The organism is Mesorhizobium sp. WSM4840 (genome assembly GCF_055811755.1).
This window is the reverse complement of record NZ_JBVVQD010000039.1, coordinates 1-57,671: the sequence shown is the minus strand read 5'-3', so window position 1 is coordinate 57,671 and position 57,671 is coordinate 1. Positions and strand designations below refer to the sequence as shown.

The window sequence follows — 57,671 nt, the reverse complement described above, 5'->3', positions numbered from 1 at the left end:
GGCCGCGACGGTCTTTTTGCGACGATGCTGATCGTTGAAGGCGCGTCTAAAGAAGGTCGAAAATCGATCGATCGATGCCGATAGTGGTTGAAACTGAGCAAGTCGCGGATCGCCGAAATTCGTCTTTGAATTCAAGAGCGCGAAATTTCTGACGCATCGCTGAGACGGTTCTTGGCTGCGCGCAGAAAAATTTGCGCTGAAAAGTCAGCATGTTACGAAAGCTGTGAATAATTGACTGGGAGTAGGGGGGAGTCGCCCGCATTCACGATTAACATCTGGTGAGAAATTTTTCTGAACGGATTATGCTTCGATGAAATCCAAGCGCCAACGCCTGAATTCCGCGATCAAGCCGAACAGGGAGCCTAAGCTCTCGCGCACCCACGCGCCTGCCGACCTTTCGCCGGTCGACTGGCAACGCGGCTTGCGCCGCCAGTTCGGACGCGAGCAGGACTTCGGACTTGAGAATCTGACCAGCGAGCCGTTTTTCTCCGAATTTCGGGTCAGCAATCCTGTTTCGAAGTCCAGCTACCGCGTGGCGATCCGAGGTTTGGGGCCGGGTGGCAATTTCTGTTCATGCCCCGATTATGCCACCAGCGAATTGGGAACCTGCAAGCACCTCGAATTCACACTTGCCCAGTTGAAGAAAAAGCGCGGCGCCAGGACAGCGTTTGCGCGCGGTTACCAGCCGGCATTTTCTGAGTTGTATCTACGCAATGAAGGCAAGCGCTGCGTGTATTTTCGCGCCGGAACGGACTGCCCGCCGGCGGTGGCCGAGGCCGCCGACGGGTTGTTCGATGCCGAACACAACGGGATGCTGCCGGACGAGCGGTTTGGCGAGTTGGAGCGCTTCATGACCGTGGTGTCGAAGTGCGGCCATGAGTTGCGGGCCTATGACGATGCGCTCGATTTTATCGCGGGAAGGCGCGATGCGGACCGGCGCACAGCAAAGCTCGAACAATTGTTCCAGCGCGGTGCCGCCGATCCCAAGCTGCTGGGACTTCTGAAGGTGCCGCTCTATCCCTATCAGGCCGAAGGTGCGCTGTTTGCGGTGCGAACCGGCCGGGCATTGATCGCCGACGATATGGGATTGGGCAAGACCATACAGGCAATTGCCGCAGCTGAAATACTGGCGCGACACTTTGGCGTCTCGAAAGTGCTGGTGGTCTGCCCGACCTCGCTCAAATACCAGTGGCAAAGCGAGATTATGCGTTTCTCGGGGCGGGAAGGTGAAAATGCGGCACGCGTGATCAACGGCGGTCGGGCGCAGCGGCAGATGGACTACGCCTTTGACGATTTCTGCAAGATCACAAATTATGAGAAACTCAAGCCCGATCTCGACCTGATCGCCGCATGGGGACCCGAACTGGTCATCGTCGATGAAGCGCAACGGGTCAAGAACTGGAACACAATTGCCGCGCGCGCATTGAAGCGCATCGATAGCTCCTATGCGATCGTGCTTACCGGGACACCGTTGGAAAACAAGCTGGAGGAACTGGTGTCCATCGTCCAGTTTGTCGATCAGCACCGGTTGGGGCCGACCTGGAAGCTGCTGCACGAACATCAGGTCAAGGACGATACCGGGCGTGTTACCGGCTACACCGGGCTGGAGAAGGTCAGCCAAACGCTGGCGCCGGTCATGATCCGCCGGCGCAAATCCGAGGTGCTGCGGCAACTGCCCAGCCGGACCGACCAGAATCTGCTGATGCCGATGACCGAGATGCAAATGCTCTATCATCAGGAAAGCGCTGACGTGGTGGCGAAAATCGTCCAGCGCTGGCGCAAGACCAGGTTTCTGTCGGACAAGGATCAGCGTCGGCTGACCTGTGCGCTACAGAACATGCGCATGTCGTGCAACAGCACCTATCTGCTGGACCAGGAAACCGATCATGGCGTCAAGGCCGACGAACTGGCGGCGCTGTTCGAGGATTTGTTCGCCGAGCCCGACGCCAAGGCGGTGGTGTTTTCGCAATGGACGCGGACCCACGACATCGTCATCCGCCGCCTCGAAGCGCGTAAGCTGGGCTACGTCAGCTTCCACGGCGGCGTGCCGTCCGAGAAGCGGCCGGCATTGGTCGAGCGGTTTCGCGACGACCCCGCCTGCCGCGTGTTTCTGTCCACCGATGCCGGCAGCACGGGGCTCAATCTGCAGCATGCTTCGACCCTGGTGAACATGGACTTGCCGTGGAACCCGGCGATCCTCGAACAGCGCATCGCGCGCATTCATCGCATGGGTCAGAAACGGCCGGTGCGGGTCATCAATTTCGTGGCCAAGGGCACCATCGAGGAAGGCATGCTTTCGGTGCTGGCGTTCAAACGCTCTTTGTCTGCGGGAATTCTCGATGGGGCCAGCGGCGAGATTTCGCTCGGCGGTTCGCGTCTCAACCGCTTCATGAAGGACGTGGAAAATGTCACCGGGAGCATGGGTGAGGGCGAGGCCGTAACACCGGCCGAGGAAGTGAGGAACATCGCCGCTGCAGATGCGGCCGGTTCCGCGGAAGATGTAAATGCGGATGTAGACGCCGGAGCGGGCGAGACGGCGATTGCGCGAACTGATGCGGCCGGAGCACCGCCGAGCGTTACGGGTGCCGATCCCTGGCGCGCCTTGCTGCAGGTCGGCGCCCAGTTTGTCGCCGCGCTGGCGTCCGCCAACGATCCCAGCGCACCGGCGCATCCATGGATTGAGCGCGATCTCGCCACCGGCGCGCAAAGCCTCAAAATGCCGCTGCCGCCACCGGAAGCCGCGAGACAACTTGCCGATACGCTTTCTGCACTCGCGGACAGCTTGCGGGGGAAGATTGCATGACGAGCCGTGGCTGAGCGCATGATCGCTTCAATCGCGCAGTACTCTTCACCGCGTAGTCGAGTGCCGCTTCCTCGCAGGCTCATCTCAGCCGGAGATCGCGCACAAAGCCTCTGGGCCATTTTCGCCGCCGGGCACCCGGTCGTATGTCCAAATGGTGAGCATGCTGTTCCCGCGAATTAGTCACTGTCGGTCGCTCATTTGCCATTGCAACTGGAGCAAGATGAGATTCTCCGCCGCCGACCACGGGCTGATGCGCAGGGAAGAGGCATCAGGCGTGGTGGAGATGTTTCGCCAGCACTACAGTCTGCCGCTCATGACGGCGGATTTCTACCGCTACGGCATGGCGTTCCTGAGCGCCGCCGCCACCATCATCAACGAGGTGCGCGGCATCAACCGCTGACGTGCAAGCCGCCGGGCACAATCGAGTGGGAGTAGCGGGCAAACGGCGGCAATAGCATGTTCAAGCCTCCATCAACCTGGAAGACAGGAATTCGATGAAGCGCTGGGTCTTGGCTGGAATAAGGCGAGTTTCGGTGACGGCGTAAATGCTAACCGACGACCCCTGCCATTCGGGCAGGATGCGTCGGAGCCGGCCAGAGGCCAAGTCTTCGGCGACGATCTTCTCGGCAAGCAGGGCGATGCCCTGGTGGTTGACCGCCAGGGCGCGGATCATCCCGACGCTGTTGAGCGTGAAGCGGCCGCGAACGCCGACATCGACCTTGTTCATCTCCTGGTGCAAAGTCCAGGTCGGGCTCCGCGGCATGCAGATGCATTCATGCTCCGCCAGGTCCGCCGGTGTGGCGGGCTCGCCCGACGCTTCGATATAGCCAGGAGACGCATAGAGGTAGCGCGAATGCCGCCCGATCAGGCGAGTGATCAGACTGGAATCTTCCAGTCTGCCGATGCGGATCGCCACATCGAACGGCTCGGCCACCAAATCGACGCGGCGTGGGGTCAGGTCGAATTCGAACGTGATGCCGGGATAGTGCCGCGCGAAATCGCCGATGATCGGCGTGAGGTAAAAAGTAGCGAGGTCGACCGGGAGCGAAACCCGCAGGACGCCGCTGGGCTGCTCAAGCATCGCGCCGAGCTGTTCGTGCGCGAGCCGTGCCTCGTCGACGATTCGCTTGCTCCGTTCAAAATAAAGCTGACCGGCCTCGGTGAGCTCGATCTTGCGCGTTGTGCGATGAAGGAGCCTCAAGCCGATCGCCTTCTCCAACTCGCTGATACGTCGCGACAGGGTGGAGTTCGGCATGCCGAGAGCCTCCGCAGCCTTCCGAAAGCTCTTGGCTCTGGCCACCTCCACGAACAGCGCCATGTCGTTCAAATGGTTCAACCGATTGCTCCATAGATGGAAAGATGATTTCAATCCTGCCGGATTTATCCCGAGATCGGAATGGTGGACAAGGACTCCAACGAATGGAGAACCCGATGAATCCACTGTTCACCCCGGCCCGCATTGGCCGCTATACGCTTCCCAACCGGCTGGTCATGGCGCCCATGACCCGCAGCCGCGCAGCCTTCGACGGTACGCCGGGAGAGCTGGCTGCCGAATATTATGCCCAGCGCGCCGACATCGGCCTGATCGTCACCGAAGGCACTCAGCCCTCGGATGACGGCCAGGGCTATCTCACCACCCCGGGCATCTACACGCCCGCCCATGTCGCCGGCTGGCGGAAGATCATTTCCGCCGTGCACGCCAAAGGCGGCCACATCTTCATCCAGCTCATGCACGCCGGGCGCATGTCGCATCCCGACAACACGCCACATCACCGCCAGGGCGTCGCGCCGTCCGCAATCGCGCCGGGGACGGGCATGTTCACCGCGACCGGGCTGCAGGACATTCCCACGCCGCGCGCGCTGACGACCGAAGAAGTGCGCCGGACCGTCGCCGATTTCCGCCATGCGGCCCGCTCAGCGATCGAGGCCGGCGCCGACGGCACCGAGATTCACGGCGCAAACGCCTACCTCGTCCAGCAGTTCTTCGCGCCGAGCGCCAACGCCCGCACGGACGAATATGGCGGCTCCCTCGAGAACCGCGCCCGCTTCGCCATCGAGGTCGCAACGGCGATCGCCGAGGAGATCGGCGCGGACCGCACCGCGATCCGCCTGTCCCCGGGGACGACCATGTGGGGGATCGACGAAGGCGCCGAAGGGTCGGACCTCTACCGCCATCTTGTCGCCGAGCTCGACAAGCTCGGGCTCGCCTATGTGCATATCATGCACCAGGGCAACGAGCCGTTGCTGGCCGATATTCGCAAGCTCTGGCACCAATCGCTGATCCTCAGCCGGCCGGGTCGTCCGCGCGACCAGATCGGAGCCGACGTAGCTTCGGGGCTGGCCGATCTCGAAGCCTATGGCCAGATGGTCCTTGCCAATCCGGACTTCGTCGTGCGGCTGAAGGCCAATGCGGCGATGAACGAGGCAGACCAAAACACCTTCTTCGGCGGCAACGCGCGAGGCTACATCGATTACCCCGCCCTGAGCGCCTAGGGTACGCGGCCATACCCGTTGTCGAGCTCCAGTGTCCGTCGCCGCTCAGCATTGGCTCGTCGATGCCATGTCTCTCGTTGAGGCAGCGCCGCCCATCATCGAGACCTGGGCGCAAGATTGACTATCAGATCAGGCGGCGGAAGCCGGTGCCAAAATCGAAGCCCTGAACGGATGATCGATCAGGGCTGGGGGAGCTACGGACCGATATCAGTTAATGAGAGGAAATTAGGTTGGATCAATCACCGCGTCCTTCGACTGCCTCGGATAAGAAGGCACTTGCCGAGACCGCAAATTCAAGCGCGACGGGGAAGAAAAAGGTCCTGCTCGTTGGCGCCACAGGGTTCCTCGGAGCCAAGATTCTCCGCAACCTGGCGCATGCTGCGAATGCGACCGTCGTTGCGATGTCGCGTAAGGGCGCGCCCTCAAATGAGAGCGCCGACGTCGAATGGGTGCGCGGCGACATGATGGATCCAGCGTCATTGGATCGTGCGTTGCAGGGCGTGGACGTCGTCGTCAGCTCGGCTAACAGTTACATGCAGGGAAGCCTCGACACGGACTTTGAGGGCAACAAGAATCTTATTGAGACCGCAGCAAGAGCCAATGTTGGCCGATTTGTCTTTCTCAGCATCGTCAGCTGCGAGGCTGCGTCAGCAGTGCCGCATTTCCACGCCAAGAAAGTGGCCGAGGATCTGATCAAGGCCTCCGGTGTGCCATATGTATTTGTCCGCGCGCCCACATTTCTCGATCAAAGCTCAGACATCATTGCGAAGGGTGTGAAAGCTGGCCGGTTCCTGGCGATGGGCGATAAGACTACAAAATGGTCCTATGTTTTGACAGATGATCTGGCCTCATATCTTGCAAAAGCCGCGACGTTTCCTGGTAGTGAAATCAACAACCAAACGATCGATGTCGGCTGGCGCGATGGGCCCAAGAGCCAGCAAGAGGTCGCCGATCTCGTCTCCGAGGTTATAAAGAAACGCCTTAAGGTCCGGGTTGTGCCGTGGCTGGTTTTCCACTTGCTCGCACGCCCGGTAAAGCTGTTTTCCGAGCTTGGGTATGATCTGATTCAGATGTTCCTGTTCTTCAAAAAGGGCGTCTATGTTTCGCATATTTCGAAGCAAGAACACTTCTTTGGACCCGCCCCTACATCCCGAGATGCGATCACGCGATGGGCGAAAAGTCATCAGCTAATTTCCTGATGCATATGGACTGGCTCCCAATAGCAGCGAGACAGAATAATGATGTTGGAAACGGGTTCGTCCGCGCGCTCACGCGCGACAACCATGCTCTCGGATGAGGTGCTGGAACAGACACGTTCCTGGATTGATGCCGGGATCAACCAAGTGTCGGTCACATAATTGCTATGCTTGCCGACTGGCCGGATCGAGGCTGTGATCAGGCCGGCAGGCGGAACTGCTGGCGCAAGGCCTTGTCGAACATCCTCGCAGGCATGAAACGCCGCAGCAGGCTGATCTGCCGCGCGACCTTGCCGACGGTGTAGCGTTGCCGCTGGTGCGCGGCCGTGGCCGCCAGAAGCACTGCGTCCGCCACCTTCTCGGGAGTATCGGCCGTTAGCATAGCGTTCTTGATAAAGGCATGCACCCAAGCGCGCCCTGCGTCGTACTCCTTCATCATGGAATCCGGTTCCAGCGAGTTTTGGTCGAAGGTGCTTTGGACGTTGCCCGGCTCGATCAGCGAGACGCGGACGTTGAAGGCGCGGATTTCGTGGTCGAGCGACTCCGAATAGCCTTCGAGTGCGTGCTTGCTCGCCACGTAATGCGCCGAGTACGGTGCCGGCACGAATCCCAGCGCCGAACTGATGTTGACAATGCGGCCTTCTCCACGACGCCGCATCGAAGGCAACACGGCGTTGGTCATCCGCATGACACCGAACAGGTTGACATCGAACAGGCTCTGAACCTGAGCGACCGAGGACTCTTCGGCACCCCCAAACAGGCCCAAGCCGGCATTGTTGACGAGAACGTCGATACGCCCGGTGCTTGAGAGTACCGTCGAAACGAGCGAAGCCACAGAGGCTTCATCAGTCAGGTCACAAGCCAGCATCGTGACCTGGCTCGGGCTCTTGCCACTCGCCTTGCGGCTAGTGCCGAAGACTGTGAAGCCGGCCCGTACTAAGGCCTCGGCACTCGCGTGACCAATGCCGGAGGAGGCTCCCGTTACGAGAGCGGTTTTTTGGAATTAAGTTCACCGCTGTCTCCAAAACGCTGGAGCTTCCACCAGCGGCCTACTATTGCATTGCACTCAATTATAGAAATTATGATCGTAATGCAATAGCGCGGCACCAAGCTTCAGTGCCGATCGATACGGTTGCGCCGCGAAATGTTCATGATGCCCTCCACTGGCGCTACGGGTGGGCTTGCGTTGCGGCATCAGGCGGCGCGTTGCCGTGTCTTACGGGCAGAGTTTTACGTCTGCCCGCCTAAGTCCTTGAATGCGAGCCCGGCCTTTTTGAGCGAACCGAGGAAGAAATCGACGTCCTCTGGTCTAATGATCCGCATTGCGACCTCCTGCCGGAGGTTCTTGATCAAGCCTGGCGCGTTTTGTTCAAGCCAGACACGCTCGCGCCGGGCGTCCGCTTCATATCCGCCCTCACCGAAAATCGCGGCCGCGATGGTGTGATAGTTGGCATTGCCGGGAACCGTGGCTTTCCTGATCCACATGGCCGCCTGCGGATAATCGCCGCGAAAATAGGCGCAAAGGGCAAGCGCGGTCTCGTAATAGGCTAAGGGACCCGGATTACGCGTGCGAGCTTCCTCGATCAGCGGGCAGCCGTCGTCCCAGCCTCCTGAAAGCGCCAACCGATATCCGTACTCGCCCATCAGTTCGGTATCGTTGGGGTTGATGTCCAAGGCACGTTTGCCCACGATCAACGCCGCCTCGATCTCTTTGCTGAAATAGAGCGCGAACATTTCCGCCTGCAGGCCGCGGATGTTGAGCGGGTCCAGTTCCACGGCCCGCCTGGCCGCGGCAAGAGCGCGCGCGATCGAGGCCGAAGTCGCGGCTTCGTCGGAAGGATAAAGAAATCGAATCTCGTCGATATAGGCCTGCGACAGCAGACCCCAGGCCGTGGCGTAGCCCGGGAAGCGGTCAACGGCCTTCTCCAGGCACGCACGCACCGCTGGAAGTGCCGTTTGTTCGAGCTTTGCCCGGTATGCGTAGAAAGAAAGCGTGCAGGAATAGGCAGCCCAATCGTCGGGAGGATTCGAGACATTGAGCGAGGCGTCGGCCTGAAAGATCACGCCGTATGTCTGGGCCAGGCTCGTCGCCACTTTCTGTGCGATATTGGCCTCGGTCTCGATAAGCGCGGCAACTTTCATCTCTCCATCATAACTGTCCGCCCACAGGACGGAGCCGTCGGCGCGGTTGATGAACCTGACCCGAAGCCGGAAGGCATCGGTCGACAGGTGGACGCTTCCCGCAAGAACAAAGCGCGACGGCGCGACCGAATTTTCGGAGGACTGGACGACGATGATGTCCCTGAACTTAGAGAGTTGCCCGACAATTTCCTGTGTCAATCCGCCCGCAATCGCCCTGGAGGCTTCCGTTCCTGAAAGGTCGTCAACCGCCTCGACCAGCACTCGCGGAATCTCAGGCGAGGTTGGGCGGACGCCGCTCCTCGCCAATCCCAATGCCAGAACAGCCAATGCTGGGACGGTAGCCGCAAGAACGACCGTCAGCCATGATGCCCTCGTCCATCGAGCAGGGCTCGGGACCTTCTCTGCCCGGCTGATCGGCAAGGCCGGCTCAATTGTCTCAGGGGGCGATCGCACCAAGAACGTTGGAACGTAACCGCCCTTCGGGATCGTGATGAGAATTGGATCGTCGTGTCCGGCAGTCAGGTAGTAACGCTCGAGCCCGCGCCGGAGGTGGCCAGCCTCGATACGGACAATCGGATCCGTCTGCGGGTCGAAGGACATATCGCGGCCGAACACTTCGACTGCGATCGAATAGGCCTTGATACGATCACCGCGACCCGCCAGCGTCTCCTCCACCACATGGCTGAGGAAGCGGCGCTCGCGACCGGTTGCATCGAAGTCCGCGCTGTTGAGGATCCGGGCAAGCTGGGCACGACAAGCCTCTGGGGCGAGCCTATGCCCATTCCCTGCAGCTATTTCCGCCCGGATCATCTTGGTCCCCTCACATGACCTTGCCGGAGCCGCTGTGGTCGGCGACGGCCCACAAGATGGGAATCGGCTTCCGGCTCGATGACGGTTTGTCCCCAGGCGGCCGAGTCCGCAAGCGCCAGCCCGACGCAAAACCCAATGCCCAGCCGCAGCGGCCGAGTTCCCGTGCCGCAAGTCGCTCTTATTACGGCCACGCGAGCCTCCCTGTAAAAAGAACGCTTCCCGATCGAGGTATGACTAAAGTCTAGCGAGTTGAGCAGATACCGCTATTGGCCTTTGGGGAACCGCAGCCCTAGCGGGTGCATCTGTCCGAGGGCAAGGCACTGGAACGCCCGCTGCGATCAGCGCCAGGCCGAGGTAGCGCGGTGAGTTGTGTGCGTCAAGTTCTGCAAAAATGGCGTGGCATTCAGCGGTGACGCGTGTCCGCCGCGCAGCCCCCGTGTTTAGCGGAGCGGCGGACATGGCGGGCCGCGTCTCAGGCGGCCAATGCCCTCAGGTTCTCCTTCTTGTGCTCGCGCAGATGATCCATGTTGAGGTAGCGGGTCGCCTCGAGCCAGTTCTCGTGGATCTCCACCGCCAATGCCCGAACCAGCCGCAAACAGCTCTGCGGGTTGGGGAAGATGCGAACGACCAGGGTGCGCCGCTTGATCTCCTGGTTCAGCCGCTCCAGCATGTTCGTCGACTTCATGTGCTTGTGATGCGCCAGCGGCAGCCGGTAGAAGCTCAGCGTCTCCTCGATGTTGGTCTCCACCCAATCCACCAGCTTCGGGTATTTGGCCTGCCATTTGGCGATCCACTGCGCCAGGTCGCGCTTGACCTCGGCCAGGTCGCGCCGGTCATAGAACCATCTGAGCTCCATCAGGCAGTCGTCATCGACCTTGCGCGGCACATAGTCGAGCGCGTTTCTGAGGAAGTGCACGTAACAGCGCTGCCAGACTGCCTCGGGCAGGACTTCGCGGATCGCTGCCCTGAGCCCCGGATGGTCGTCGGAGACGACGAACTCGACGCCGGCGAGCCCGCGCTGCTTGAGCCCTGCCACGAACGCGCGCCAGCTCGAATGGCTTTCCCGGTTGGCCAACTCGACGCCGAGCACCTGGCGCCGGCCCTCCCAGTCGACGCCGATCGCCACCAAGACCGCCTGGCTGGCGATCACGCCGGCCTCGCGCGCCCGCTCATAGCGCGCATCCAGAATGAGGTACGGGTAAGGTTCGGCAAGCCGCTGCTCAAAGAACGCCTTCAGCGCTTCATCCAGCCGCGCCGTCGCCTGGCTCACCGTCGAGGCCGAGAAGGAATGGCCGCACAGCTCCTCGGTGATCGCCTTGACCTTGCGCGTCGACACGCCTTGCACGTACATCTCGACCAGCGCCGATACCAGTGCCTTCTCCGAGCGCTGGTAGCGCTCGAACAACTCCGTCGAGAACCGGCCGGCCCGATCTTGCGGAACCCGAAGCTCCAGCACGCCAACCCGCGTCACAAGCTTGCGTTCGTAATAGCCGGACCGGTAACCAACCCGCTCCGTCGTCCGCTCGCCTCTCTCGGCCCCATCGCCTCCGTCATCTCGGCTTCCAAAGCCTCCTGCACGACAGTCTGCAAAACTCTGCGAAAGCCGTCCTCATCCGACAACAGCAACGCTTTCAACTCGCCTCTGCTCAGTCTAACGTCTCGCTTGGTCATGGCACTCCCCTTCCACGGGAATCGGTGGTCGCAACGTCACCAGCGTGCCATGGCCGCCCCTCGCCTCAGAGCAAGGGCCGTTCTCTCTCCAAAGCTTTTTGCAGAACCTTCGGGACACTATCAGCGCGGTGCCGCCTTGCCGGATCGACTCCCGCCCTGCGGATCCATTGGATGTCCCTTGGTTCGCCTCACGATCGGGAAGGCCATCCAGGAAGACTGGCCGCGCTAATGGACCTTTGGGAAGGAGGCAGAAACCTATTGCAGCCCAAAATGAGATCGCCCGAAAGGCCGGGAAACTAGTTTTAGTTTAAGTTGCCTGAGGACGACGCGAGCGCCGCCTGGATCGCACCGATCAGCAAGGCGGCAGGGAAGGGTTTTTGGAGATAGGCGCCGCAGCCCAAGCGAACGGCTTCCACCTCGATGGCACCGTCATCGACGGCGGAAATGAAAATGACAGGCAGCCAAGGATCGGAGCTCTGCAAGCGCCGCCTGAGCTCCAGTCCGGAAATCCCACCGAGCTGGATATCGAGCACGACGCACAAGATCGAGCTTGCCGGGTCGCGACCGAGAAAGGTTTCAGCCGATCCATAACCCTCAGTCGGAAATCCATGGGCGTTGAGCAGGCGCTCGACACTCCTCCGCATGCTGGGATCGTCCTCTACGACGGCTATCCTGCCTGGCAGGCTTTCCAAGGCGCGCCCCTTTCCCGTCTTGGCATCTGGGTAACCACATCCGGACGGTAGGCATAACCGGGCGCGTATGATACTGGCCTAAGGGGCAGAACCGCCTCTTTTTGGGGCGTTCAGGAGTCCCAGTCGCTCGGCGATCGACACCATCTCGGCCAGCGAATTCACTTTAAGCTTCTCCATGATCGCGTGCCTGTGGGCCTTCACCGTCCTTTCGGACGTGCCAAGTTCGAAAGCCACCTGCTTGTTGCGCTTACCGCGCACGACCATGTCGAAGACCTGAAACTCGCGCGGCGTCAGGCCGGCTGCGAGTGCATGAAGCTTGTCGATTCTATGATGCTCGGCGCAGCGTTTCTCGTTCTGCAGCAGCGCACGATTGATGGCCTCCAGCAGGTCCTTGGCCGAGACGGGCTTCTCCAGAAAATCCTCGGCACCCGCCTTGATGGCGCGAACAGTCGTGGCGATATCGCCGTGCCCGGTGAGGAAGACGGTCGGCAAAAGCGGCGCCTCTTGTGAAAGGCGGTCCTGCAGATCCGCGCCGCTCAGGCCGGGCATCTGCAGGTCGAGCAGTATGCAGCCTGGTTCCGCTGTCGGCAGGCGCGAAAGGATCTCTTCACCCGAACCGTAGGAAGCTACTCGAAACCCGGATGCCTCGACCAGCCGGCCGAGAGCCGTTCGAAACGACGCGTCGTCGTCGACAATGTGGATGACCGGTGTCATTGGATGCTCTGCGCCAGCGGCAGGTCGAAGCGAAAGACGGTGCCGCCCTCCGGGCGGTTGGCTGCCCAGATCCTGCCGCCATACGTCTCGATGATCGTCCGCGTGATGGACAGGCCCAGTCCGGTGCCTGCCGGCTTGGTGGTGTAGAAGGGATCGAAGACTGCGGCAAGCCGCTCATTGGGGATGCCGACGCCCGTATCCGAAATCGAGAGCTCGACCGTGGAGTTGTTGGTAATAGCGGTCTGGAATTCGAGTCTCCGCTCTGGCGAAGCCTTCTCATCCATCGCATCCATCGCATTCATCGCGAGATTGATGATGACCTGCTGGATGTGAACCCTGTCGGCGCGCACGGGCAGGTGCCTGGCCCCCCGAACCGAACGGACGGATACTTTCTGGCGTTCGGCTTCGGCGTGCAGGATGTTGATTGAACTGTCGAGAACCTCGTTGAGGTCGAAATCCTGCCAATCGATCTCGCCCCGCTTCTTGAGCATTTTGCGCAGGCGCTGAATGATGTCTCCCGCGCGCTGGTCATCGTCCTTTATGTCGGCGATGATCTGTTGGATGAGCTTGAGGTCGGGCTGATCGCTCTGAAGCAGTATCTCGGCCGCTTCCGCGTTGCTGCGTATCGCGCCGAGCGGCTGGTTGAGTTCATGCGCGATCGACGCGGACAGGGCGCCCGCCGTTGCGGACTGGTTGAGATGGACGACCTCGAGCAGGCGATGACTCGACTGGATTTCAGCTGCATGCCGGCGGCGACGCTCGTAGAACAGTCCGAGGATCGCCAGGCTCTGCGCCAGCAAGGCCAAGCCGACGAGGGTGATCTGCCATCGATACGTCTCCCAAAGCGTCGGCGTATAGTGAAGGATATTGGCGTCGTCCCGGAGGCTGGCCTTGTCCAAACCCCAGCGTTCTAGTTGACGCCAGTCGAGGACCGGAAAGTTGGTCGCATAGACAATCTGCGGAGCGGATTCGTCACCGGAAATACGTTCAATGACCTTGGCCGCAATGTCTTCGCCGATGGACCGATACGTCCCCATGTTGCCGCCCACTATTCCCAGGCCGACATACGAACTCAGCAGACCGTAGCTCGGCGCACCGGAAACCGCCGCGATTTTCGCGGCGGCATCGCGGGGGCGATACTTCGTGCCGCTGGCATCCTCGAAAATCGTAAGGATGAGCAGGATGGTCTGTGCCGTCAACTCTGTTTCGGCCATCATCGATTCGAGCGTGAGGCCGGAGAGATACTCAACGGGCAGATCGTGATATCTGTCGCCTAGGATCTGCCGGGCATTGTCCTGCCAGGATCGACCGAATTCAGCCGATCCAGACACCACCACGATCCGTCGAGCGTCGGGCTGCAGGCCGATTGCGAGATCGGTCGTCTTCGCGATGTCGTAAGCGCTGACCACCCCTTTCATGTCCGGCCGGGGAGAAAGTCGCTTCAGCGACCTCTCGCTCAGGTCTCCAAAGATGATGGCGGCGGTCGGGGCAATGGGGCTACGATGATCCAATATGAAGCGCAAAGCTTCAGGGCCGACCGCGACAACCACGTGAAGAGGAATGCTTTCGAATTTTGCGTGCAAACCATCAGCCAAACGTCGCAGATGGTCCGGTGTAGAAAAACGGCCGCTATCCAGGAATTCCGTATAGATCTCCAGCTTCGTCGTCGCCAGCTTTCCGAGGCCCTTTGCCAGTCCGTCGGCGATCTCGATGGCAGATGTCATCGTGCTGCTATCCTGGTGCAGGATCAAAATACGGTGGACGGCCGGGTCGGCGCTCGCAGTCGCAATGGTCAGGCTCGCTTGAAACGCAAGAATGGCGGCCGCTGACAGGACGTTTCGGGTCGATCGTCCGTTGTAACTTCTGATAAGGGCCGTTTTGGAGACCGCCGACGCAAGTCGACCTAAGCAGCGGATTGCTCGTACGGTCAGCCTGAGGATCCCCGGCGGGTTGCAGGTTTGTGAGGCAAAGAACGCGATCACGAGAGGAAGCAAGGAGCGGGCGTGCGACGGCAAGGCCAAGCAGGATAGAGCCAGCATCGTGCGCACCATGCGGAAACGCTCCTCTGCCAGCCCACCCCAGCCAATATTAGCAGCCGTCTGCGTCATGCGGACAGTAACCCAGGCAACCCCGTACTGGTGAAGATCAGGGCAAGGTGGGCACGAACTCTGGGGTGAGCTGATGCCCGCCCCCCGCGGCTGTGTCCGCCTGGATCACCTTGGTTCCCTCACCTGACGTTCTGGGGTGACTACTCCCAGTTATATTTCATTTTTCGCCGGTTACCCTCGCTGCGTAATTTACATCCGCGAGCCTGTTCTTGCAATACTCCCAGTATTCTGAACGGATAACGGTGGGATGACGGCGACGGTTCGCGGAATGCGCCGGCGGATGACAACGGATCAACAGGTAGGCGGCCTGACCGGCAAGCGCAATTTGATTTGCGATTTTATAAGCTTGGTTCCGACCGAGCTCGCGCTATGGATGTTCAGAAATTACCCTGTCACCCACGTAACTTACATTCCGCAGCCGCCTCCATGCGATAGGCTAGGGTGGTCTCGGGATACGAGTTGCGCCATGAGGATGGACGACGAACCGGCTGATAGACGAAGAGCGGTCTCGGCGGCAGTGCGTCGATTCCCGCAATTTGAATTGGCGATCCATCGGCTGATGGACCGAAGTGAAGGCTTTCACGATATGTGCGAGGAACTTGCAGAAGCGGAGCTCGCACTGTCGAGGATCGACAAGGTCCCGCCGGCATTGCGCGAGTCCAGACGAGCCGAATGGCAGGAACTGGTGGATCGGTTGGTTGGGGAAGTCGGAGCCGTGCTGCACACGGATGCGGCCCGGAAACCGCATGTCATTCCTTGGCCGCCACGCCAGAACTAAGCGGAGGCCGGCTTGGAATTTCTGTCTGGCAAGCGTAACCCAAAGCCTGTTCTTCTCGCGTTCCCAACCCACGGCGCCCCGACAGCGGACCGACGGCTTCGGATTCCGCACGGGAATGTCCCTGTTGTTCCCGGAGTAGGCCCAGAACTGTCCGTCCGTGACAGCCACGAACCAAATGTACCGTTGTCGATATGAAAGACGATTGGAATCCGATATCCATTAGCTGAGCAGCGCGAATGCATATATGTTGTCACTGCGATCTGCGCGAGACGATCGAATCGGACATGAAGTAAAAGACGGAATTAGAGGGGACTTCGATATGGGAATCATCCGAGCTCTGGTGTTGGCTTCGGCGGGAACAGCGGCAGCGCTGTTTGCGGTGCCGGCGATCGCTGCGGACGCTGCGACGCAACTTCCTGAAGCCGCACCCGTGCCTGCTGAAGCCGCACCGGCCTGGACCTTCACCGCAGAGCCCTATTTCTGGATGGCAGGCATAAAGGGCAGGGTCGGCGTCAGGGGCTTGTCGCCGGTAGATATCGACGTCGATTTCGGCCAGATTTTCGACCACATCGATTGGTCTCCCCCGCCGGTCATGCTTGCCGGTGAGGCGCGCAATGGCCGCTACGCTCTTTTCACCGACTTCATCTATCTGGGACTCGAGGCCGATGGCACGTCGCCCGGCCCGTTGGCTCTTTTTTCAGCCGAAGCGAACTTGAACACGGTGGTGTGGACCTTCGGCGGCTCCTATCGGGTCGTCGACAATGGCACGGCGACCTTGGACGTTCTGGCCGGAGGACGGCTCTGGTACCTAGATGCGGATTTGACCGTTACTGGCCCTCTCGCCACGAGGGAGGCCAGCGGCAGCAAGACCTGGGTCGACCCCGTGATTGGTGTGGCCGGCGATGTTGCTCTCGGTAACGGTTTCGGACTCCATGGCGAGGCGGATGTCGGTGGCTTCGGCCTTGGCGCCGACATCGATTGGCAAGTGCAGGGCACGCTTCAATACCGGTACAGTAATTCGGTCACGCTGGAAGCGGGCTATCGCTACCTTGCCGTAGACTACGAGGACGACGGATTTGTGTTTGACATAGCAATGCAGGGACCAATCATCGGCGCCAGATTTCGGTTCTGATCGGATCTGCGCCGGCGATTTTTAAATAGATCACGGTCGCGTGTCTGAGGTTCGCGCTAGCAGTGCAGTGCTGATCGTTTTCACTCCGGGTTGCGGGGGCGGCTTTCGCGACCCGAGGTCGCTTTGGGACGACTTCGAACGGGAGAAGAGTTTGGGAAACTGTTTCGTGGGTCTGTCCACAGTCAGACGTATCAGCAACGTTTTGTTGGCGTCGGCGTTGGTTGGCCTGCTGTGGGGGTGCGCGTCCCGTCCGACGAATGTGCTGCTGCCCGTGGCCGATACCTCTCCTTCCTCAAGCAAGGTGGAGATGCTGGTCACAACGACACGCAGTCGTTCCTCCAATCCGGCACAAATGTATACGGGCGAGCGCGGACTGGCCCCCTCGTTCGCGGAGATTACGGTGTCGATCCCTCCGGCATCGGTCCGCAAGGTTGGAGAGGTCGCATGGCCCAAGAAGCTGCCATCAAACCCGGCGACTGATTTCGCAGTCGTGCAGGCCCAGGAATTGACGCTCCAGACAGCGAAGGGGTGGCTTAGCGCCTCCGTCAGGAAGAGCCCGGATCACAGCGTCCTCGTCTTCATTCACGGATTCAACAATCGCTTTGAAGACTCGGTCTATCGTTTTGCGCAGATCACAAAGGACACCGGCACCCAGAGCGTTCCGATCCTGGTCACATGGCCCTCCCGAGGCAGTGCGCTGGCCTATGGCTACGATCGTGAAAGCACCAACTACACGCGAAATGCGCTTGAGCTGCTGTTCCAATATCTTGCACGCGATTCTGAAATAAAGGAAGTTTCGATCCTCGCCCATTCGATGGGCAACTGGCTTGCGTTGGAAGGCTTGCGCCAGATGGCCATCCGCAATGGCGGCCTTCCGGCGAAGTTCAAAAACGTCATGCTGGCCGCGCCTGACGTCGATGTCGACGTGTTTCGCACTCAGATTGCCGACATGGGCAAACAGCATCCGCAGTTCACCCTCTTTGTCTCGCAGGACGATCGCGCGCTGAAAGTTTCGCGACGGGTCTGGGGCGATATCCCCCGGCTCGGATCGATTGATCCGGAACAAGCTCCATACAAGGAAGAACTCGCCACCAACAACATAACCGTCATCGATCTGACCAAAGTCAAATCCGGAGATCCTTTGCATCACGGCAAGTTCGCGGAGTCACCGCAGATCGTGCAACTGATCGGGGCGCGAATGGCCGGCGGCCAGACGTTGACCGACAACAGGATAGGTCTCGGCGACACGATCATTCACGCAACGACCGGTGCGGCGGCAGCGGCCGGCAGCGCGGCAGGACTGGTGATTGCGGCACCTGTTGCAGCGGTCGATCAAAACAGCAGGGAAAATTTAGGCAATCACATCGGCGCCTTGACGGGTTCCCAGACTAGCCAGAAAGCGAACCCTAGCAGTAAGGATTGCGCTGTCTCCTCTCCGACTAGGAAAGACTGCAAGAAATAATCATTCGTCGAAGCCAAAGCGGCAGCACTGAAGCCGATGACGAGTCAACCGCATCCGCAGGAACGTTGCCGCGGTCCCGTCTGGCTGAAAAGGGGGAATGATTGCACCGCATCGCTCGGATCTCGCTTGCCATCATCCTTTCGCTAGCCGTCGCAATCCTGACTGCCTGGGCCGGGCTTGCCATGTGGTATCGCCTGCCTGCGGCTGAGCTTGGACGGGCTCTGGCCGGCGTTCTTTTCATCTTGTTCGGCCTCGCCACTATCATCGCGCTCTTCAGCCGGTTTCGTATCAGGGCGCTTGTCCTGTTTGCAGCTGCGTTTGCTGTGGTTCTGGTTTGGTGGAGCACCATCAGGCCTTTCGATCACGCGGACTGGGCGCCCGACGTCGCCCGTCAGGTGACCGGCACCCGCGACGGGAACCTGTTGACGCTGACGGATGTGCGCGACTTCGAATGGCGTAGCGCTACTGATTTCACCGAACGCTGGACAATGCGGACATACGACCTCTCCAACCTTCAGACGGTCGACCTCTTCATGTCTTATTGGTCCGGGACCAAAATCGCCCATGTCATCATAAGCTTCGGCTTTGCAGGAGGTGACTATCTTGCCTGGTCGATTGAGGTGCGACGCCAGGGAGGCGGCAAGTTTTCTCCCATGGCAGACCTGTTCAAGAGCAATCCGCTGGTCATTATTGCGGCTGACGAGCGAGACGTCGTCGGCGTCAGGTCAAACATTCGGGGAGAGGATGTCCAAATCTATCGGCTAAAAGTGTCACCGGAAGCGGCCCGGGCGCTCTTGCTGGAATACGTCTTGGACGCAAATGCACTTTCCACGACTCCAGAATTCTATAATTCCATCACGACGAACTGCACGACCACGATCGTCAAGATGATGCGAGCCGTCGGTGACGTGGTCCCCCTTGACTGGCGCCTCATCGTTAACGGCTACCTTCCCGAATATGCGTATGCACAGGGTGCACTCGACACCCGCTTGCCATTGTCAGACTTAAGAGCGTTAGCCCACATAGACGAGCGCGCACGAAAGTCAGGCCTGTCGCCGGATTTTTCGAGATTGATCCGTGTTGGCGTACCGTCTCCGCCCTAAGTGCGCAAGCTCACAAGGTGGCCGGCGTTCGCGAGATCATCGAGGCGGCCGGCGCATGCCTACGCTATCTTCCGCCCTACTCGCCGGACCTCAATCCGATCGAATCTAAATAGGCGAACGTCCTTTCAGCATACCAACGAGAGCCTTCCCGTCAGTATAATACGGATCCCCGCCGCCGTTGCGGCCGTCTTTGGTGGCGCCAATTCCGGAAATCTCGTAACTGGAGGAAAGCTGTCCGGCTGCCGTCAGGTCGCTGATGACCAGATCGCGTTCCGCGTCGACATCGGGGCCTATGTGGTGGGTGATTTGGCCGGTGTCATGGCTAAATCCGACGCCGCGATCGAAACTGGCCGAACCCAGCCAAAGCGGACGGCCATCGCTGCCCAACTTCTTGGTCAGCCAGAAACGGACATGATTGCGCTGGTCCGCGCTGTCTCCGACCGGTTTTTCGAAAGCCAGGTCTTGCTTCCTTCCCTCAAAAAGCAAGGCGCTGACAGGAGCATCCAGATCGGGTCGGTGGAGCACGACGCTGAGACCGATATCGATGGAAGAACGGAGCGTGATGGGGTCGGCAGGGTCCCAGTCAGCTGCCACGAATGCACGAATGACCTCTTCCTTTGTTCCGACGAGCCCGACGTTGATCGGATCGCCCGGGATATCCTGCTCGGTATGCGTGAGCATGCTGCCGAAGTCCGATACGCGTGAGGCATCTCGAAACACCCAGATTTCCGGCACGACGAAATAGGCGATGAGCAAATAGACGATCGCTACACCAAGTACAACGGTGGTGGCAGTCCGTATATTGGTTCGACGCCACATGGGCATTCTATCCTCTATTTTGCTCCGGGCTGCGGTGGTGCGGCAGCACCTCGCCAATTCCTACGCTGCCGGTCACGGAGAGGGCGGCGCTGCGCCCACTGACCTGTAGTCATGGTTCTGGCTCAGTCCCTTCAGGAGGCCCGCGATCCCTCAAATCCTTGGCCCGCACTTTGTCGAGTTTGCCAAAATCGGTCATGATGCTTACCAGGGCGCTCCCCGTCCAACCGAATGTGAACAACCCCGACATCGCTATGATCGGTCCGACCAAACGCCATCGATCAGGCAAACTAATGCTGCCCTCGCCGAGCGTCGTATAGCTCTCCAGGACGTAGTAGTAGCTGTCACGCATTGACGGAATTGATCCGGCCAAAAATATAGGGATGGCCCAGAGGAGCGTTTCGGCGAAATGCAATGCTGCCAGAGACCCTATCGTGATGGCGAGCAACAGGTTGAGGCGCCAATATGCCGTGGTTTCATTCACCTGAACCCAAGACTCGCTGAAGCGCTGATGGATTGTCCGAATTCCCGCGCCGTGGACGAAAATAATGACAATCATTATCAACGTGCCGAAAACAATTTCCAAAACCGGCCTGGGAGATGCCCCTTCGTCCATCGAGTTGTCTTTCTAGCCTAATGAATGCGAGTTCGATTGTTTGAAGGAAGCACTCTCGTGGGGATTTGGCCGTAGTTGCCAGTGCGGCCAGCACAATCGGGAGTGCGAGCCGGCTGCATCAGGCTCCACCTCCTGTCTGCGGTTCGGTTGCATGTCGTCGGCCTGACTTAGAAGGCGCCATCACCCGGACCTTTACGTGTGTCGAACCAGAAACTTGCATTCTCCGTAATTCGATGAATCCGGCAACCCGCGAGACGAACCAGACGGATGCCATGTCGGGGGTGTCGCGCGACCGGTTCGGCTGCATCGGATTGCGAGACGGCCGCGCTCGCCCTCAATAGCACGGCGGGTAAGGGTAATAACCACAGTAGGGCGGATATGCGTATGGGGCGGCGGCCCCGACGGCAGCGCCAAGAGCGGCTCCGGCAACTGCGGCCCCCGCCAAAGCGCCAGCACCATACCAAGCTCCACGATAGACAGGAGCATGCCAGTATGCGCCACCGTGATAACCGTATCCGCCACCATGCCAGACCGCGCCGCCGTAGCCGCCCACATGGGCGAATCCGCCACCGCCCGGTCCGCGAAACGCGAAGGCGTCAATGAAAAGTGCCGCAGGCCCGCTCGCATTGTTGAGACTGCCTTCCAGAACGGCAACGTCGAACGTCAGCGTGTTCCCCTCAAGTTTCGGCGCTTTGAGCGTAACCACGGCATCATCCACCTCCGAGCCGTCTCCCCCAAGAACTGAGACCGTTGCGTTCGGCGGGTCGACGGCGAAGCTGTCCTTGCCCTCATCCCACTGCATAATGAACTGCTCGGTCGCAACATGACCGGCGGCCCGCACCGGCCGATCGGCAAAGACGATTGAGTTTTTCGAAACGCCGGTCAGGACGAGCTTGCCGCCGTCGAGCGTGGCGCCCTGCGCATTGATGACGGCGAGCGACGGAATCGGTCCTGTCGCCGTAGCCTGGCCGATGGTCTTCTCCAGCGGGACATGCGGCTTCTTGGTTGTATCCTGGGCGACGGCTCCGGTGGTTGCCAACCCCAGGCCTCCGACAAAGAGCATCAGACGTGCGGCGTGATTGAATGTCATGGCAAATCTCCTCAGATGTTAGCCGCATTCGGCGGACCTGATGTCACTACACTGGACGCCAACGCCCAGTATGAACGAGAGTAGCTGCACAGCACCTCCCGATCCCGAGCGCAGCTACTTGACCAACCCAATATTGAGCAATTGAACCCGACGGTTGTCCGCTGCCTTCGGATTGGCGGGGTCGACCGGCATCTCTGATCCCACTCCGATTGAGAACAAGCGATTCGGTGCCACCGAAAAGGTCGTCCCCAGCGCTTCCGCAATGGCTTCAGCGCGCCGTGCGCTGAGGTCAAGGTTGCGCTTGGCATCGCCGGTGGCATTGGTGTGCCCAACGACGAGAAATTTGTAGCGGAGCAGCAGCGGATGATGGAGCGCGTCGGCGATCAAGCCAAGCGTCCTATAAGACCCGGGTTCGATTGCGACGGAGTTGTTCTCGAAGTTGATCTCGACAAAGAACTGCGGGAGGGTCGCCAGTTGGCTCCAGTGGGGCAGACTGGCAATCCCCTTGCCCGGATTGGCAGCCAATTCTTGCGCAAGCATCGCCACGTCGACGGCTGATGCGGCTTCGGCGACCTGTCCTAAGGTGTTGACGAGTTGATGTTCACTCAACTGCTGAGCCCCGGCGTCGCCGGCAGCGGCCAGTAGAACGGTCAGCGCCAAGGTATTGCGAAATCGACGAATAGACATTTTCTTTTCTCCCGGTCTCAACATGGGTCACCGCCATCCAGCATCGGTGATGGCCTGACTGCATTTCGCGCCGACGATACGCGTCGCCTTCAGGAGACATCCAAGAATGTGCGCCTTGCCCGGGACCACGCCTCTGCACGCCCGGGCCGCATCACGCGCACAGATCTTGTCGACGCTTGCCTGCGCCGCCAGTCGTAGCTGGATCGAGGCGATCACGTCGGCCATGGTCGAGGTGCAGGCCGGTGAGACCTTCGCCTGATGCTGCGCAAGGCAGTTCTGGATTCGCCCATTGCCGAGATTGAGGCCTTTGCAGAATTTCTTGACGTCGGCGCCGCACTCCTTGGCAAGCAATGTTGCGGCGTCGGCATAGCTGATGGTTTGCGTCCGCCCGACCCCGGTTTGGACAAGAACGGCAATCAGGACCGTTCCGCTAAGAACGCTCAGTCTCTTGGCCATGCGTCACTCCCATCTCTGGTTGCTGTCGTTCAAAAATTTCGCCTAACCGCAGACATCAGCTCACGGCGTCGGTTGGCGCATTCCCAATGAACGTTGGCCCATTACTTGACCGGACGGAACGTAACTAACTGTATGCTACGGGCAGAATTGCAGTCGTTCCTCGAGGGCGAGGCGGGCGCACGAAATGAACAGGCTCTGAGTGGTATCACCGAGTCCGAATGTGTCGCCGTCAGGCGGCGGCAGATAATCCCGATAGGCGATCGGCAGGATGGTGCGCGAAATCATGTTCCAGTCTTCGCTGATGGAAATCGGAATGACTGGCTGAACGTTCGTCGTAAAGCCGTCATCGTCGGCGCCGGCGCCGACATCGAAGTTCATCTGAAACGGAACGCTGATAAGGCTCGCGATAGGATTGGAGAGCTGCTTCGCCAGTTCGTCGGCGTCTTGAGCGAACGACTCCTGTGTAGGCGATCAAGCACGCAAACGCGGCCAGTGCAGCGGCAAGACGGTCGGTCATCGATTCCCTCCCGAAAAGGAGCATGCGGCGGCTTGCGCCGCCGCATGCTCCATTCATCATTTCACCAGTTCGATCTCGCTCGGGCGCCACTCCTTCGTGAAGAACGGCTCCAGCGGGCTGTAGAGGCGCAGGAGCGTAAACCAGCCTTTCTTCGGGTCGGTCTGTATCCAGTTTCCGCGCGGCACGCCGTCGGGCTGGGTCGGGCCGAAGTAGATGGTCGTGGAGCCGTCTGCCGCTGCCTCGGCTGCAGGCGATGGATAGCTTTGGCTGCCGGCGCGCGGGTAACCCTGCGGTGTGTCGAGCATTGAGCGGGTCATGTTGTCGTAGAGCGTGAACGACCAGAAGTTCGCTTCCGGAATGCCCTTCGGCAGCGTCACCTTGTAGGTCTTGGCGCCGTCAAAGAAGTTCTTGTCGGCATCCGTCATGGCAAACAGATATTGCGACCCGATACCGGTCAGACGCATAGCCATGCCAGGCGTGATGCCGGTGACGCCGTAGAAGAAATTGGTGCGCGCATCCATGGTGCGGTAGCCGGTGGCTGGATAGGGCTTGACGCCTTCGGGCGTTATTTCAGGGATCGGTGTCTCGAACTCGTAGCCGGTCTGGAACAAATAATTCATCCAGGATGAATCGGGATAGTAGAACCAGCTCGGATCGCGTGTATTCATGAACAAGGTGCGCGAGGTTGCGTTGGCGACCGCGAGCCCTTCGGTCATGATCTTCTTCATGCGCTCGTCGGGCGCGAAGGGCTTGCCCTTGACGATGCCGATCGCCGCGATCGGACCCATCAGCTCCGGGTCGAGCGAGGTGGCCGGTTCGTTCTGCACGACCTCGTTGAGCATTTCGTAAAAGCTCCAGTCGTTGGGCGGAAGCGTGTTCATCACCTTGCCGCTTCCGTTGTGAAAGACGGTTGGCGGAGGCGGAGCGACTTTCCCGAGCTTGACTTTCCCGGCCAGGAAGTCGGCGACTGGAGTGCCGACACCGCCGACTTCGAAAGGATAGACCTTGGTGAACTTCTTGATCACTTCGACCGCCGGCTCGGGATCGTTATTTTCCAGGAACGACCGGCCGAACCACACGATGGAATTGGTGCGCGCGTGCGCGACGAAGAACCCGCCTTGCGGCAGCGGTCCCGTGTAGTCCGGCCCCACGATCAGATACTTGCCGCCCTCGCCGCGGTCGGGTCCGGGCGCGCCCACGTCGATCACCCAGCGGAACCAGGCATCCTGCACAGCGCCAAGAAACTTGGGCGGAGTCTCCAGCACAACAGGTCCCTTGCTGAGATCGAGGGTGCCCATCACGTAGATCGTGTCGGCATTCGCGGTCAGGAACAGCGACTTGGCATCCATCAACTGTTCGAAAACAATGACCTCGTTGTCCTTGACGCCAACGCTTTGCAGACCCTTGCGGAAGCCCTGAATGCTGACGCCCCGCATGTTGTCCATGAACGCCCGGTAGGCGTAGGTGAAGTCGAGGTTGTCGTAGAGCCTCTCTGCGGTTGCCTTGCTCGGCACGCCGTCCTTGAACTCGAAGTTGCCGATATTGGTCTCGACTCTGTCCGGCGTGACGAGTGACGGCGGGATTTCGGCCGCCTGGCTGTTGGCCTGAATGCTACCAGCGAGGAAGGTGGATGCGGCGAGGAGCACCATCAATCCGGGGCGCCTGCTGTGTATCGGTTTCATTGCTTAGTCCCTTTCTCCAGTTCACAGGTTTTTGGTTACGCTCGCTCCAAGCCGACAGAGCGGGTTACGGCTTGCCAAGCTGGCGGATGAAATCGATCATGTGGGACGCAGCTATCTCAGGCTGTTCCAGAGGCATGAGATGGGCCGCCGCAGGCACGTTGATCAGCGTCGCGCGATCACCCAGCTCCTTCTGGAGCGCCTCGCCGTTTTCAGGAGGCGCGATCTGATCCTCCGCACCCTGTAGGATCAAATACTTGGTCTGCCCCGGAGGCGCCCACCAGGCCTCAAGCGGCGTGGATTCGGCAGCCTGCTTTTCGATCGGCCCCGCTTCGGGAGCACGAGACGGCTTGAACAGCGCCCAGATTCGCTCGGAATCGTCCGGGTTGGAAACAAAATACGGCATGATCGCCAGCACTTCGGAATCGCTGGACGCCGGGTTGAGCAAAATGGCCAACGCGTGGCCGGCGGCCGGCTTGGGTTGTACCTTCCCGCCCGCCGCCAGCAGGATGACACTTCGCGTCAGCTCAGGATGAGATGCGGCCAACATGCGGGCAACACGGTTGCCGAAGTCGTTGCCTGCCACATTGACCGGCCCCAGCTTCAGGGCCTGAATAACCCCCGCGACATCGTCCGCAAGCGTCTGGAGCGTGATGCCGGTGCTTGAACCAGTACTGTTGCCTGAGCCTCGGAAGTCGATACCGATGACACGGTAGCCAGCCTTGGCAAGGGCCTCCGCCAGACCATCCAGATAGCCGACGGTAAGGGTTGCGCCCGGTAGCAAGACGATCGCCTCGCCTTCGCCTCGGCTGACGTACTCGATGCTGGAGTCGGCGAGCTTGACGATACCGGTCTCGACGGTCTGTGCGTGCGTGATTGTTGGGGATGTCAGCAGCACGAGGGCGGCGGCAACCACTATCGCGCCGATCAAGTTTGTTTCAACCCAAGGGGTCGGTCGCGCCTTCAGCGACAGCGCGAAGGGCAGTTGCGACGATCGAGTGAAAAGTCGACGTGAGTGCCGAAACAGTGAGACGTTCATTTCGGAAGTCCCTTTGGCGATTGCGACACGATCTTCCTTTGTCCGTCCGGCCGGATGATCAGCTGAAACCGAGATGCGAGGTCGATGTGTCCACGGGCCGCGCCATACGCGCGGCCGGCCGATAGCGGCGGCAAAGTTCGGCGGCCCCGATCACGCTCAGGGCCGCCGATGTCCGCCTCAGTTCAATTGCACCGTCAACTTGTCGATCGTTCCGGTGAACTCGAACGGCACGCGATAGTCCTTGTCCTCGACGCCGGTGCGGGTATCGACGCCGACATCGAATGTCTCGTCCCACGGCATCAGGGCAGGCACCGTATGGGGGATTTTCTGGCTGGCGACCTCCTTGCCGTCCACCTTCAGGACGCCGCTGCCGCCGCTGGCCATGTTGTGACTGTCTGACGTGAAGTCGAAGACGATGGTGTGCTTGCCCGGCGTCAGCGCGTCAGGGCCCTCCCAGCGGAATCGCTGCAGGTCCATGAAATTGTAGAGAAACACCGGCTTGCCCTTGAGCAGATAGAGGCCGTAGCCGGCAAATTTGCCGCCCGTCGTGACGAGCATGCCGTCGGCGCCGTTTGCGGGAACCTCGATATCCGCGGTGATGGTGTAGGACTTGTTCACGACGTTGGGCGCGTCTCCGCCGGGCAGGCCCGAGATCACGCCAGCATAGGTGAACACCTTCCGTCCGGCGGTCGCGCTTGGCCGGGGTGTCTCGAGGCGCTCGAGGATCGAGTTGTCGAGCGGGAACACGTCGTATTTCGCGGCTTCGAGCAGGAACAGTTGCTGCATTTCGCTCAGCTTGTCGGGATTGGTCGCCGCGAGGTCGTTTGCCTGGGAGAAGTCGTCGGTGAGATTGTAGAGTTCCCATTTATAGCCGTTGACGACTTCCGGCATCGCGGCCTTCCCCATCAGCCAGGGTGCGGCTGGTGGGGTTGTGCATGCATACCAGCCCTCGTGGTAGATGCCTCGGTTGCCGAACATTTCGAAGTACTGCGTCTGTCGAGCGGAAGGAGCTTCGGCGTTAGCCTTGTCCCAGGTATAGGCCATGCTGACCCCTTCGATCGGCTTCTGGGCAACACCATTGACCATCACCGGCGCCGGAATGCCCGCGGCTTCGAGGATCGTCGGCACGATGTCGATGACATGGTGGAACTGGTTGCGGACGCCGCCGGCATCCTTGATGCGGGCCGGCCACGCCATCGCCATGCCCTGCCGCGTGCCGCCGAAATGCGAGGCGACCTGCTTGGTCCATTTAAACGGCGTGTCGAAAGCCCATGACCAGGCCACCGACATATGCGGGTAGGTCTGGTCGGAACCCCACGCGTCATAGAACTTCATCTGCTCGGCAACCGGGACTGTCAGGCCCTCGATGGTGATCAGTTCACTCGGCGTGCCGAGCGTGCTCCCTTCCGCGCTCGTGCCATTGTCGCCCTCGATGTAGATGATGAGGGTGTTGTCGAGTTTGCCGACGTCCTCCACCGCCTGGATTACCCGACCGATCTCGTTGTCGGAGTAGGCCACGTAGGCGGCGAATACCTCGGCTTGCCGGGCGAAGAGCTTCTTGCTCTCGGGGTCGAGCGTATCCCATTTCGGCAGGTCGTCCGGCCAGGCGGTCAGCAGCGTATTCTGCGGGATGACGCCGAGACGCTTCTGGTTGGCGAATATCTCGTCACGCATGGCGTTCCAGCCGTTGTCAAACTTGCCCTTGAACTTCTCAATCCATTCGGGCGTCGGATGATGCGGTGCGTGCGTGGCGCCGGGAACATAGTAGACAAAGAACGGCTTGTCGGGCGCTGTCGCGTTCAACTGCTTGATGTGGTTGATCGCGTTGTCGGCCTCGTCGGTGATCAGGTTGTAGCCGGGCTTGTCAACCCAAGGGAAAATCTGCGTGTGGTCCTGGAAGAGATAGGGCTGCCACTGGTTGGTGTCGCCACCCATGAAGCCATAAAAATAGTCGAAACCCATGCCGGACGGCCATTGGTCGAAAGGCCCGGAGCTGCTGTACTGGAAAGACGGCGTATTGTGGTTCTTGCCGAACCAGGACGTCGCATAGCCGTTCTGCTTCAGGATCGTGCCGATCGTGGCGTTCTCCACACCAAGGATGGAGTCGTAGCCCGGATAGCCGGTGGCCTGCTCGGAAATGACACCGAAGCCGCTCGAATGATGATTGCGTCCGGTAATCAGCGCTGCCCGTGTCGGCGAGCAGAGCGCCGTGGAGTTGAACTGCGTGTAGCGGAGTCCCGACTGCGCGATCCGGTCGAGCGCCGGTGTCGGGACGACGCCGCCGAAAGTGCCTGAGACTCCATACCCGGCATCGTCGGTCATGATCAGAAGGACGTTCGGCGCGCCCTTGGGCGGCACGATTTGCGGCGGCCAATAGGGCTTCGAGTCCTTGGCGCTGAGATTGATCTCACCGCCGAACGCGTCCGGCGGATTGGGAAGGTACCTCCCGTCGACAGTCGTCGTGGCGCTGGGCGAGCCCGGCGTACCGGTGATGGTCTGCGCGTGGATTGGCGCAATGTAGAACCCACTTGAGATCAGAAATGACGTTAGCAACAACGTGCGAGATTTCATGACAAGCCTCCTGCCTTTCACTTGATGTGATTGGATCTTCCGCGATTGTGTCTTGGCTATTTCCGCTGCGTCGGCGAACAGCGGGCTCTCGGCTCCGTTGCCCGCGGTTAGTCCCCTAGTACAGGACAGCACGTCGATAGGTGCGGCGCGCCACGCCCGCATAGGAAACGGGAGTCAAAGGCATACCGATGACGTCGATGAAGACGGAGACCTCGGAACCCTTGTCGGGCATCTCCCCGTCGACGAGCTGGACCGTATAGGTGAGGTTGTTGCCCTCCAGCGCCGGGTCCTTGAGGACGACCACGACCTGCTTGAGCTCCTCCCCTTCGAGGATCGATAGGTCGGCGTTGGGTGGATCGGATAGGAAGCTGTCCTTGCCCTTGCTCCAGAACGGTATGAAGGCCGATGTTTTCATGTTTCCGGCAACGCGCTCCGGGCGGTCCGAGAAAAACAGCGTAGAGCTGCCGACATCCACCAGCGTCAGTTTGTTCGTCGTCTTGTCGTAGGTCATCGCATCGGCGGTCTGGACGAACAGAAAGTCGGCCATGTCTTCGGCCGCTTGTGCGCCCCGAGCCTTCAGCGAGGCAGCCGTCGCGGCGAAAGCCGAGGCGGCCAGAAGAAGGTTCCGTCTTGTCGTGAGCATGTCGTACTCCTTGTCCGGTCCACGTGTGTGAATTTACCTTACTCAACGGCATGGTTGGCGCGTTTTCATTTGGGCGGAAACGTAAGTAACGGTAAACTACAGGCTATTCTGAAGTATCGAGCAGGCCTGCCATGGGTCATTTCTTCGGGAACAGACGTGTAATTCCAGTGCGAAAGCCCCACCCCTCCGGGCCGCTTTCGGGGCTTTCAGCCCAGTAGCGGACGCCGGCGAAGAGGCTGATGGGCTGCTTGTCGACGACGACAAGCTTCGCGACCTGGGAGTTGACGGGAACGGACCATTCCTCCGCCTCCCAGTTTTAGGTGCTCTCCGTGTTCAGCGTGAACGTCCAGGCGTCCTTGGTCGTGTAGGAGACGAAGGGCTGCAGGAACGTCGAACTGATGTCGCCGCGATCGCTGTCGCCCGCGAACGACCAGACGTGGTTCGCCAATGCGCCGACCGTCCATCCGTGGCTCTGCTTCAGCACAACGGCGGTCGGGCCTGCGCCCCATTTGCCGCCGCCGAGCAGGTCGTCGGTCGCGGTAGGAACCAGAAAGACCGGGCCGACGCCCCAGACGATGCCGGATTCGGTCGGTTTTGACGGCGAGAAGAACAGGCTCTGCGTGATGTCGCCGAGGCCGGATTGCTCGCCCGACGGGCCGGCTATGTCGTTTTGCCAGATCACCGGCACGATCGTGCGCGAGATCATGTTCCAGTCGGCATTCAACGAGACTGGGATGACCGGCTGGATGTTGACATAGGCTTTCTCGCCGTCGTTCGGGCCGTAGCCGCTGTCATAGTTGAACTGAAACGGCACGCTGATCAGCGAGGCGATCGGGTTCGACAGCTTCTTGGCGAGTTCCCGCGTGTCGTCCTGGGCAGACGCCGCGCCGCTGAACAACAACGCCGGAAAGAACAAGGCAGTAACTTGCAGAACCCGAGTGGCAGATCGAATATCCATTGCCCCTCCATATCGGTGGGAAATAATGTCGGGTGTCACCGAACGCCCGGTGCTTGCCATGCTGCGCAGATATTAAATTCAACTGCTGGACCGGGGCTCCGCCGCCCTGAGTGCTAGCCAACCGTTGCTGGCGTAGAGTAGGGCAGCCCATACTCCATAGGGCAAGTAGCGGGTGTGTAACTTACGTGGGCAACTGTAGTCCGAACGGCAGCAATCGTCCTCTCAGGAGGATGCAACCTGACCATGTAAAGGTCGGCAACGGGTGCATAGTGTTGAAAATTGGCGCTGCCCTTCACAGGTGAAGACCAATGGGGCCTCATGATGCTTCTGGAAAGGGCCGGCGATACGTTTCCTATAAGATCACTTGTGCCATGCGGTTTTTACCATTGCGGCGACGCCAGGCGAACGGAGAAGAGCCTGCATATGCTCTGCCAGATCGTGCTCACCGCGCGCCTCCGATCTTCAGAAGATATCGGGCCTTGGCCCGGCGATCACCTTCCCTGACCGCAGGATAGCGCATACAGCCAGCCGCGCCATTTCCTCAGTCCGGCTGGCTCTGTCGTGGTCGCGGTTACTGCCGTCCATTTCGTGGATTGCCTTGCCGAACGCCGTGTACCCTGCCTTGTGCGCCTTTTATGGGCGTTCATGCCGACCGCGCTCGCTGCGGGATGTTCAGCAAATACCCCGTCACCCCACGTAACTTACATTCCGCTACCGCCTCCATACGATTATGCTGCTGCGGTCCCGGGAAAACACGAATTGCGCCATGAGGATGGAAGACGAACCGCCTGATGGAGCAGCGGCGCTTCGGAAACTGCGTGCCGCGTGCCAAGGAGAGCGCAATGAATAGCCGTCCAAGATCGTTGTGGATTCGATCCCTCGCCACACGCGTTCTCTTATCGGTTGGTCTCGGAGGTCCTATTGCGACCGCCACAGCCCAAGACCAGAGCGCTGACGTAAGGATCGTTGGCGACCAGGTGCGAAGCCAGGCCTTTCCTTGCGACAATCCAAGCTCGGCTGAGCGTATCGAAGCGGAGTCCGCCCCCAATCACACTGTCTACCTGCTCAAGTGCGAGGGCGTGACCTACCGGGTGGTTCTGATTCCAGATCAAGCAGCTCAAGTGACCGAAGCTAAGTAAACCCGCCCCTAGCGGCGCGCTCCTGCATGGATCGGTGCTTGACCGGATCGTAGTCCCTACAAGATCGTACACGCCTTGCAGATTGGCCTCGAAGATCTCACGGACATTGCGCTGACTGCCATCAAAGGCTGACTGTCTTGGTCCCGCCTGCAATTCCACCTGTAGGATACAGTTAGTTACGTTCCCTAAAGCAAAGCAATCGGCCAAGGTGACGCGTTCCTGCATGGATCGCTGCTTGGACGAAATTAAAAGCAACCAGGAGAAATGATCATGAACCTCAAGATGCTTTGCACGGGCGCGATGGCGCTTTCGATGATGACCGGCGCCGCACTTGCCGAGCACGGCGGCGCCCTCGATGAGCCGACGACAATGGCGCCCTTCTACACCGCTGCCGACATGAAGACCTTAAAATCGGAAGCCGACTTCAAGGACGCTTGGACGGGGTTGAAAGACGAGGATCGCGCCAAGATAACGCAGGAATGCGGCGGCATAGCCAGTGATGACCAGGGGCATGGCGCCTTCTGCACGATGGTTGGCCACCAGTAAACGCAGCCGGAAGTCGGAGATGGCGGGCAGCGTTGCCTGCCATTTTTCCATGACCGGATCTTTTCCCTCAGCGCTCATGAGATTACTGGCGGGGGCGTTCATTCGGGTGACATTGCGGCTAATTAAACGACGCTTTCAGATCGACCCCCAAAACTTCCGCTAAAGCGCCTATACTGGACACTCCCGAGCCTCTCTGGTCGCGCGTCCTCATGGATGGAGCGCTTGTTGGCATTCTGATTTACAACACGGCGGTATCAATTCTCCCCGTCTACGCGGGTGCAGTCCTAAAGATGACCGGCGTCATGCTTTGGTCCGCGGCTGGATTTCACGCGCTTCTTGCCGTCTGGAGTTGTCTGCTTCTACGTGGCGTTCCGAGCGAACTCCGCCGACAAATCGGTGACAACTGAGGGGGTCCTTGAAAAAGGGCAACGTCACGTTGCTTGTGGCATATCGCGTGATCTCGCTGCGATGCATGGTATTCCATCTCCACATTGCTGAAAAGTCCGCGACTAAGTCAAGTAGGGCGCTTGCCGCGACCGCGCCCGGCGGGCCACGGTGCTCCGCGCCACCCAAGAAATACACCCGCGCCCGGTGCCCAATTAGGCGTCGGGTGAAACAGAATTGCCAATTCTGTTTCAAACGCCAACTTCGCGTTCCGGGACCCATGAAAGGAAAATGACTGGTCAGAACGGGGTCACTGCGTGAGGCACTTGCGGCCCATTGCCATTGCCTTGTAAGTCCCCTTCAGATCGACGACAAAGGCCCCCTTGGTTTCCGGAAACACGATCATTTCATATTGCTTCGCCACGTCGCGCTTGAAATTCGGGTCGTCGGTCAAGATGTAGCCGCCAGAATATCCGCCCTTGAGGTCGCCGCTCATGCTGGTAGCCACACCCTCGTAGAGACGGCCACCGATGGAGACGAAGATTTCCGACTTGGTCCCGTTCTGAAGGCCGATATCCTGCTTCGTGAACACGCCAAGATACCCGACCTCCTGATTTGCGGTAACGCCCATTTGCACCGAATTTGGGCCATTTGAGTGCACGATCAAGCAATCTCCGCGGGTTTGATTGGCATAGACGGTCCAGCCCTCGACGTCGTGCCCGTATCGGACAAGCACGTCGCTGGCCTTGGGAAGGGGGCTTTGATCTTGTGCGTAGGCTGCCATCGCAGACGAAAGTGTTACTGACATTGCCGCGATGAGTGTCGTGAATTTTCGCATTGATATTCCCCTTGTGTGCAGGATTGTTTCTGGCTAAAGGCGCCCCATTTCGATTGCTCAGAGGCTGCTGTCCTCTTGCGGGGCGAGGCGATATTACGCGCTGTGAGTGACCTTGGCCGATCGGCTGACGTGAGGGAACGTAAATAACTGTAACCTACGGGCTAATACTGGCCAGCGCCTGCGGACCGTTCGGTCCTCGACGCCATCGACAAATGGCGGTTGGCACACATAGAACGCCGCTTAATCTCTTGCCATCCGACTATGTTCGTCAGAACGTCCGCAACGACGGCATGATGTCCGGTTTGACCCCGTTGCGGCCGTTCCTGAGAGATAGCCGGCGAACGACTATCAAGCGATAGCCATTGCCCTTTGGTCGGATATCGGTTTTGGCACGGCCCGAATTCCGTTCTCTCGGAATGCGTTGTGGACCGCCTTCAGTGCCGCCCGGTGGATCGCGGATTGCTTGCCCGGTTTCGCCGTAAACTTTGCCTGAATGACCATGCCGGGAAGGGGAAGCATCAACCTGATGACCGAGATTGCCGGCCAAGCGGCGGCGCGCGGAGACGATGCAGGCGCCATTGAATGATATCGGAGGATACTTGACGCTGACGGTTCCCAGCGTAACGCGCTCGCCGGGCTTGAGTTTCGGCGTTGCGGCTCGGAGACTATGACCTGGCAATTGAAGTCACGGCAAAGCTGCTCAGCCATGAACCCGCCAACGCTCAGGCCTATGCGGTCATCGCCATCGCTTACTACGCAAAAGGCGACTATGATCGGGCAAAGGAGAACGCCGCCAAGGCCCGTGACATAGACCCTTCCATCCGCTCGGCGGATGAACTCGACCGGCATGCTGGGCGGCCGAGCTGACTGACGGGGAGGTCAGCGGGCTACTCGAGGGACGAAATCGCGAGATCCAGCTCGCCAAGCATGCCTCAAAGCATGAAGGAAAGTGGAGCTTTGGTGATAATGTGGTTCGAAGGATTGGTTGTTATTTGGGAGCCTGCTCGGTGACTGGGTAGATCAGTCGAGATCGGATTTTCGCGGGAGGGCAGCATGAGAGCGATCGAGATATCCCGGCAAAAGTCGCCATTTTTGGCGGTGTGCGTCATGGCCGCGCTGGCATTGGTGTGGTTGGCGGCAATGGGCAGCGCCTCGATGGCGCAGGCGCAGCAAACTTCGACCGTGCCGGTGGCGGATGAAAAATTTCAGGCGTTCATCAAGATGCTTGATGATCCCGACATCCGCGCGCGGCTGGACGCCATGGCAGTGCCCCCTGCGGACAAACCAGGTGCGCCAGCCGCCTCGCAGATGGCGGTCTTGGACAGCCTCATTCGCAGCCATCTCGTTGCGTTGCGTAACGCGGTTCCGCGCATCCCGGGCGAGGCCGCAAACGCCGTCCGAATTGTGAGGTCAGAAATCAACAACCGTGGATTCGCCACCATACTTGTTCTCTTCGCAGCCTTGCTGGCGCTTGGCTTCGGAGCGGAGTGGCTATTCAAGCGTGCGGTGGGCGGAGTGAAGCAGCCTGGCTCGGGCCAGGCAGCCGGTGCAAGCGCCGCACGCGAGGCCAATCGTGCCGCCCGATTACTCGCGGAACTGGCGCCGCTCGTCGTGTTTTCCCTCGTCAGCGCTGGGGTTTTCCTGGCCTTCGATTGGCCCGCCTTGCTGCGCGTTGTCATCCTGACCTATCTGGTCGCATTCATCGTCGCGCGGGTGGTGATGGCCATCGGCAGGATCCTGCTTGCACCGAATGGCAGCGCCATTCCGGCGGGACAGGAGAAACCGCTCCGGCTTGTTCCGGCGAGCGATGCCGACGCCCATTTCTGGTATCGCCGGCTGGCCGTTTTCACCGGCTATCTGATGGCCGGATGGGCGACCGTCAGCCTGCTTCCGCACCTGGGCTTTTCGCCGGATGCAACGCGTTTGATCGCCTATCTGCTGGGCATCGGGCTTCTGGTCCTCGCCGTCGAGATGGTCTGGCGGCGTCCAGGCGGCCCAGCGACCACACAGCGCATAAGCACGAGGGAATGGCTCCTTACCATCTACCTGGTTCTCCTCTGGGGGCTCTGGGTCGCCGAGCTCAACGGCGCGCTATGGCTCGGCATCTATGCCTTGCTATTGTCAAAGGCGTTGACCATCGCCGGCCATGTGGCAGAGGCGCTGGTGGTCCGGCCGGACAATGCCACCTCGGCGAATTCCGTTCGCACAGTGCTGATCAACCGCGGCGTTCGCGCGCTGGTGATCCTGCTCGCGGTGCTGTGGCTGAGCCTGGTCTGGCGCCTGGACCCAGGTGTAATGGCAGAAGGTAATACCGCGATAAACCGCATCGTGCGCGGCCTGTTCCACGGTGTCCTGATCTTGCTGGTTGCCGATCTCATCTGGCAACTGGCGAAAGCCTATATCGGCCGGACGCTGGAACTGGCCGCGGTCGACGACACAATCACGCCGGCTGAGGCGGCACGCCGGAGCCGGCTCAGGACCTTGCTGCCGATCTTCCGCAACATCCTGGCTGTGCTGCTTGCTACTGTGGCCGTTCTCATGGTGCTTTCGGGGCTCGGCGTGCAGATCGCTCCGTTGATCGCCGGCGCGGGAATCTTCGGGGTTGCCATCGGCTTCGGCTCGCAGACCCTGGTCAAGGATGTGCTCAGCGGCGTCTTCTACATGCTCGACGATGCCTTCCGGGTCGGTGAGTACATCGAGAGCGGCAGCTACAAGGGAACCGTCGAATCCTTCAGCCTACGCTCGGTGAAGCTGCGCCATCATCGCGGCCCGGTGTTCACGGTTCCGTTCGGCGACCTTGGCGCGGTGCAGAACATGAGCCGCGACTGGGTGATCGACAAGTTCAGGATCCGGGTGTCGTTCGACACCGACATCAGGAAGGTGAAGAAGCTCTTGAAGGGTATCGGCGCGGAATTGCTTGCTGATCCTGAACTGGCGCCGGAGATCATCGAGACGGTGAAGATGAAGGGCGTCGAGCAGTTCGGCGACTTCGGCATTGAGCTGAGCTTCGCCTTCATGACCAAGCCCGGTCACCAATTCGGCGTCAGGCGCAAGGCCTACACCATGATCCAGCAGGCGTTCGCAGAGAACGGCATCCATTTTGCCCAGCCCACGGTCCAGGTGGGAACCGATGAGAAGCAGGCGGCCATGGCTGCGGCTAATGTGATATCGCTTGCCCAGCAGAAAGCAGCCCAGACTGTACAGGGTGAATAGAAAGCGGCGATCATCGAGTCGACGTCGAGAAGCAATGGTTGAAGCAACGACGTCGGTTGATCTGTTGACTCTTGTAAATGTGCGACTCTGGCGGACCAAGATGTTCACGCACGGACCGCTCAGTGTGAACGCGCCTGGCTCGAAAAAAACGAGCCGGATTTGGTGAAGAACACGCAGCAAGCGGTCTCGTTGCGGTTTGCCCGTTCGCAGAACGTGGCGTTCTTCCTTGGCTCATTGAGGAAAGCCGGACTCACCCTCAAGGACCGACTTTTACGCCGGCCGCGCGGATTCTGCCCGTAGGTTACCGTTAATTACCTTCCGCCCCGAGTGGCAATCGGCAAACCTCAGGAAGGACGATTTTGAAGAAGGCATGGCTGAAGCGTCCTGCCACGAGTTTCGTCGCGTCGATAGAACGCGGAGCATGTTTTTCTCGCCAGGGAACCGAAAACTCGGCTCATCTTGGAAAAGCGGTACAACCAAAGGAGAACGTGAGATGAGTGACAAGCAAGCGAATCCAGTCCGACAACCGAACCGGCGCGACATTTTGTTGGCAGGAGGTTCTGTACTCGCCATTTCGGCCGTCAGTACCGCGATAAGCACGAGTGCAAATGCCCAAGCCGCCAAGAAGCCCAACATCCTGATCATCTGGGGCGACGATGTCGGCTTCTGGAACGTCAGCGCCTACAATCAGGGCATGATGGGCTACAAGACCCCGAACATCGACAGCATCGCCAGGGAAGGCGCGCTGTTCACCGACTGGTATGGCCAGCAGAGCTGCACCGCCGGACGCTCATGCTTCATCACCGGCCAGGTCGGCTTCCGCACCGGGCTGCTCAAGGTCGGCCTGCCGGGTGCGAAGGAAGGCTTGCAGGCGCGGGACGTGACGATCGCCGAATTGCTCAAGCCGCAAGGTTACATGACCGGCCAGTTCGGCAAGAACCATCTCGGCGACCTCGATGAGCACCTGCCCACCGCGCACGGCTTCGACGAGTTCTTTGGCTCACTCTACCACCTCAACGCCGAGGAGGAGTTCGAGAACCCCGACTACTTCAAGGACCCGGAGATACAGAAGAAATTCGGCACGCGTGGCGTTCTCCACACGTTTGCGAATCCGGACGGCACGCAGAGGATCGAGAGCACCGGGCCGCTGGGCAAGAAGCGGATGGAGACCATAGACGCGGAAGTCACGGACAAGGCGCTCGACTTCATGCAACGGGCCAAGGATGCGGACAAGCCGTTCTTCCTCTGGTGGAATTCCACCCGCATGCATATATTCACGCATCTCAAGCCGGAGAGCGAAGGCAAGACCGGGCTCGGCATCTATGCCGACGGGATGGTGGAACACGACGGCCAGGTTGGCCAGGTGCTCGCCAAGCTCAAGGAGCTCGGCCTCGACGAAAATACCATCGTCATGTACTCGACCGATAACGGCGCCGAGAAGTTTACGTGGCCAGACGGCGGCACGTCGCCCTTCCGCGGTGAGAAGAACACTAACTGGGAAGGCGGCTACCGGGTGCCTTGCGCCATCCGCTGGCCCGGCGTCATCAAGCCGGGCACCGTACTCAACGACGTCTTCGCCCACGAGGACATGCTGCCCACGCTGCTGGCCGCCGCCGGGGTTCCCGACGTCAAGGAGCAGTTGCTAAAAGGCATGAAGGTCGGCGACAAGACCTTCAAGGTGCATCTGGACGGCTACAACATCACCGACGCGCTCGCCGGCAAGTCACCTAGTCCACGCCACGAGTTCTTCTACTTCAATGACGACGGCTCGCTCGTCGGGCTGCGCTACGACAACTGGAAAATCGTCTTCGCCGAACAGAAGGCGCACAGCTTCGATGTCTGGCAGGAGCCATTCGTGCCGCTGCGCCTTCCCAAGATCTTCAATCTTCGTTCCGATCCGTTCGAGATCGCCGACCACGAGGGCATGGACTACGAACGCTGGAGGATCGACCGCACCTTTCTGCTCGTGCCGGCGCAGCAATATGTCGGGAATTTCCTCGCCACGTTCAAGGAGTTCCCACCAAGCCAGAAGGGGGGCAGCTTCGGTATTGATGATGCCCTGGCGGCGCTATCGGCGGGCAGCGCCAACTAGAGTTGTAGCGTCCGAGAAAAATATGTAGGAAACAAGCCGCACCCGTTGTGTCGATGGGTGCGGCCATGCGGCTGAGAAATCTCGCAACGAACCATGACAAGCCTAGCCGAAACCGGACCAACACAGGGGGGCTCTGCGTCCGCCGATGCACCCCACGCCAACATGGTGTGGATTCCGGGCGGTACGTTTCTGATGGGTTCCGACAAGCATTACCCAGAGGAGGCGCCAACCCACAGGGTGACGGTCGATGGCTTCTGGATGGATGCCTGCGCGGTCACCAATCGCGAGTTTGCCCGATTCGTCGATGCGACCGGCTACGTCACGGCGGCTGAGCGCCCGGCGAACCCCGACGATTATCCTGGAGCGCTGCCGGACATGCTCGCTCCATCCTCAGTTGTCTTCAGCAAGGCCAAACAGCGTGTCGATCTTCGCGATCACTACAATTGGTGGGTCTATGTGCGCGGCGCCAACTGGCGCCATCCGCTCGGGCCGGCGAGTTCGATCAAGCGGCTGGCCGACCATCCGGTCGTGCATGTGAACTTTGACGATGCCGAAGCCTACGCATCGTGGGCGGGCAAGGAATTGCCCACCGAGGCCGAGTGGGAATTCGCGGCGCGTGGCGGGCTCGACGCGGCCGAATTTGTCTGGGGCGATGAAATGGCGCCCGATGGCCGACACATGGCCAATACCTGGCAAGGCGAGTTCCCATGGCAGAATCTCTGCGAGGACGGCTACGAGGGGACGTCACCCGTCGCCTCCTTTGCCGCCAACGGCTACGGCCTCTACGACATGGCTGGCAATGTCTGGCAGTGGACCACGGACTGGTACCAGGAACACGGCAAGATCGACAGCCCGTGCTGCACGGTTGACAACCCCCGCGGTGCCAACCGGGAGGACAGCCTCGATCCACGGCAGCCGCAGATCAGAATCCCGCGCAAGGTGATGAAAGGCGGATCGCATCTTTGCGCGCCCAACTATTGCCGGCGCTACCGCCCGGCCGCGCGGATGGCGCAGCCGATCGATACGTCGACGTGCCATTTAGGTTTCCGCTGCATTGCACGCAGAACAATGGACCGACAATGATCCACTGAACGGCCGTGAAAGCCGTCTCGATCATGAGATAGTCAGGAACCGATGACATGAGGGTTTTGGCAGCAACGGCAAGCGTGGTGAAAATCCAGGACAGAATGCCACGATGCGGAGAGCGCACCCAGCAAGATCCGCGTGCACCTGCTTGTTGCTCTCATCTCGCTCCAAGTGTACCCTGACGATTGCGGACGGCGTTTAAAGCCATCCTTCTATGAGACACGAAGGGGGTAAACGGGACGTAAGACCGCGCTTTTGGCTGTAGCGCTTTCCAGTGGCGACTGTCAGGACCAGATAGACGGCCGTTACCGTCCATTGTGAACGGAGGTCCACTATGCCCAAGAAGGAGCAACTCGCTGCGGACACGGACAACGATACCTTTCTGTTCGTTAGCAGCACCAACACGAAGAGCGTCATGGCATACGACGGCGAGACCGGCGCCTTTCTGAAAAAGTTCGCCAACGGTGGCGGCCTCATCGAACCCGAAGGCATCGCCTTCGGTCCCGACGGCAACCTGTACGTCGCCAGCCGCAGCGATGAAGTGCTTCGTTACGACGGGGAGAAAGGCAACTTCCTTGATGTCTTCGCCAGCGGCCACGGCCTCGTCGACCCGGCCGGCATCGCATTTGGCGGACCAGACAACGACCTTTTCATCGCCGCGGGCCTCACCGACGACGGCCTCGGCAACCAGATCCTCCGCTTCGACGGCGACACCGGCGTCTTCGAGGCCGTCGTCGATCCTGCCAACGCGGCCGGGCTCGACGACCCGGAAGCGCTGGTCTTCGGACCGGATGGCCTGCTCTATGTTGCCAGCACTCCGGAATCAGGACCCGGCGAGGTCCTTCGCTACGACCCAGCGACGAACTCGTTCGTCGACAAGTTCGTCCCCAGTTCGGAGAGCAACATCTTGGATCCGACCGGCATGGTCTTCGGCCCCGACGGCGACTTGTTTCTCAGCAGCGCCGCGACGAGCGAGGTCATGCGCTACGACGGCACGACCGGCGACTTCGAAGGTGTCTTCATCACCGCCGGCAGCGGCGGCCTCAATGAGGCCGAGGGCATGGCGTTCAACTCGAACGGCAACCTCTTGGTCGCAAGCGAGCTGGGCCACTCGGTGCTGGAGTATGACGGCACCACCGGCGCATTCGTCGGCGAGTTCGTCGTTGCGGGCAGCGGCCACCTTTCGGAGCCGACATTCATCACCTTCGGACCCCCTGAATCGGACTTTTTCGTTTGAGGATTCCAGTGTCAAAAGATCGACCGTCCTAGAGTCGTTTGCAGGAATCGGAACCAGGCGAGCCCGCGGGCTTTGGCGACACGCCGTTGCGCACGCCTGAGGCCCTCTACGACAAGGGCCTTGGGCAGTTCATCCTGCCTTGCGACGCGGTTCGTCGGTCGCCCAACCCGGACGAGTTCCTCCTGGGTTTTCTTCAGGAAACCTATGAAGCGGCCGCCAATCTCGGGAAGTGGGATCGGCAAACGCTTGAGCGGCATTAGGTGTAGCCGGACCGGGCAAGGCGCAGCCCCCTGCGCAACGCGAATGACGAGGTCGACGTCGCCGGTGTGAGCGTCGGCACCTGTGCGCAAGCTAATAGGTCCGCCGTGGTCAGGTCTTGAATCTGATTGGCCGACAGGGAAGGCGTCGATCACGCGCAGCTTTTGCTGCAGTGCATGAGTCCGGAGCTGGCCCATCGCGTCGTCTTGCTGCGCCGCGGAATTTGGTCGGTATCGGGGCATAGCGGGCATCGATCAAGCACCAGTTATGAGTACGCGTCCTAGGACAGCAAGGCCGCGAAAGCGAGACGTATTAAGCAATTCCATGGGTGTTTTGCAGTTTTCATAACAGCAACTTGTTGATTCGGTTAGCTTTTCGATGACTCGGTCTGATTTTCACATTTTCTTACACATTCCTGGCATGTGTAAAAAATATCTAAACTAAATCAAGAACTTATAGATACACGCAGGGGACTTAAAAGTTTTTGCTGGTTAGCGGTTTCTCACTTGTGGCGGCAAGATTTTACGCTTCCGCGCCGAAGGCGACGCCCAGTTGCGCAGCGCCGCCCCGATGGGCGGTCATCATGTGCCAGCGCCCACAAGCACCCGGTCCGTTTTCTTGGAGCCGGATCGAGAGCACCGGAGCGCGGGTCTCGTCCATGAAGTGCTTGGTCGAGCACTTCGGCGAGGGCTGACCCGACAACCATCACCGCAAATTCAACCGCATTCTCAGGCGCAGGAAGGACCACATTTCCGCAGCGTTCGGTAATCTTGTTCCACTGTCACGACCGGACTTTCCTGCACGATCCGTGCCTTGACCCAATTCGTCCATCGAGATGCCTCTCCCGTCTGCCCCTCCACGTTGTGAGAACCTCCGACGTAGCCTCCATGGACAAACTCCCTTCGATATTCCATGGAAGGTCGATCACAGATCACTGCAGACGGGACAACGTGGAGGCAGAACACCGGTTACCGCAGAGCGTGACAAATACTGCAAAAAAGGCCCAGCCTAAGGCTTGCCGAGACAGACAGGGAGGATCGAAGCATGACGGGCAATGATATGTTGAAGGTCGGCGCTGGCGCTGCTGCTTGCCGGGTTTGGCTCGGCACATCCTGTCTTTGCACAAGAACAGGTCGCGGCGGCTGACGGCAGAAAAGGCGGAGCTTATGCTCATTGAACAGCAAAGTTAGGCCAATAGCTGCCGCTAGCTGAATATCTGCAAGCGTTCCCACTCATCGGCTAGCGCGCAATTGCACGATCAAGTCGGCAAGTTGCGCGTTGTCCGGTTGCTGCCGGGCAAGTTCTTCAGCCAGTCTCAGCGTTTCGGGGTAGCGCCGCAACTTAAGCCCAAATTGAATGGCGGTGCCGAGCAGGTTCGGATCGGCGGAGCCGTTGGTGACCGATTCGCCAAGCATTTGGAATGCATCGCCTGTGCGACCGACCGAGTCGAGAGCTATCGCTAGCGTGGTCCTGTATTGAACATTGGCTGGAGCAAGCCGCACCGAAGCCTCCAACTCGCTTATTGCGCCAGTCATGTTTTTCGCGCGAACCAGCGACAGGGCGTGACCGTATCGGAGCAGCGGATCTTCGGGCGAAACCCTAATGGCCTCAGCGTAGGTGCTTTCCGACTTCTCGTTCTGGCCGGTCGCCCTGTAAAGTTCGGCCAGATTGGCGTGCGCTCCGGCGAGGCTGCTGTCGAGCGAGATCGCGCGACGCAGCGCAGCCTCCGCGTTATCCGCTTGACGCTGGCCCATCAGGAACAGCCCGTACGCGTTCTGTGCTTCTGCCATATCGGCATTGGCCTGCACAAACGCGCGAAGATCTTCCACCGCAGCATCAAAGTTGCGACGTTGATCGCCGAGCAGATCGGTCGTCGGCGCATTGCCGAGCGCCGTCACGGCGGCCACCCGGACTGCACGCGTCTCATCGGCGAGCAGCCTGCCAACGGCGCTGAACCGTTGTTCAGGCGGAAGATTGGCCGCAGCCTGTGCAGCGCCCAGCCGGACGAGCGGGTCGGAGCTCGCTGCTGCGGTTCTCACGTCGGTGATGATGGTCTCGCCGCCGAGGCGGCCCATCTCCGCGATCGCGCTGCCCTTGATGATGCCCGGCTGTTCCCGGTCGGCAACGAGCGCACGCAAAGCCTCGATTGCCGCCGAATCGTTTTGGGCAGCACCCGCGAAAGCATGGGCGATAGTTGGGCGTTCGCGCCAGCCCGTGCCGTACCATTTGTCCATCGTTTTCGCCGCCCACTCGTTCGTCTCGGCTGCATGGCATGTCGTGCAGGCGTTGGGCGTGCCGTAGGCGGTCGAGAGGTCGGGCCGTGGAATGACGAACGAATGGTCGCGCCGCGGATCGACCTTCATGTAGGTGCGCTCCGGCATGTGGCAGTTGGCGCAAAGGGCGCCGGCGGAACCTGCCGGATGGCGTGTATGTGCGAGCCTATCGAAACTGCCGCTCGGGTCGAAGCCTGCGAATCGTTCCGGCTTGGTCTCGGTGTGGCACTGGGTACATATGGCGTTGCCCTCCGCCTTCAGGGTCGCTTCGTGCTGTCTGTGGCAGTCGAGGCAAACGACGCCGGCTCTCGCCATCTTGCTCTGCTGGAACGAGCCGTATTCGAAAACCTCGTCGAGGATTTGCCCATCGGGAAAGTAGAGGTCGGGGCGCAGCAGATCAGGCGAGAAATGCTCGAGAAAAACCTTGCCCGGCCTATAGCCGTTAAGAAGTTTGGTGCGCCGCGTGTGGCAACCCAGGCAGACATTCTGATCGACCGGGATCAGACCGGAATTGGCGACCGACTGGGAACCGCCCGCCTCAGCCCATTCCACATGTTTCGCGCCGCCGCCGTGGCACGATTGGCAGCCGATGCTCGTTGCGACATAGGTCGATTTGTACTCGCCGGTCTCCGGCTGAAAATTCGCCTGCGGATCGGTGGAGTGGCAGTCGATGCAGGTCCGGTTCCAGCGGTAGAAGGGGCCAGTCCAGTGATAGGTCGTGCCGGGGTTCGCGGGCTTGCCTGTGCCGAGCCAGAACCATTCCCGTTTGTTCGTATCCCAGGCGATATCGAGCGCCTGCAGCCGGCCGCCGCCGATATCGAGGAGATATTGCTGCAGCGGTTCGTAGGCGAAGGTGTATTTGACTGGGAATTCGGCCTGGCTGCCGTCGGCCCCTTCGGTCCGGACGAAGTACTGCCCTCCCCGCTTGAGGAACGTCGTCAGGACGCCGTCATGCTCGAAGCTGGCGCCGCCGAAATTCGCGCGCACCGTGCTGTCGTCTGCCACGGCCATCGCCCTGGCATGGTTCGATTTGGCGAAGGCGGCCGCCTGATCCGCGTGACAGGAGGCGCATCTTTTTTCGTCGACGAACCCGTCGTGGATGGAGATCTGCGGGTCGGATGTGGGACCGCCTGTCTCTGCGGCCAGACAAGCTTCGGGCGTAGCCAACGCGAGCAGCGAGCCCAGCGCTGCTATTGCCAGATTGGCGGCAACTCGGCCAAGCAAGCTACGGCCATTCATGATGGGCTCATGATGGGCTTGCTCGCGGTTGGCATGAGCACGCTGTAATCCCAATCGCCAGCTAGGACGGTGACGGGCAGGCACTCGAACGAGCGTTTAAAAAGAATGGGCATAGCCTAGTTCGAAGCCAACGGTATCCGGATTCCAATCCTTCCAGTTATACTGGACCTTGCTCGAAACTGAATTGTGCTCGTCCAGTTTGAAAGTGAAGCCGGTCGCAAGCTGTGGTGTCAGGTAGTCGTCTGCGCTATCGAATGCATCGCGATACCGAAAAGCTACCGCATTCCAGGTCACCGTTTCATTGAGCTTCAGATCGGCGCCCGTGCGGAGCACGTAGTAGGCGATATCGTCGCCGGTTCCTGATACCTGCAATCGCTCGCCGATGCCCATGCTGCCGATCACGGAGAGCGCATCGTTCAAGTGGACGCGGTAACCTATAGTGGTTTCGAGGTTGGCGGTGGCCGAGTCGCTGAAGGCCGTATTGGAATACTGGACCGAGGCGCCCAGGACGATTCCCACGTCGAATGCGTGTGAGGCGCTGACCTCGACCTTGGCGCTTTGCGGAACGCTCAGGTCCTGTTCCTGCCGGTCGGACGTCACCGATATTCCCAGGGACGTGCTTTCTGCCATCGCGTCGGATGTTGCGCCCAACACTGCCAGCACCGTCAAAATCCTGATAGTTCTCGCCTCCCGAGGATGCTCAACGACAAGCGGGACGCGCATTCGAGCATGTTGGTTCACGTTACGCTCGCACTCAGTTTGCCACGCCCAAATTGATGAGCTGCACACGCCTGTTCACCGCAATTGCGGATCTCGTTGTTGCCGAGATTGAGGCCCCTGCAATATTTCTTGATGTCTGCGCCGCAGTCTTTGGCAAGTACCGTGATGGCGTCGCCATAGCTGATCGTTTGCGCTCGCCCAGGGCCGGCGAGCGCAAAGGAGGCCATCAGGATCAGACCGCTGAAAATCATCTTGTAAACCATGCTCAGCGTCCTTGTTGCAGATTGTCTCAATAGCACGGCGGGTAAGGATAATATCCGCAGTACGGCGGATATGCGTATGGGGCGGCGGCACCGACGGCAGCGCCAAGAGCGGCTCCGGCAACTGCGGCCCCCGCCACAGCGCCAGCACCATACCAAGCTCCACGATAGACAGGAGCATGCCAGTATGCGCCACCGTGATAACCGTATCCGCCACCATGCCAGACCGCGCCGCCGTAGCCGCCCACATGGGCGAATCCGCCACCGCCCGGTCCGCGAAACGCGAAGGCGTCAATGAAAAGTGCCGCAGGCCCGCTCGCATTGTTGAGACTGCCTTCCAGAACGGCAACGTCGAACGTCAGCGTGTTCCCCTCAAGTTTCGGCGCTTTGAGCGTAACCACGGCATCATCCACCTCCGAGCCGTCTCCCCCAAGAACTGAGACCGTTGCGTTCGGCGGGTCGACGGCGAAGCTGTCCTTGCCCTCATCCCACTGCATAATGAACTGCTCGGTCGCAACATGACCGGCGGCCCGCACCGGCCGATCGGCAAAGACGATTGAGTTTTTCGAAACGCCGGTCAGGACGAGCTTGCCGCCGTCGAGCGTGGCGCCCTGCGCATTGATGACGGCGAGCGACGGAATCGGTCCTGTCGCCGTAGCCTGGCCAATCGTCTTTTGCAGTGGCACGTGCGGCTTCTCTGCGGAATCCTGTGCCATTGCGCCGGCAGTCGCCAAAGCCAGGCCGCCTGCGAGGGCTATCGTGGTCATGATGCGATTGACGTTCATAGAATTATCCTCTCGTTTAAGTGGCGGAATCCAAGCGTTCACACGCTGGCTCTAGTTTCCCGGAAAGATCTGCTTCCAGTCGGCCTTCATGTCGACGATCGTCCATTTGTTGATGGCGGCGGCGTCGAGAGCCAGGTCGAGATGGCCGAACTCGCTTTTCCGGTCGTAGGCATATTCGCGCTCTGCGTCGGTGTGATGAACGATCAAGCCGAACTGCAGACCGTCGGCGAGAGTCGTCCATTGCAGCATTTCAAGATCGCCGTCCGAATTGCCGAACGCGGCAATAGGCTTGCGGCCGATATGCTCCTGAATGCCGACCGGCTTGCCGGCCTTGTCGTCGATGAAGTTGACCTCGGGCAATCGAAACAGCGTCGGCGCGCCGTCCTTCATCGCGAACTTCGTCTTGATCGAAGAGCCGACCACCTGTTCCGGCGGAACGCCGTAAACCTTTTCCGTCCAGGGGCGCATGAACTCGATGCCGCCGCCAGACACGATGAAGGTTTTGAACCCGTTGGCCCGCAGATAGGCGAGAAGTTCGAGCATCGGCTGGTAGACCAACTCGGTATAAGGCTTCTTGAAGCGTGGATCGCGCGCGTTGGCGATCCAGTCGGTCACGATTGTCTGGAATTGCGTGACGGTCATGCCGGCGTGGGTCGCCATGATGAGTTCCACCAGGCCCTTTTCACCGGCTGCTGCGAGCGCCTTCATGTCGCCTTCGAGCACGGCCTGAAACGGCTGGGTGGTCGCCCATTCGGGATGACTTGGCGCCTCGGCTTTTACACGGTCGAGCGCGAAGGCGAGTTGCACATACATCGGATGTTCGACCCACAGCGTGCCGTCATTGTCGAACACCGCGATGCGTTCGGGCTCCGGCACGAAGTCGGGCGAACCCTCCTTGCTCACCTTCTCGACGAACTCGACGATCGCAGCCTTCGGCGCGGTGTCGTTCCAGGACGGCAAGGGATCGGACTGGGCGAGGGCGGCCGCGGGAGCGACGAGCAAAGCGGCGGCCGCGAGAATGGCACGACGGGTCAGTCTGAGAAGATCATGCTTCACGAACATATCGCGCTCCTTTCTTGTAAATCTCGATTCGTATCGGGGTCTACGACGACCGGCTCGTGGCCGTGGAACCGGCGGGCGCCCCTTGCGAGCCGCCCGCCGCGAGTCATCCCGTTACTTGGTCATTGCTGCCCTTGCCGCCTCGATCTGCGCCTTGACAGCGTCGAGGTTGAAGCTCGCGCCCTTCTGCATGGGCGGGAACTCAAGGGCCGTCTGGGCCAGCTTGCCCACTTCCTGCTGAACAAACACGAAGCGCCAGAACTGGTACATAAACCATTCGTTGAAGTACCCTTGTGCGCCGTCCAGCGTTCCGTTTGCCGGAGTGCCCAGGCGTTCGAAGGGATCGAGGCGAAGGTTCGTGATCGACGGTGCGTCGACATGGTCCTTGGCTCCGAGCCAACCGTTCGGTTGCTCGATGAAGCGGTATTTGTAGTCATCGATGCGCACCGCGCCGAGCGTGCTTTCACCGAAGTAGAAGATCTCGTGGCGAGCCGACGGGCCCTTGCCGGTCAGCAGGTCCATCTGGTTGTAGCCGTCGAGATAGTTCTTGTAGGTGCGGTCGCCGATCTGCTTTCCCGCCAGCAGTTCGGCCTTGATGTTGGGGTTGCCTGCGGCGGCCACGAAGGTCGGCAGCCAGTCGAGCCCGGACATGATGCCGTTCTCCACCTTGCCTGCTGCGATCTTGCCCGGCCAGCGAATGAAGGCCGGCACACGGAAGCCGCCTTCGTAGATCGTGCCCTTCTGCCCCCGGTACGGCGTGTTGCCGCCATCAGGCCATGTGAAGGTCTCGGTGCCATTGTCGGTGGTGAACATGACGATGGTGTTGTCATCAACGCCAAGGTCCTTGAGCTTCTGCATCACCAGGCCGACGTCATCGTCGAGCTGAGCCATGCCGGCTTCCTGCAGCGACCAGCCGTTCTCCGAGTTGCGCAATGCCTCATACTTGGGCGAAAGATGGGTGATAACGTGCATGCGCGTGGGATTGAGCCACAAGAAGAAAGGCTTGTTGTCGGCCTTGGCTTTCTCCACGAACTTCAAGGCTTTGTCGCGGATCTCGTCGTCCACTGTTTCCATGCGTTCGGGATAAAGAGTGCCGGCGTCTTCGATCTTCTGCTTGCCGACCTTGCCCCAGCGTGGGTCGACGGTCGCGTCGTCGGTCGTCGTCGCCCAAGTGTGGAGCATGTTGCGCGGCCCCACCTTGTCAAGCAGGTCCTGCGGATAGTTCGGGTGTGCAGGGTCTTCCATGGCGTCGAGGTGATAGAGGTAACCGAAGAACTCGTCGAAGCCGTGGACGGTCGGCAGGAACTCGTTCAAATCGCCAAGGTGGTTCTTTCCGAACTGGCCGGTGGTGTAGCCCATGTCCTTCAGGGCAGTCGCGAGAGTCATCGCTTCGGCCGGCAGGCCGGTTGTGGCGCCCGCCTGACCGACGGTGGTCATACCGGTGCGAATCGGAAGCTCGCCGGTGATAAAGTTCGCCCGGCCAGCCGTGCAGCTCGCCTCGGCATAGTAGTCGGTGAAGAGCATGCCCTCGGCGGCGATCTTGTCGAGGTTGGGCGTGCGGCCCGCCATCACGCCGCGGTGATAGGCGCCGATGTTCCACATGCCGATGTCGTCGCCCATGATGACGACGATGTTCGGTTTTTGCGCGTCCTGCGCATAGGCAACCGATGCCATACCGCCGCAAAGCGCAATTGCGGTCACCCAGGTTGCGATGCCGTAACTCGGAATTCCAGGTCTCATGTTCAGCTCCTCCTGCTGGAAATCTCGCCAACCGCCCGAATTGGAACGATTCCGCGCCCGTGCGCCCCTCGCTTGATCAGTCAGCACACAAGGCTGACGCGACGGTAAATCCGAGCAACGCTTGATGATATTGTCCTTTGGGGAAGTCGATCGGACCGTGCGCCTGTTGGGTGGCGCGCAGCCGGGCTCACGCACGACCGGACGCCCTGGGGCGTCCGGCATTGGCGGGTGCGTCAGTCGTGACCTGTCTTCATGCTCCGGACTTGCGCCATCACTTGCTCCAGATTGTAGCTTGCAGGGTCCTGGAGCGGCGGGAAGGCGATGTAGGTCTCGAGATGCTTCAGCCACAACTGCTGGCCGATGGGCAGGATGTTCCAGTCATAGACGTAGGCGGTGGACGGTGACGCGATGGAGCCGCCCATACCGAAAAGTGTCTTGATCTGCTGTCCGACCGAGGTCTCGAACGGATCGCGCTTGATGTTGACGACCTGGGTCCAGGCAAAGGGCATTACACCGTTTATGAACCCGGCTGGGTCATCCGAAACCATCGCGAAGTACATCTTCCAGTTCTTGTAGCGGACCGCCGACGGCTCCTTGCCGGAATAGTACAAGAAAGAGTCGCGCGCAGACGGCGCCTTGCCTTCCAGGAAGTCACGCTGATCGATCCCGTCGAGTGTGGTCTTGACGACATTCGGATACGTGCCTGCCTCGATCTGTTTCTTCAGCTCGTCGCCCTTGGGGCCGCCGGCGATGTTCACCAACGTCGGCAGCCAGTCGAGCGCGGAGAAGAGGTCGTTCTTGACCGTGCCGGGCTCGATATGCCCCGGCCAGCGCACAACCAGCGGAGCACGCATGCCGCCTTCCCAGGTGCTGAGCTTGCCACCCTTGAACGGGGTGGTGCCGCCATCCGGGAAGGTGATCGTCTCGGCTCCGTTGTCGGTGGTGAAGACGACGATGGTGTTGTCGAGCTGGCCCATGTCTTCCAGCTTCTTCAGGACGACGCCGATGTTGTCGTCCATCTGCTTCATGCCGGCTTCGTTCATGCCCCAGTCCTTGCCGCCGGGCTCGCCGATCATATTGAGATACTTGTCCGGCAACACCGTCGTGATGTGCATGCGGGCCGGGTTGTACCAGACGAAGAACGGCTTGTTGGTCGTCTTCGGGTCGTTTCGGTCGAGGAAGTCGACGACCTTGGCGGAGATTTCCTCGTCGATGGTCTTTGACCGCTCCAGCGTCAGCGGGCCCTCGTCCTTGCAGGACTGATTTGCCGGGGATCCGTCGGAGGATGTGCACGCGAGCATTGGACGCGGTGGCGTCAGGCAGGTCGTGGTCTTCGGATCGACAGCGCCCGGAACCTCGGCCAGGCCGGGGATCGGTGTATTCATGCAGGGCGGCGCGATCCCCTGCTCGGTTGGGCTCTTGTTGATGTCAGGGAAGCTCACGCCCTGCATGGCGTCGAGGTGATAGAGGTAGCCCCAAAATTCCTGGAACCCGTGTGCGGTCGGCAGGGATTCGGTGGTATCTCCGAGATGGTTCTTGCCGAACTCACCTGTCGAGTAGCCGAGATCATTCAGGAACCTGGCGAGGTGGGGCGTGCCGGCCCGCAGGTAGGACGGGCTTCCGGGAATCTCCGGCAGGACCATGCCGACGCGCACCGGCTGCATGCCGGTGATGAAGGCGGTACGCCCCGCAGTGCAGCTCTGCTCGGCATAGTAGGTCATGAATTTCGCACCTCCCTGGCCGATGCGATCGATGTTGGGCGTTTCGCCGACCATCAGGCCCTGATGATAGATGCTGGGCTGCATCCAGCCGATATCATCGCCCATGATGAACAGGATGTTGGGCTTTTGCGCATCCTGGGCCTGTGCCGGCGCATGCGCGCCCCAAAGGACCGTCGCAGCGGTCAGTATCCCAATGCTGCAGTCAAGGATTCTACGACTCATTTCCCTCTCCTCTGGTTGCTTACGGATAGTTGCCTCGCCACCGCCCACGGCACGATTTCGAGCCTGAACGACCTCCCGTCACCAGTCGGAGCGCTCAAGCTCACGCTACGGTAGCCCTAGCTAACACATGGTGATATTGTCCTTTGGGGAAGTTGTTCAGGTGCAGATGCGGTAACGCTGCCCGATCTACTTTCCCAGCTAAAAGCTTGGCTTGTGAGGGGGTATCCATCATGCTGTGCGATCCGCCTGTTCGGTCGCGCCGACGCGCCAAGAACGCGGTCAGGTTCCTTGTTGCAATTTTGATTGCGATTTTTCTGGACGGCGGCTCTGCAGCAGCTGAGGTCGTCGGCCGGTCTCCGCGTGTGCTCATCCTCCATCCGTATGACGAGCGACTGCCCGCAAGCTCGATTGCCGGGGAGAACGCCAGAAATCGGCTTATCGAGGCGACGTCCGGCAATGTCGATCTCTTCTCGGAGTTCCTGGATCTCTCGAGGTTTCCCGAGGAAGCCCATATCGACCGCATGGCGCGGTATATGTCCGAGAAATACGTCGATCATCGCCCGGACGTTGTGATCGCGCTCGGCGAATCGGCAACCCGTTTCATCGTCAATAACCGTGAGGCGATCGCGCCCGACGCAAAGATCGTGTTCTGCGGCTTCGGGCGTGACAGTGCTTCGAAACTCAACTTGCCGGCAGATGTCGTCGGGGCTTTCAGCGAATTCGATATTGCCAAGACGCTCGAATTGGCCCGCGCCCTCCAGCCCGACGCCGAAAATCTTTTCATCATTGGTGGTTCGGCAGCTTTCGATCGCACTTGGCTTGACAGCGCTAGAACCGACCTCGCAGTCGCTTCAAAAGATTACGCAACCACCTACTTGGAAGGTTATTCGATCGATGAATTCGTGGAGCGTGCCTCCCACTTCCCACCGGACAGTATTGTCCTGTTCCTCACCATTCTTGCCGATAGTACAGGCCGCAACTTCCTGCCCAAAGACGCTTTAGGAATAGTGGCGGCGAAGGCCAGTGCGCCGATTTATGGACCCTATGACACCTACGTTGGTCAAGGTGTCGTAGGCGGAAACTCGGTAACCTTCGACTCCTTGGGAAACGCGGTCGCCGGCTTGGCTTTGGATGCACTCGCGGGAAAGCCGATCACAGACATCGAAGTGCCGCAAACATTCTTTGCCGACGCAAGGCAGCTAAAGCGATGGGGCCTGTCGGAAAGCGCGCTTCCTGCAGAGACCGCGTTGAGTTTCAGAGAACCTACGCTTTGGGAGCAGCATGGCGATTTGGTCGCGGGAGCCATTGCCCTGGTCGCCTTACAGGCCCTGATCATCACTGGGCTGCTCTTCGAGCGACGCCGGCGTTTCGCCGCCGAAGGTGAATCCAGCCTGCGTCTCCTTGAGCTGGTCCACATGAATCAGTCTGCAACCGCAGGCGCATTGTCGGCATCGATCGCTCACGAACTCAACCAGCCGCTGGGCGCCATTCTCAGCAATGCCGAGGCAGCGGAGATGATACTCAAGGGAAAGACGCCTGATCTGGATCTCATCCAGCAGATTTTGGCTGACATCAGGGACGACGACCAGCGAGCAGGCGATATTATTCTTCGCCTTCGGGGTATGCTGAAGAAAAGGAGTGCGATCGACTGGCAGGAGTTTGACCTCAATGAGGTCGTCGACGGCGCCATTTGTATCTTGCGCGCTGAAGCCGCGAAGAAACAAGTGGCCGTAAGCGCCGAGCAATCCACGGGCAGACTGCCGGTTCGCGCCGACAAGGTTCATCTGCAGCAGGTCATCCTGAATCTTGCGACCAATGCAATGGACGCGATGGTCGAATCGGTAACAGCGAACCGCAAGCTTGTGTTTCAGACGGCGTTACAGGGCGATGCCAGGGTCGAGATGTCGATTTCAGACACCGGCAGGGGCATCCCAAAAGACCATCTCGATAGTATCTTCGCAGCATTCTACACGACAAAGCCAACCGGAACCGGGCTGGGGCTCTCCATCGCTCGCGCGATCGTGGAAACTTACGGTGGAAAGATCTGGGCGGACAATCGCGTCGGCGGCGGCGCGGTGTTCCGCTTCGTCCTGCCGCTCGCGGAGGCCACTTGAACGCCTATGGAACCATTCATTCACATTATCGATGACGACGCATCGTTTCGAACGGCGCTCGGACGTCTCGTCGAAACCTATGGTTTTCGGGTTAGCGGCTACCAGTCGGGCGAGGATTTCCTGGCGCAGCTGCCGGAATCGGAAGCCGGCTGCATCCTTCTTGATCTGCGCATGCCAGGGCTCAGCGGTCCGGAGCTGCAGGAAAGGCTCGTACTGGCGGTCCCGCTGCTACCCATCGTCTTCTTGACGGGCCAAGGCACGATTGCCGCGAGTGTTCAGGCAATGAAGGCAGGTGCCGATGATTTTCTGGAGAAACCCATTTCGTCCCAAATCTTACGTGAGGCGATCGAGCGCGCGCTCGCCAAGAATGAAAAACGGCGCGCCGGACACGATCAGATTCAGGCGCTCCAGACCAAAGTGTTCAGCCTAACGCCACGCGAAATCCAGGTTTTCGATCTGGTCGTTCGCGGCAGGCGTAACAAGCAGGTTGCATACGACCTGAACACCTCCGAGCGCACGGTCAAGGCGCATCGGCACAGCGTCATGGAAAAGTTGGGCGTTACGTCCCTCGCCGAGATGGTATCGATCGCGGAGAGGCTGGGGGCCGTTCGGGCAGCGCAAACAGGCTCAAATCCAACATTCGGTGCTTCCCCAAAGGCCAATATCCAGTGACGTTAACTCGGCTCACAATCTCTCCGTTGATACTCGCACGCGTCGCCCCTTCGAGGAGCCAAATGTGGAAAGCCCGCCACGAACAGTGGCTGTCGTGGAAGACGATCCGAGCGTGCGGAGAAGCATTGAACGGTTGCTAAACGCGCACGGTCACCAAACGCATGGATACGCGTCGGCAGAGACGTTTCTTGGATCCGATTTCGCCGGCACGATCGGTTGCCTGGTGCTCGACATTCATCTTGGCAACATGTCCGGAATCCAGCTGCGGCGTTGGCTTCGCGATTTCGGCTCCAGCCTGCCGGTTATCTTCATCACCGCAGTTGACGACGACGCGCTTGAAGCGGAGGCGCGTGACGCGGGCTGCGTGGCCTATCTTCACAAGCCTTTCGCCGCCAGGTTTTTGCTGTTAGCTATCGATGACGCCTTGTCGGGATTGTCTGCCAAATAACTGATGTCGCTTCGGGGGGTGCTGATATGAAAGCAATTCAAACTATTCAGGCGGGCATCGTGCTGACCGCCACATTTGGCTTTTGCGGTTCGGCCGCAGCCCAGGACGACAGCCAGGACCTTGCCAAGAAGCTTTCGAATCCGATCGCGTCGCTGATCAGCGTACCCTTGCAGTTCAACTACGACGAAGGGTTCGGGCCGAATGACGGGCAGAAGGCCGTACTCAACATCCAGCCGGTCGTTCCGATCTCGCTGAGCGACGACTGGAACATGATCTCCCGCACCATCCTGCCGGTGATCTGGCAGAACGACATCGCCGGCCCCTCGGGCGAGCAGTCCGGTCTCGGCGACATCACCCAGAGCCTGTTCTTCTCGCCGAAGAACCCGGGACCGTCGGGCATCGTCTGGGGCGTCGGTCCGGCGTTTCTCGTCCCAACCGCCACCGACGATCTGCTCGGCGGCGGCAAATGGGGTGCCGGTCCCACCGCCGTGGTGCTGAAACAGATGGGCGGGTGGACGGTCGGCGCGCTGACCAACCACATCTGGTCCTTCGCCGGCGACGGTGACCGCTCCGACATCAGCTCCACCTTCCTGCAACCTTTCGTTTCCTACACGACCAAGGACGCCTGGACCTTCGGCGTCAACACAGAAAGCACCTACAATTGGGAAACGGAAGAGTGGTCGGTTCCGATCAATTTCACGGTGGCAAAGCTCGTCAAGTTCGGCAAGCAACCGGTCAGCTTCACCGCCGGTGTCCGCTACTGGGCCGAGAGCCCCGACAACGGGCCTGACGGCCTCGGATTCCGCGGCGTGGTGACGTTCCTGTTTCCGAAATAGCCGCCCGGCACAAAGGCCTGCCGGGACAACGACAAGCAGGGAGGATAGAAGCATGACGGGCAATGATATGTTGAAGATCGGCGCTGCGGCGCTGGCGCTGCTGCTTGCCGGGTTTGGCTCGGCGCATCCTGTCTTTGCACAAGAACAGGTCGCGGCGGCTGACGCATCCGGCGATGCGGCGGCCTCGCCGGAGCCGTTGAGCGCGGACGAGATGGAGGTGCTGGTGGCGCGCATCGCGCTCTATCCGGACGAGCTGATCGCGGTGATCACTGCGGCTGCACTCTATCCGCTAGAGATCGTCGAGGCGGCGCGCTTCCTCGACCGGTACGAGAAAGACAAGAGCCTGAAACCCAAGGACAGCTGGGACGGCTCCGTGGTGTCGCTGCTCAATTACCCCGGCATCGTCAAGATGATGAGCGACGACCTCGAATGGACGCAGACGCTCGGCGACGCCATCGCCTACCAGCAGAAGGACGTGCTGGTTGCCATCCAGCAGCTGCGCGACGAGGCGGTCGCCAAGGGCGTCATCAAGACCGACGACAAGATCCAGGTGGTCAAGGAGAATGACAATTTCGTCATCAAGTCGGCGAGCCCCGAGGTGATCTACGTCCCGCAATATCCGCCGCAGATGTTTTATGAGCCGGATTACGTGTGGGAACCGATCCGCTATTATCCCGATCCTTACCCATATTATGTGTATCCGGGGGCGACATTCTTCGCCGGGGCGGTGACGGGCGCCATTTGGGCCGCCGCCGTCGACTGGGATGATTGGGGGGTGTGGGGCGGCCGCTGGAACGGCAACGACATCGACATCGATTGCAACAACTGCTTCAACAACCGCGACTTCAACGGCAAGATCAACTTCAACGACGTCGACTGGAAGAACATCGATCGCGACAAGATCAATATCGACCGCAACCAGTTCAACAAGTTCGACCAGACCAACATCAAGAACCGGATCGAGAAGAATAGCGACAACGCCATCCGCGACCGCGCCCGCGACATCAAGAAGAACGACAAACTCGCCAACAGGGTGCCGGGCAAGACGGCTGCAACGAGAGACATCCGCAAGAGCACGCTGGACGGGCTGAAGGCCAAGCCCGCCAACGTCACCCGCCCCGCCAAGCCCGCCAACATCCAGAAACCTGCGGCCAGGCCTACCGCCAATCGCCCGGCGGCGAAGCCGGCCAAGGTGAACCGTCCGGCTGGCAAGCCAAAACCTGCGGCAAGGGTCGACAACCGGCCGAAGAAACCGTCGGGGCTTGGCAACGTCGATCGCGGCAAGGCGACCAAGGTCAGCTCCAACCGTGGCCACAAGTCGATGGGCGGCGGCCAGCGCGGCGGTGGCGGCCACAAGCAGATCAAGCGCGGCGGCGGCGGACGCGGGCGTTAACGGAACGGGAGGACAGGATTATGACACAGATGTTCAGCACCACCCGTCACACGGGAGTTTTGCATAAGATCCTTCTCCGCTCTGTCTGCGCCGTGGCGCTTGCAGTGGGCATCGCTGTCTGGCAGCCAGCCGCCGCACAGGATGCGCCGGAGGCGCCGGAGATCACCGCCTTTGCGGCCGCCGCCGAGCCGCCTGTCTTCGATACGCCCGAGGCGGCGGTCGAAGCATTTAAGCAGGCCCTGAAAGACGCCGGCAACGGTGCGGTTGCGGCCCTTCTCGGCCTCGATGCGGAAAAGCTGAAGGCAGACGAGAACTCGGACGAGACGCTGGCGGCGATCAAGGAAGGTGTGGCCAGGCAGCTTGTCCTCGATGGCGAAGGCGACCGCCGCACGCTGCAGATCGGCGACAAGCTGTGGCCGCTGCCTTTTCCGATCGTCAAGGGCGAGGACGGCAAGTGGGCTTTCGACACCTATGCCGGGCTCGAAGAGATCGTGAACCGCCGCGTCGGCGAGAACGAGCTCACCGCGATCGAGACGATGCGCGCCTATGTCGACGCGCAGGAGGACTATGCATCGCAGGACCGCGATGAGGATGGCGTGGAGGAGTTCGCGCAGAAACTGATAAGCTCGGAAGGCGCGACCGACGGGCTCTACTGGCCGACCGACGACATCAACGGCGAGAGCCCGGCCGGTGACGCTGTTAGTGAGGCCGAGCTCGAGGACGCGGCCAAGGGCGAAGGCTATTTCGGCTACAAGTACAAGATCCTGACCGGCCAGGGCGACCATATCGCCGGCGGCGCCTACGACTACGTCATCAACGGCAACATGATCGCCGGCTTCGGCCTCATTGCCTGGCCTGCCAAATACGGCGAAACCGGCGTGAAAACCTTCGCAGTCAACCAGCACGGCGTCGTCTACGAGACCGACCTCGGCCCAACCACCGAGCAGATCGTCAAATACATCGACCGCTTCAACCCGGACGATACCTGGCAGGTCGTGGCCGACTGAGAGAAAAGCGTTCTAGTTGTCTGCGGACGTGTTACATCGTGCTGTTTTGGATCGGTCACGGGGGCGGCGTCGAACGGCGTTCCCAGCAGGATTGGCGAGGGAGGAGAGGGGCTCGCATCATGCCAGAAACTGCGTCGTCGTCCGTGAAGAAAGCGATTTTCGCGTCAACCTTGAAAGTGATCTGCGTTGGAGCGCTTTGTCCCAACTGAGGGG

Annotated in this window: 43 protein-coding genes and 6 pseudogenes; 23 read left to right on the top strand and 26 right to left on the bottom strand. The window is 60.2% G+C overall.

Annotated elements, in window-relative coordinates; all coding sequences use genetic code 11:
- Nucleotides 1-310 precede the first annotated feature (310 nt).
- On the top strand, nucleotides 311-2,803 hold the full coding sequence (locus AC0L3I_RS32400; protein WP_473529629.1) for a DEAD/DEAH box helicase: 2,493 nt from the start codon (nucleotides 311-313) through the stop codon (nucleotides 2,801-2,803).
- Nucleotides 2,804-3,116: 313 nt separating this feature from the next.
- Nucleotides 3,117-3,238, top strand: a pseudogene (locus AC0L3I_RS32395) (GMP synthase (glutamine-hydrolyzing)); the annotation flags it as partial.
- Nucleotides 3,239-3,263: 25 nt separating this feature from the next.
- Here the strand turns inward: AC0L3I_RS32395 and AC0L3I_RS32390 are convergent.
- Nucleotides 3,264-4,139, bottom strand: coding sequence for a LysR family transcriptional regulator (locus tag AC0L3I_RS32390; protein ID WP_473529628.1), 876 nt, complete (start codon nucleotides 4,137-4,139; stop codon nucleotides 3,264-3,266).
- An 83-nt stretch (nucleotides 4,140-4,222) separates the two neighbouring features.
- Between AC0L3I_RS32390 and AC0L3I_RS32385 the strand changes: the two genes are divergently transcribed.
- Together AC0L3I_RS32385 and AC0L3I_RS32380 are read left to right on the top strand one after the other, a co-directional pair.
- Nucleotides 4,223-5,296 (top strand): alkene reductase, encoded by a 1,074-nt coding sequence (locus AC0L3I_RS32385; RefSeq protein ID WP_473529627.1) that lies wholly within the window; start codon nucleotides 4,223-4,225, stop codon nucleotides 5,294-5,296.
- A gap of 230 nt (nucleotides 5,297-5,526) precedes the next feature.
- Nucleotides 5,527-6,495, top strand: coding sequence for an SDR family oxidoreductase (locus AC0L3I_RS32380; protein WP_473529626.1), 969 nt, complete (start codon nucleotides 5,527-5,529; stop codon nucleotides 6,493-6,495).
- A 196-nt stretch (nucleotides 6,496-6,691) separates the two neighbouring features.
- On the opposite strand, the pseudogene AC0L3I_RS32375 reads toward AC0L3I_RS32380, so the two are convergent.
- Nucleotides 6,692-7,489, bottom strand: a pseudogene (locus AC0L3I_RS32375) (oxidoreductase); the annotation flags it as partial.
- A 233-nt stretch (nucleotides 7,490-7,722) separates the two neighbouring features.
- Entirely contained in the window at nucleotides 7,723-8,895 is a 1,173-nt protein-coding gene (locus AC0L3I_RS32370) for a hypothetical protein (protein ID WP_473529625.1), read from the bottom strand.
- Nucleotides 8,896-9,141: 246 nt separating this feature from the next.
- Here AC0L3I_RS32370 and AC0L3I_RS32365 point away from each other — a divergent pair, with 246 nt between their 5' ends.
- Nucleotides 9,142-9,462 (top strand): hypothetical protein, encoded by a 321-nt coding sequence (locus AC0L3I_RS32365; protein ID WP_473529624.1) that lies wholly within the window; start codon nucleotides 9,142-9,144, stop codon nucleotides 9,460-9,462.
- Nucleotides 9,463-9,916: 454 nt separating this feature from the next.
- Here the strand turns inward: AC0L3I_RS32365 and AC0L3I_RS32360 are convergent.
- The 4 genes and pseudogenes from AC0L3I_RS32360 to AC0L3I_RS32345 form a co-directional block, all read right to left on the bottom strand.
- Nucleotides 9,917-11,115 (bottom strand): annotated as a pseudogene (locus AC0L3I_RS32360) (IS256 family transposase).
- Nucleotides 11,116-11,417: 302 nt separating this feature from the next.
- Nucleotides 11,418-11,807, bottom strand: coding sequence for a response regulator transcription factor (locus tag AC0L3I_RS32355; RefSeq protein ID WP_473529623.1), 390 nt, complete (start codon nucleotides 11,805-11,807; stop codon nucleotides 11,418-11,420).
- A 78-nt stretch (nucleotides 11,808-11,885) separates the two neighbouring features.
- Nucleotides 11,886-12,521 carry a response regulator transcription factor gene (locus tag AC0L3I_RS32350; RefSeq protein WP_473529622.1) on the bottom strand — a complete coding sequence of 212 codons (636 nt, stop codon included), beginning with the start codon at nucleotides 12,519-12,521 and terminating at the stop codon, nucleotides 11,886-11,888.
- On the bottom strand, nucleotides 12,518-14,629 hold the full coding sequence (locus AC0L3I_RS32345; RefSeq protein WP_473529621.1) for an ATP-binding protein: 2,112 nt from the start codon (nucleotides 14,627-14,629) through the stop codon (nucleotides 12,518-12,520). Before AC0L3I_RS32345 ends, AC0L3I_RS32350 begins: the two co-directional genes overlap by 4 nt.
- A 472-nt stretch (nucleotides 14,630-15,101) precedes the next feature.
- Between AC0L3I_RS32345 and AC0L3I_RS32340 the strand changes: the two genes are divergently transcribed.
- From AC0L3I_RS32340 to AC0L3I_RS32320, 5 genes and pseudogenes are all read left to right on the top strand, one after another.
- Nucleotides 15,102-15,407, top strand: coding sequence for a hypothetical protein (locus AC0L3I_RS32340; RefSeq protein ID WP_473529620.1), 306 nt, complete (start codon nucleotides 15,102-15,104; stop codon nucleotides 15,405-15,407).
- Nucleotides 15,408-15,726: 319 nt separating this feature from the next.
- Nucleotides 15,727-16,539, top strand: coding sequence for a porin family protein (locus AC0L3I_RS32335; RefSeq protein WP_473529619.1), 813 nt, complete (start codon nucleotides 15,727-15,729; stop codon nucleotides 16,537-16,539).
- 172 nt (nucleotides 16,540-16,711) lie between these two features.
- Nucleotides 16,712-18,001, top strand: coding sequence for an alpha/beta hydrolase (locus AC0L3I_RS32330; protein WP_473529635.1), 1,290 nt, complete (start codon nucleotides 16,712-16,714; stop codon nucleotides 17,999-18,001).
- Between the two features lie 182 nt (nucleotides 18,002-18,183).
- Complete coding sequence (locus AC0L3I_RS32325; RefSeq protein ID WP_473529618.1) at nucleotides 18,184-19,104, top strand: Lnb N-terminal periplasmic domain-containing protein; 921 nt, start codon at nucleotides 18,184-18,186, stop codon at nucleotides 19,102-19,104.
- 8 nt (nucleotides 19,105-19,112) lie between these two features.
- Nucleotides 19,113-19,208, top strand: a pseudogene (locus AC0L3I_RS32320) (transposase); the annotation flags it as partial.
- A gap of 1 nt (nucleotide 19,209) precedes the next feature.
- On the opposite strand, the gene AC0L3I_RS32315 reads toward AC0L3I_RS32320, so the two are convergent.
- The 11 genes and pseudogenes from AC0L3I_RS32315 to AC0L3I_RS32265 all read right to left on the bottom strand — a co-directional run bounded on the left by AC0L3I_RS32315 (nucleotide 19,210) and on the right by AC0L3I_RS32265 (nucleotide 30,176).
- A complete protein-coding gene (locus tag AC0L3I_RS32315; RefSeq protein ID WP_473529617.1) occupies nucleotides 19,210-19,923 on the bottom strand; it encodes an LssY C-terminal domain-containing protein in 714 nt (237 codons plus the stop codon).
- Between the two features lie 109 nt (nucleotides 19,924-20,032).
- Complete coding sequence (locus AC0L3I_RS32310) at nucleotides 20,033-20,536, bottom strand: two pore domain potassium channel family protein (protein ID WP_473489615.1); 504 nt, start codon at nucleotides 20,534-20,536, stop codon at nucleotides 20,033-20,035.
- Nucleotides 20,537-20,870: 334 nt separating this feature from the next.
- A complete protein-coding gene (locus tag AC0L3I_RS32305; RefSeq protein ID WP_473529616.1) occupies nucleotides 20,871-21,626 on the bottom strand; it encodes a hypothetical protein in 756 nt (251 codons plus the stop codon).
- Between the two features lie 114 nt (nucleotides 21,627-21,740).
- Entirely contained in the window at nucleotides 21,741-22,313 is a 573-nt protein-coding gene (locus tag AC0L3I_RS32300) for an OmpA family protein (RefSeq protein WP_473529615.1), read from the bottom strand.
- 27 nt (nucleotides 22,314-22,340) lie between these two features.
- Nucleotides 22,341-22,769 carry a hypothetical protein gene (locus AC0L3I_RS32295; RefSeq protein ID WP_258118732.1) on the bottom strand — a complete coding sequence of 143 codons (429 nt, stop codon included), beginning with the start codon at nucleotides 22,767-22,769 and terminating at the stop codon, nucleotides 22,341-22,343.
- A 180-nt stretch (nucleotides 22,770-22,949) separates the two neighbouring features.
- Nucleotides 22,950-23,234, bottom strand: a pseudogene (locus tag AC0L3I_RS32290) (transporter); the annotation flags it as partial.
- 108 nt (nucleotides 23,235-23,342) lie between these two features.
- The gene (locus AC0L3I_RS32285; protein ID WP_473529614.1) at nucleotides 23,343-24,968 is read right to left on the bottom strand and encodes a DUF1254 domain-containing protein; all 1,626 of its coding nucleotides are present in this window, start codon (nucleotides 24,966-24,968) and stop codon (nucleotides 23,343-23,345) included.
- A gap of 64 nt (nucleotides 24,969-25,032) precedes the next feature.
- Nucleotides 25,033-26,004 (bottom strand): alpha/beta fold hydrolase, encoded by a 972-nt coding sequence (locus tag AC0L3I_RS32280; RefSeq protein WP_473529613.1) that lies wholly within the window; start codon nucleotides 26,002-26,004, stop codon nucleotides 25,033-25,035.
- Between the two features lie 177 nt (nucleotides 26,005-26,181).
- A complete protein-coding gene (locus AC0L3I_RS32275; protein WP_473529612.1) occupies nucleotides 26,182-28,575 on the bottom strand; it encodes an arylsulfatase in 2,394 nt (797 codons plus the stop codon).
- 115 nt (nucleotides 28,576-28,690) lie between these two features.
- Nucleotides 28,691-29,218 carry a hypothetical protein gene (locus tag AC0L3I_RS32270; protein WP_473529611.1) on the bottom strand — a complete coding sequence of 176 codons (528 nt, stop codon included), beginning with the start codon at nucleotides 29,216-29,218 and terminating at the stop codon, nucleotides 28,691-28,693.
- Between the two features lie 136 nt (nucleotides 29,219-29,354).
- Nucleotides 29,355-30,176, bottom strand: a pseudogene (locus tag AC0L3I_RS32265) (transporter).
- Between the two features lie 1,409 nt (nucleotides 30,177-31,585).
- On the opposite strand from AC0L3I_RS32265, the gene AC0L3I_RS32260 reads away from it, so the two are divergent.
- Entirely contained in the window at nucleotides 31,586-31,861 is a 276-nt protein-coding gene (locus AC0L3I_RS32260; protein ID WP_473489620.1) for a hypothetical protein, read from the top strand.
- Nucleotides 31,862-32,555: 694 nt separating this feature from the next.
- On the opposite strand, the gene AC0L3I_RS32255 is transcribed toward AC0L3I_RS32260, so the two are convergent.
- Nucleotides 32,556-33,083, bottom strand: coding sequence for a hypothetical protein (locus tag AC0L3I_RS32255; RefSeq protein ID WP_473529610.1), 528 nt, complete (start codon nucleotides 33,081-33,083; stop codon nucleotides 32,556-32,558).
- 651 nt (nucleotides 33,084-33,734) lie between these two features.
- Between AC0L3I_RS32255 and AC0L3I_RS32250 the strand changes: the two genes are divergently transcribed.
- The 6 genes from AC0L3I_RS32250 to AC0L3I_RS32225 all read left to right on the top strand — a co-directional run bounded on the left by AC0L3I_RS32250 (nucleotide 33,735) and on the right by AC0L3I_RS32225 (nucleotide 40,971).
- On the top strand, nucleotides 33,735-33,950 hold the full coding sequence (locus AC0L3I_RS32250) for a tetratricopeptide repeat protein (protein WP_473529609.1): 216 nt from the start codon (nucleotides 33,735-33,737) through the stop codon (nucleotides 33,948-33,950).
- Between the two features lie 186 nt (nucleotides 33,951-34,136).
- Complete coding sequence (locus tag AC0L3I_RS32245; RefSeq protein WP_473529608.1) at nucleotides 34,137-36,296, top strand: mechanosensitive ion channel family protein; 2,160 nt, start codon at nucleotides 34,137-34,139, stop codon at nucleotides 36,294-36,296.
- Between the two features lie 493 nt (nucleotides 36,297-36,789).
- Nucleotides 36,790-38,388 (top strand): arylsulfatase, encoded by a 1,599-nt coding sequence (locus AC0L3I_RS32240; protein ID WP_473529607.1) that lies wholly within the window; start codon nucleotides 36,790-36,792, stop codon nucleotides 38,386-38,388.
- A 162-nt stretch (nucleotides 38,389-38,550) separates the two neighbouring features.
- Nucleotides 38,551-39,471 carry a formylglycine-generating enzyme family protein gene (locus AC0L3I_RS32235; RefSeq protein WP_473529634.1) on the top strand — a complete coding sequence of 307 codons (921 nt, stop codon included), beginning with the start codon at nucleotides 38,551-38,553 and terminating at the stop codon, nucleotides 39,469-39,471.
- Nucleotides 39,472-39,808: 337 nt separating this feature from the next.
- Nucleotides 39,809-40,711: a Vgb family protein gene (locus tag AC0L3I_RS32230; RefSeq protein ID WP_473489624.1), complete on the top strand. Its 903-nt coding sequence runs from the start codon at nucleotides 39,809-39,811 to the stop codon at nucleotides 40,709-40,711.
- A 38-nt stretch (nucleotides 40,712-40,749) separates the two neighbouring features.
- On the top strand, nucleotides 40,750-40,971 hold the full coding sequence (locus AC0L3I_RS32225) for a DUF5996 family protein (RefSeq protein ID WP_258116552.1): 222 nt from the start codon (nucleotides 40,750-40,752) through the stop codon (nucleotides 40,969-40,971).
- A 1,230-nt stretch (nucleotides 40,972-42,201) separates the two neighbouring features.
- On the opposite strand, the gene AC0L3I_RS32220 is transcribed toward AC0L3I_RS32225, so the two are convergent.
- The 7 genes from AC0L3I_RS32220 to AC0L3I_RS32190 form a co-directional block, all read right to left on the bottom strand.
- Entirely contained in the window at nucleotides 42,202-44,481 is a 2,280-nt protein-coding gene (locus AC0L3I_RS32220; RefSeq protein ID WP_473529606.1) for a multiheme c-type cytochrome, read from the bottom strand.
- 96 nt (nucleotides 44,482-44,577) lie between these two features.
- A complete protein-coding gene (locus tag AC0L3I_RS32215; RefSeq protein WP_473529605.1) occupies nucleotides 44,578-45,144 on the bottom strand; it encodes a hypothetical protein in 567 nt (188 codons plus the stop codon).
- A 74-nt stretch (nucleotides 45,145-45,218) separates the two neighbouring features.
- Entirely contained in the window at nucleotides 45,219-45,464 is a 246-nt protein-coding gene (locus tag AC0L3I_RS32210) for a hypothetical protein (RefSeq protein ID WP_473529604.1), read from the bottom strand.
- A gap of 26 nt (nucleotides 45,465-45,490) precedes the next feature.
- Nucleotides 45,491-46,246 (bottom strand): hypothetical protein, encoded by a 756-nt coding sequence (locus AC0L3I_RS32205; RefSeq protein WP_473529603.1) that lies wholly within the window; start codon nucleotides 46,244-46,246, stop codon nucleotides 45,491-45,493.
- Nucleotides 46,247-46,297: 51 nt separating this feature from the next.
- A complete protein-coding gene (locus tag AC0L3I_RS32200) occupies nucleotides 46,298-47,308 on the bottom strand; it encodes an HAD family hydrolase (RefSeq protein ID WP_473529602.1) in 1,011 nt (336 codons plus the stop codon).
- Nucleotides 47,309-47,419: 111 nt separating this feature from the next.
- Nucleotides 47,420-48,979: an arylsulfatase gene (locus AC0L3I_RS32195; RefSeq protein ID WP_473529633.1), complete on the bottom strand. Its 1,560-nt coding sequence runs from the start codon at nucleotides 48,977-48,979 to the stop codon at nucleotides 47,420-47,422.
- Nucleotides 48,980-49,278: 299 nt separating this feature from the next.
- On the bottom strand, nucleotides 49,279-50,988 hold the full coding sequence (locus tag AC0L3I_RS32190; protein WP_473529601.1) for an arylsulfatase: 1,710 nt from the start codon (nucleotides 50,986-50,988) through the stop codon (nucleotides 49,279-49,281).
- Between the two features lie 230 nt (nucleotides 50,989-51,218).
- Here AC0L3I_RS32190 and AC0L3I_RS32185 point away from each other — a divergent pair, with 230 nt between their 5' ends.
- The 6 genes from AC0L3I_RS32185 (at nucleotide 51,219) to AC0L3I_RS32160 (ending at nucleotide 57,458) form a co-directional block, all read left to right on the top strand.
- Nucleotides 51,219-53,102 carry a sensor histidine kinase gene (locus tag AC0L3I_RS32185; RefSeq protein WP_473529600.1) on the top strand — a complete coding sequence of 628 codons (1,884 nt, stop codon included), beginning with the start codon at nucleotides 51,219-51,221 and terminating at the stop codon, nucleotides 53,100-53,102.
- A 6-nt stretch (nucleotides 53,103-53,108) separates the two neighbouring features.
- Nucleotides 53,109-53,774: a response regulator transcription factor gene (locus tag AC0L3I_RS32180; RefSeq protein ID WP_473529599.1), complete on the top strand. Its 666-nt coding sequence runs from the start codon at nucleotides 53,109-53,111 to the stop codon at nucleotides 53,772-53,774.
- Between the two features lie 64 nt (nucleotides 53,775-53,838).
- Nucleotides 53,839-54,222 (top strand): response regulator transcription factor, encoded by a 384-nt coding sequence (locus tag AC0L3I_RS32175; protein ID WP_473529598.1) that lies wholly within the window; start codon nucleotides 53,839-53,841, stop codon nucleotides 54,220-54,222.
- A gap of 26 nt (nucleotides 54,223-54,248) precedes the next feature.
- Complete coding sequence (locus AC0L3I_RS32170; RefSeq protein ID WP_473529597.1) at nucleotides 54,249-55,058, top strand: transporter; 810 nt, start codon at nucleotides 54,249-54,251, stop codon at nucleotides 55,056-55,058.
- Between the two features lie 52 nt (nucleotides 55,059-55,110).
- Nucleotides 55,111-56,451 carry a DUF3300 domain-containing protein gene (locus AC0L3I_RS32165; RefSeq protein WP_473529596.1) on the top strand — a complete coding sequence of 447 codons (1,341 nt, stop codon included), beginning with the start codon at nucleotides 55,111-55,113 and terminating at the stop codon, nucleotides 56,449-56,451.
- A 29-nt stretch (nucleotides 56,452-56,480) separates the two neighbouring features.
- Nucleotides 56,481-57,458 (top strand): DUF2950 domain-containing protein, encoded by a 978-nt coding sequence (locus tag AC0L3I_RS32160; protein WP_473529632.1) that lies wholly within the window; start codon nucleotides 56,481-56,483, stop codon nucleotides 57,456-57,458.
- Nucleotides 57,459-57,671: the final 213 nt, after the last annotated feature.

Excerpts from the sequence above, each read along its gene's own strand:
- AC0L3I_RS32220 (WP_473529606.1), bottom strand. The coding sequence starts at position 44,481 with ATGAATGGCCGTAGCTTGCTTGGCCGAGTTGCCGCCAATCTGGCAATA.
- AC0L3I_RS32270 (WP_473529611.1), bottom strand. The coding sequence starts at position 29,218 with ATGCTCACGACAAGACGGAACCTTCTTCTGGCCGCCTCGGCTTTCGCC.
- AC0L3I_RS32280 (WP_473529613.1), bottom strand. The coding sequence starts at position 26,004 with ATGAACGTCTCACTGTTTCGGCACTCACGTCGACTTTTCACTCGATCG.
- AC0L3I_RS32165 (WP_473529596.1), top strand. The coding sequence starts at position 55,111 with ATGACGGGCAATGATATGTTGAAGATCGGCGCTGCGGCGCTGGCGCTG.
- AC0L3I_RS32200 (WP_473529602.1), bottom strand. The coding sequence starts at position 47,308 with ATGTTCGTGAAGCATGATCTTCTCAGACTGACCCGTCGTGCCATTCTC.
- AC0L3I_RS32160 (WP_473529632.1), top strand. The coding sequence starts at position 56,481 with ATGTTCAGCACCACCCGTCACACGGGAGTTTTGCATAAGATCCTTCTC.
- AC0L3I_RS32255 (WP_473529610.1), bottom strand. The coding sequence starts at position 33,083 with ATGCGAAAATTCACGACACTCATCGCGGCAATGTCAGTAACACTTTCG.
- AC0L3I_RS32210 (WP_473529604.1), bottom strand. The coding sequence starts at position 45,464 with ATGGTTTACAAGATGATTTTCAGCGGTCTGATCCTGATGGCCTCCTTT.
- AC0L3I_RS32295 (WP_258118732.1), bottom strand. The coding sequence starts at position 22,769 with ATGGCCAAGAGACTGAGCGTTCTTAGCGGAACGGTCCTGATTGCCGTT.
- AC0L3I_RS32245 (WP_473529608.1), top strand. The coding sequence starts at position 34,137 with ATGAGAGCGATCGAGATATCCCGGCAAAAGTCGCCATTTTTGGCGGTG.
- AC0L3I_RS32285 (WP_473529614.1), bottom strand. The coding sequence starts at position 24,968 with ATGAAACCGATACACAGCAGGCGCCCCGGATTGATGGTGCTCCTCGCC.
- AC0L3I_RS32350 (WP_473529622.1), bottom strand. The coding sequence starts at position 12,521 with ATGACACCGGTCATCCACATTGTCGACGACGACGCGTCGTTTCGAACG.
- AC0L3I_RS32195 (WP_473529633.1), bottom strand. The coding sequence starts at position 48,979 with ATGGCATCGGTTGCCTATGCGCAGGACGCGCAAAAACCGAACATCGTC.
- AC0L3I_RS32205 (WP_473529603.1), bottom strand. The coding sequence starts at position 46,246 with ATGAACGTCAATCGCATCATGACCACGATAGCCCTCGCAGGCGGCCTG.
- AC0L3I_RS32305 (WP_473529616.1), bottom strand. The coding sequence starts at position 21,626 with ATGACATTCAATCACGCCGCACGTCTGATGCTCTTTGTCGGAGGCCTG.
- AC0L3I_RS32310 (WP_473489615.1), bottom strand. The coding sequence starts at position 20,536 with ATGGACGAAGGGGCATCTCCCAGGCCGGTTTTGGAAATTGTTTTCGGC.
- AC0L3I_RS32185 (WP_473529600.1), top strand. The coding sequence starts at position 51,219 with ATGCTGTGCGATCCGCCTGTTCGGTCGCGCCGACGCGCCAAGAACGCG.
- AC0L3I_RS32315 (WP_473529617.1), bottom strand. The coding sequence starts at position 19,923 with ATGTGGCGTCGAACCAATATACGGACTGCCACCACCGTTGTACTTGGT.
- AC0L3I_RS32240 (WP_473529607.1), top strand. The coding sequence starts at position 36,790 with ATGAGTGACAAGCAAGCGAATCCAGTCCGACAACCGAACCGGCGCGAC.
- AC0L3I_RS32340 (WP_473529620.1), top strand. The coding sequence starts at position 15,102 with ATGGACGACGAACCGGCTGATAGACGAAGAGCGGTCTCGGCGGCAGTG.
- AC0L3I_RS32235 (WP_473529634.1), top strand. The coding sequence starts at position 38,551 with ATGGTGTGGATTCCGGGCGGTACGTTTCTGATGGGTTCCGACAAGCAT.
- AC0L3I_RS32345 (WP_473529621.1), bottom strand. The coding sequence starts at position 14,629 with ATGACGCAGACGGCTGCTAATATTGGCTGGGGTGGGCTGGCAGAGGAG.
- AC0L3I_RS32190 (WP_473529601.1), bottom strand. The coding sequence starts at position 50,988 with ATGAGTCGTAGAATCCTTGACTGCAGCATTGGGATACTGACCGCTGCG.
- AC0L3I_RS32180 (WP_473529599.1), top strand. The coding sequence starts at position 53,109 with ATGGAACCATTCATTCACATTATCGATGACGACGCATCGTTTCGAACG.
- AC0L3I_RS32230 (WP_473489624.1), top strand. The coding sequence starts at position 39,809 with ATGCCCAAGAAGGAGCAACTCGCTGCGGACACGGACAACGATACCTTT.
- AC0L3I_RS32385 (WP_473529627.1), top strand. The coding sequence starts at position 4,223 with ATGGAGAACCCGATGAATCCACTGTTCACCCCGGCCCGCATTGGCCGC.
- AC0L3I_RS32325 (WP_473529618.1), top strand. The coding sequence starts at position 18,184 with ATGTGGTATCGCCTGCCTGCGGCTGAGCTTGGACGGGCTCTGGCCGGC.
- AC0L3I_RS32275 (WP_473529612.1), bottom strand. The coding sequence starts at position 28,575 with ATGAAATCTCGCACGTTGTTGCTAACGTCATTTCTGATCTCAAGTGGG.
- AC0L3I_RS32260 (WP_473489620.1), top strand. The coding sequence starts at position 31,586 with ATGAACCTCAAGATGCTTTGCACGGGCGCGATGGCGCTTTCGATGATG.
- AC0L3I_RS32170 (WP_473529597.1), top strand. The coding sequence starts at position 54,249 with ATGAAAGCAATTCAAACTATTCAGGCGGGCATCGTGCTGACCGCCACA.
- AC0L3I_RS32335 (WP_473529619.1), top strand. The coding sequence starts at position 15,727 with ATGGGAATCATCCGAGCTCTGGTGTTGGCTTCGGCGGGAACAGCGGCA.
- AC0L3I_RS32400 (WP_473529629.1), top strand. The coding sequence starts at position 311 with ATGAAATCCAAGCGCCAACGCCTGAATTCCGCGATCAAGCCGAACAGG.
- AC0L3I_RS32300 (WP_473529615.1), bottom strand. The coding sequence starts at position 22,313 with ATGTCTATTCGTCGATTTCGCAATACCTTGGCGCTGACCGTTCTACTG.